The 56836-nt window shown below is 69.5% G+C and carries 56 protein-coding genes (2 of these 56 cut by a window edge); 26 read left to right on the top strand and 30 right to left on the bottom strand.

Features of this window, described 5'->3' with window-relative positions:
* Positions 1-1153, bottom strand: partial view of a fumarate hydratase gene (locus tag ACWDUM_RS01885; RefSeq protein WP_450112945.1) — the 5' portion only. The gene continues 545 nt to the left of window position 1, outside the view; the window shows 1153 of its 1698 coding nt (coding positions 1-1153); its start codon is at positions 1151-1153; its stop codon lies beyond the left edge, outside the window.
* Positions 1154-1273: 120 nt separating this feature from the next.
* Here ACWDUM_RS01885 and ACWDUM_RS01880 point away from each other — a divergent pair, with 120 nt between their 5' ends.
* Positions 1274-2005 carry a CPBP family intramembrane glutamic endopeptidase gene (locus ACWDUM_RS01880; RefSeq protein ID WP_450112946.1) on the top strand — a complete coding sequence of 244 codons (732 nt, stop codon included), beginning with the start codon at positions 1274-1276 and terminating at the stop codon, positions 2003-2005.
* A 63-nt stretch (positions 2006-2068) separates the two neighbouring features.
* On the opposite strand, the gene ACWDUM_RS01875 is transcribed toward ACWDUM_RS01880, so the two are convergent.
* Complete coding sequence (locus ACWDUM_RS01875; RefSeq protein ID WP_450112947.1) at positions 2069-2419, bottom strand: PLD nuclease N-terminal domain-containing protein; 351 nt, start codon at positions 2417-2419, stop codon at positions 2069-2071.
* A 169-nt stretch (positions 2420-2588) separates the two neighbouring features.
* Positions 2589-2810 (bottom strand): maltose regulon activator MalT, encoded by a 222-nt coding sequence (locus tag ACWDUM_RS01870; protein WP_450112948.1) that lies wholly within the window; start codon positions 2808-2810, stop codon positions 2589-2591.
* Between the two features lie 191 nt (positions 2811-3001).
* On the opposite strand from ACWDUM_RS01870, the gene ACWDUM_RS01865 reads away from it, so the two are divergent.
* Positions 3002-3727, top strand: coding sequence for a DUF1906 domain-containing protein (locus ACWDUM_RS01865; RefSeq protein WP_450132665.1), 726 nt, complete (start codon positions 3002-3004; stop codon positions 3725-3727).
* Positions 3728-3812: 85 nt separating this feature from the next.
* Here ACWDUM_RS01865 and ACWDUM_RS01860 read toward each other — a convergent pair whose 3' ends face one another.
* From ACWDUM_RS01860 to ACWDUM_RS01845, 4 genes are all read right to left on the bottom strand, one after another.
* Entirely contained in the window at positions 3813-4304 is a 492-nt protein-coding gene (locus tag ACWDUM_RS01860) for a hypothetical protein (protein WP_450112950.1), read from the bottom strand.
* A gap of 233 nt (positions 4305-4537) precedes the next feature.
* Positions 4538-5074, bottom strand: a complete 537-nt coding sequence (locus ACWDUM_RS01855; protein ID WP_450132664.1) for a nuclear transport factor 2 family protein — start codon at positions 5072-5074, stop codon at positions 4538-4540.
* Between the two features lie 40 nt (positions 5075-5114).
* The gene (locus tag ACWDUM_RS01850) at positions 5115-5453 is read right to left on the bottom strand and encodes a hypothetical protein (RefSeq protein WP_450132663.1); all 339 of its coding nucleotides are present in this window, start codon (positions 5451-5453) and stop codon (positions 5115-5117) included.
* A gap of 85 nt (positions 5454-5538) precedes the next feature.
* Entirely contained in the window at positions 5539-6315 is a 777-nt protein-coding gene (locus ACWDUM_RS01845) for an Rv1157c family protein (RefSeq protein WP_450112953.1), read from the bottom strand.
* Positions 6316-6585: 270 nt separating this feature from the next.
* On the opposite strand from ACWDUM_RS01845, the gene ACWDUM_RS01840 reads away from it, so the two are divergent.
* Positions 6586-8001 (top strand): mannosyltransferase, encoded by a 1416-nt coding sequence (locus tag ACWDUM_RS01840; RefSeq protein WP_450132662.1) that lies wholly within the window; start codon positions 6586-6588, stop codon positions 7999-8001.
* Here the strand turns inward: ACWDUM_RS01840 and ACWDUM_RS01835 are convergent.
* Positions 7940-8233 (bottom strand): 4a-hydroxytetrahydrobiopterin dehydratase, encoded by a 294-nt coding sequence (locus ACWDUM_RS01835; protein ID WP_450132661.1) that lies wholly within the window; start codon positions 8231-8233, stop codon positions 7940-7942. The two genes, ACWDUM_RS01840 and ACWDUM_RS01835, sit on opposite strands and share 62 nt — an antisense overlap.
* A 15-nt stretch (positions 8234-8248) precedes the next feature.
* Here ACWDUM_RS01835 and ACWDUM_RS01830 point away from each other — a divergent pair, with 15 nt between their 5' ends.
* A complete protein-coding gene (locus ACWDUM_RS01830) occupies positions 8249-8665 on the top strand; it encodes a (deoxy)nucleoside triphosphate pyrophosphohydrolase (protein WP_450132660.1) in 417 nt (138 codons plus the stop codon).
* A gap of 25 nt (positions 8666-8690) precedes the next feature.
* Here the strand turns inward: ACWDUM_RS01830 and ACWDUM_RS01825 are convergent, their stop codons facing one another.
* Together ACWDUM_RS01825 and ACWDUM_RS01820 are read right to left on the bottom strand one after the other, a co-directional pair.
* Positions 8691-8867: a hypothetical protein gene (locus tag ACWDUM_RS01825; RefSeq protein WP_450132659.1), complete on the bottom strand. Its 177-nt coding sequence runs from the start codon at positions 8865-8867 to the stop codon at positions 8691-8693.
* Positions 8868-9020: 153 nt separating this feature from the next.
* Positions 9021-10433, bottom strand: a complete 1413-nt coding sequence (locus ACWDUM_RS01820; RefSeq protein WP_450132658.1) for an FAD-binding oxidoreductase — start codon at positions 10431-10433, stop codon at positions 9021-9023.
* A 113-nt stretch (positions 10434-10546) separates the two neighbouring features.
* Here ACWDUM_RS01820 and ACWDUM_RS01815 point away from each other — a divergent pair, with 113 nt between their 5' ends.
* From ACWDUM_RS01815 to ACWDUM_RS01780, 8 genes are all read left to right on the top strand, one after another.
* The gene (locus ACWDUM_RS01815; RefSeq protein ID WP_450132657.1) at positions 10547-11671 is read left to right on the top strand and encodes a helix-turn-helix transcriptional regulator; all 1125 of its coding nucleotides are present in this window, start codon (positions 10547-10549) and stop codon (positions 11669-11671) included.
* A 257-nt stretch (positions 11672-11928) separates the two neighbouring features.
* Positions 11929-13824, top strand: coding sequence for a translational GTPase TypA (gene typA / locus ACWDUM_RS01810; RefSeq protein ID WP_450112960.1), 1896 nt, complete (start codon positions 11929-11931; stop codon positions 13822-13824).
* A 92-nt stretch (positions 13825-13916) separates the two neighbouring features.
* Complete coding sequence (locus tag ACWDUM_RS01805; RefSeq protein WP_450132656.1) at positions 13917-15746, top strand: ABC transporter family substrate-binding protein; 1830 nt, start codon at positions 13917-13919, stop codon at positions 15744-15746.
* A complete protein-coding gene (gene mshB / locus ACWDUM_RS01800) occupies positions 15746-16624 on the top strand; it encodes an N-acetyl-1-D-myo-inositol-2-amino-2-deoxy-alpha-D-glucopyranoside deacetylase (RefSeq protein ID WP_450132655.1) in 879 nt (292 codons plus the stop codon). Before ACWDUM_RS01805 ends, mshB begins: the two co-directional genes overlap by 1 nt.
* Before the next feature lie 75 nt (positions 16625-16699).
* Complete coding sequence (locus tag ACWDUM_RS01795; protein WP_450132654.1) at positions 16700-18076, top strand: glutamate decarboxylase; 1377 nt, start codon at positions 16700-16702, stop codon at positions 18074-18076.
* Positions 18077-18160: 84 nt separating this feature from the next.
* Positions 18161-18316 carry a hypothetical protein gene (locus tag ACWDUM_RS01790; RefSeq protein ID WP_450112964.1) on the top strand — a complete coding sequence of 52 codons (156 nt, stop codon included), beginning with the start codon at positions 18161-18163 and terminating at the stop codon, positions 18314-18316.
* A gap of 32 nt (positions 18317-18348) precedes the next feature.
* Positions 18349-18774, top strand: coding sequence for a hypothetical protein (locus tag ACWDUM_RS01785; RefSeq protein WP_450132653.1), 426 nt, complete (start codon positions 18349-18351; stop codon positions 18772-18774).
* Positions 18775-18866: 92 nt separating this feature from the next.
* Entirely contained in the window at positions 18867-20171 is a 1305-nt protein-coding gene (locus tag ACWDUM_RS01780; RefSeq protein WP_450132652.1) for a YncE family protein, read from the top strand.
* On the opposite strand, the gene ACWDUM_RS01775 is transcribed toward ACWDUM_RS01780, so the two are convergent.
* The 5 genes from ACWDUM_RS01775 to ACWDUM_RS01755 all read right to left on the bottom strand — a co-directional run bounded on the left by ACWDUM_RS01775 (position 20168) and on the right by ACWDUM_RS01755 (position 25340).
* Positions 20168-20848 (bottom strand): uracil-DNA glycosylase, encoded by a 681-nt coding sequence (locus ACWDUM_RS01775; RefSeq protein ID WP_450133312.1) that lies wholly within the window; start codon positions 20846-20848, stop codon positions 20168-20170. The two genes, ACWDUM_RS01780 and ACWDUM_RS01775, sit on opposite strands and share 4 nt — an antisense overlap.
* A 51-nt stretch (positions 20849-20899) precedes the next feature.
* On the bottom strand, positions 20900-21871 hold the full coding sequence (locus tag ACWDUM_RS01770; protein ID WP_450132651.1) for an esterase/lipase family protein: 972 nt from the start codon (positions 21869-21871) through the stop codon (positions 20900-20902).
* A gap of 253 nt (positions 21872-22124) precedes the next feature.
* On the bottom strand, positions 22125-23153 hold the full coding sequence (locus tag ACWDUM_RS01765) for an esterase/lipase family protein (RefSeq protein WP_450132650.1): 1029 nt from the start codon (positions 23151-23153) through the stop codon (positions 22125-22127).
* A gap of 115 nt (positions 23154-23268) precedes the next feature.
* The gene (locus ACWDUM_RS01760; protein WP_450133311.1) at positions 23269-24846 is read right to left on the bottom strand and encodes a PH domain-containing protein; all 1578 of its coding nucleotides are present in this window, start codon (positions 24844-24846) and stop codon (positions 23269-23271) included.
* A gap of 14 nt (positions 24847-24860) precedes the next feature.
* Positions 24861-25340, bottom strand: a complete 480-nt coding sequence (locus tag ACWDUM_RS01755; RefSeq protein WP_450133310.1) for a PH domain-containing protein — start codon at positions 25338-25340, stop codon at positions 24861-24863.
* A 147-nt stretch (positions 25341-25487) separates the two neighbouring features.
* Between ACWDUM_RS01755 and ACWDUM_RS01750 the strand changes: the two genes are divergently transcribed.
* The 8 genes from ACWDUM_RS01750 (at position 25488) to ACWDUM_RS01715 (ending at position 34973) form a co-directional block, all read left to right on the top strand.
* Complete coding sequence (locus ACWDUM_RS01750; protein ID WP_450112969.1) at positions 25488-25685, top strand: hypothetical protein; 198 nt, start codon at positions 25488-25490, stop codon at positions 25683-25685.
* 99 nt (positions 25686-25784) lie between these two features.
* A complete protein-coding gene (locus ACWDUM_RS01745) occupies positions 25785-28400 on the top strand; it encodes a bifunctional FO biosynthesis protein CofGH (protein WP_450133309.1) in 2616 nt (871 codons plus the stop codon).
* A complete protein-coding gene (locus ACWDUM_RS01740) occupies positions 28397-29179 on the top strand; it encodes a hypothetical protein (RefSeq protein ID WP_450132649.1) in 783 nt (260 codons plus the stop codon). The genes ACWDUM_RS01745 and ACWDUM_RS01740 overlap by 4 nt, the downstream gene beginning before the upstream one ends.
* Positions 29180-29280: 101 nt before the next feature.
* Positions 29281-29604 (top strand): ferredoxin, encoded by a 324-nt coding sequence (gene fdxA, locus ACWDUM_RS01735; protein ID WP_450132648.1) that lies wholly within the window; start codon positions 29281-29283, stop codon positions 29602-29604.
* Between the two features lie 11 nt (positions 29605-29615).
* Positions 29616-30713 carry a succinyldiaminopimelate transaminase gene (gene dapC, locus ACWDUM_RS01730; RefSeq protein ID WP_450132647.1) on the top strand — a complete coding sequence of 366 codons (1098 nt, stop codon included), beginning with the start codon at positions 29616-29618 and terminating at the stop codon, positions 30711-30713.
* A gap of 136 nt (positions 30714-30849) precedes the next feature.
* A complete protein-coding gene (gene pruA, locus ACWDUM_RS01725) occupies positions 30850-32493 on the top strand; it encodes an L-glutamate gamma-semialdehyde dehydrogenase (RefSeq protein ID WP_450132646.1) in 1644 nt (547 codons plus the stop codon).
* Between the two features lie 53 nt (positions 32494-32546).
* Positions 32547-33449, top strand: coding sequence for a proline dehydrogenase family protein (locus ACWDUM_RS01720; protein WP_450133308.1), 903 nt, complete (start codon positions 32547-32549; stop codon positions 33447-33449).
* A 99-nt stretch (positions 33450-33548) separates the two neighbouring features.
* Positions 33549-34973: an acyl-CoA synthetase gene (locus ACWDUM_RS01715; RefSeq protein ID WP_450132645.1), complete on the top strand. Its 1425-nt coding sequence runs from the start codon at positions 33549-33551 to the stop codon at positions 34971-34973.
* 11 nt (positions 34974-34984) lie between these two features.
* On the opposite strand, the gene ACWDUM_RS01710 is transcribed toward ACWDUM_RS01715, so the two are convergent.
* A complete protein-coding gene (locus tag ACWDUM_RS01710) occupies positions 34985-35422 on the bottom strand; it encodes a carboxymuconolactone decarboxylase family protein (protein WP_450132644.1) in 438 nt (145 codons plus the stop codon).
* 140 nt (positions 35423-35562) lie between these two features.
* Here ACWDUM_RS01710 and ACWDUM_RS01705 point away from each other — a divergent pair, with 140 nt between their 5' ends.
* Positions 35563-36588: an NADP-dependent oxidoreductase gene (locus ACWDUM_RS01705; RefSeq protein ID WP_450132643.1), complete on the top strand. Its 1026-nt coding sequence runs from the start codon at positions 35563-35565 to the stop codon at positions 36586-36588.
* Positions 36585-36995 carry a YrdB family protein gene (locus tag ACWDUM_RS01700; protein WP_450132642.1) on the top strand — a complete coding sequence of 137 codons (411 nt, stop codon included), beginning with the start codon at positions 36585-36587 and terminating at the stop codon, positions 36993-36995. The genes ACWDUM_RS01705 and ACWDUM_RS01700 overlap by 4 nt, the downstream gene beginning before the upstream one ends.
* Here ACWDUM_RS01700 and kynU read toward each other — a convergent pair.
* The 7 genes from kynU to ACWDUM_RS01665 form a co-directional block, all read right to left on the bottom strand.
* Positions 36949-38172 carry a kynureninase gene (gene kynU / locus ACWDUM_RS01695; RefSeq protein WP_450132641.1) on the bottom strand — a complete coding sequence of 408 codons (1224 nt, stop codon included), beginning with the start codon at positions 38170-38172 and terminating at the stop codon, positions 36949-36951. The genes ACWDUM_RS01700 and kynU overlap by 47 nt on opposite strands.
* Positions 38169-39203 (bottom strand): amidohydrolase family protein, encoded by a 1035-nt coding sequence (locus tag ACWDUM_RS01690; protein WP_450132640.1) that lies wholly within the window; start codon positions 39201-39203, stop codon positions 38169-38171. Before ACWDUM_RS01690 ends, kynU begins: the two co-directional genes overlap by 4 nt.
* Before the next feature lies 1 nt (position 39204).
* Positions 39205-40077, bottom strand: coding sequence for a tryptophan 2,3-dioxygenase (locus ACWDUM_RS01685; protein WP_450132639.1), 873 nt, complete (start codon positions 40075-40077; stop codon positions 39205-39207).
* 54 nt (positions 40078-40131) lie between these two features.
* Positions 40132-40941, bottom strand: coding sequence for an enoyl-CoA hydratase (locus ACWDUM_RS01680; protein WP_450132638.1), 810 nt, complete (start codon positions 40939-40941; stop codon positions 40132-40134).
* 135 nt (positions 40942-41076) lie between these two features.
* A complete protein-coding gene (locus tag ACWDUM_RS01675) occupies positions 41077-42564 on the bottom strand; it encodes a DUF222 domain-containing protein (protein ID WP_450132637.1) in 1488 nt (495 codons plus the stop codon).
* A gap of 438 nt (positions 42565-43002) precedes the next feature.
* The gene (locus ACWDUM_RS01670; RefSeq protein ID WP_450132636.1) at positions 43003-43512 is read right to left on the bottom strand and encodes a hypothetical protein; all 510 of its coding nucleotides are present in this window, start codon (positions 43510-43512) and stop codon (positions 43003-43005) included.
* Between the two features lie 237 nt (positions 43513-43749).
* Positions 43750-44634, bottom strand: a complete 885-nt coding sequence (locus ACWDUM_RS01665; protein ID WP_450132635.1) for a LysR family transcriptional regulator — start codon at positions 44632-44634, stop codon at positions 43750-43752.
* A 96-nt stretch (positions 44635-44730) separates the two neighbouring features.
* On the opposite strand from ACWDUM_RS01665, the gene mqo reads away from it, so the two are divergent.
* Positions 44731-46236 (top strand): malate dehydrogenase (quinone), encoded by a 1506-nt coding sequence (mqo, locus tag ACWDUM_RS01660; protein WP_450132634.1) that lies wholly within the window; start codon positions 44731-44733, stop codon positions 46234-46236.
* Positions 46237-46277: 41 nt separating this feature from the next.
* Here the strand turns inward: mqo and mhpA are convergent, their stop codons facing one another.
* From mhpA to ACWDUM_RS01635, 5 genes are read right to left on the bottom strand one after another with little or no spacing between them, the layout of a single operon-like run.
* Positions 46278-47843: a bifunctional 3-(3-hydroxy-phenyl)propionate/3-hydroxycinnamic acid hydroxylase MhpA gene (gene mhpA / locus ACWDUM_RS01655; protein ID WP_450132633.1), complete on the bottom strand. Its 1566-nt coding sequence runs from the start codon at positions 47841-47843 to the stop codon at positions 46278-46280.
* Positions 47840-48199 (bottom strand): DoxX family protein, encoded by a 360-nt coding sequence (locus ACWDUM_RS01650; RefSeq protein ID WP_450132632.1) that lies wholly within the window; start codon positions 48197-48199, stop codon positions 47840-47842. Before ACWDUM_RS01650 ends, mhpA begins: the two co-directional genes overlap by 4 nt.
* Positions 48200-48204: 5 nt before the next feature.
* A complete protein-coding gene (locus ACWDUM_RS01645; protein WP_450132631.1) occupies positions 48205-50091 on the bottom strand; it encodes an acyl-CoA synthetase in 1887 nt (628 codons plus the stop codon).
* Positions 50088-51029 (bottom strand): fumarylacetoacetate hydrolase family protein, encoded by a 942-nt coding sequence (locus ACWDUM_RS01640; RefSeq protein ID WP_450132630.1) that lies wholly within the window; start codon positions 51027-51029, stop codon positions 50088-50090. The genes ACWDUM_RS01645 and ACWDUM_RS01640 overlap by 4 nt, the downstream gene beginning before the upstream one ends.
* Positions 51026-52159, bottom strand: a complete 1134-nt coding sequence (locus ACWDUM_RS01635) for a VOC family protein (protein ID WP_450132629.1) — start codon at positions 52157-52159, stop codon at positions 51026-51028. The genes ACWDUM_RS01640 and ACWDUM_RS01635 overlap by 4 nt, the downstream gene beginning before the upstream one ends.
* Before the next feature lie 136 nt (positions 52160-52295).
* Between ACWDUM_RS01635 and ACWDUM_RS01630 the strand changes: the two genes are divergently transcribed.
* Positions 52296-52952: a TetR/AcrR family transcriptional regulator gene (locus ACWDUM_RS01630; RefSeq protein ID WP_450112988.1), complete on the top strand. Its 657-nt coding sequence runs from the start codon at positions 52296-52298 to the stop codon at positions 52950-52952.
* A 21-nt stretch (positions 52953-52973) separates the two neighbouring features.
* On the opposite strand, the gene ACWDUM_RS01625 is transcribed toward ACWDUM_RS01630, so the two are convergent.
* Both ACWDUM_RS01625 and dapD read right to left on the bottom strand, forming a co-directional pair.
* On the bottom strand, positions 52974-54383 hold the full coding sequence (locus ACWDUM_RS01625) for an amino acid permease (protein WP_450132628.1): 1410 nt from the start codon (positions 54381-54383) through the stop codon (positions 52974-52976).
* Positions 54384-54447: 64 nt separating this feature from the next.
* On the bottom strand, positions 54448-55401 hold the full coding sequence (gene dapD, locus ACWDUM_RS01620; protein ID WP_450132627.1) for a 2,3,4,5-tetrahydropyridine-2,6-dicarboxylate N-succinyltransferase: 954 nt from the start codon (positions 55399-55401) through the stop codon (positions 54448-54450).
* 92 nt (positions 55402-55493) lie between these two features.
* Between dapD and ACWDUM_RS01615 the strand changes: the two genes are divergently transcribed.
* Positions 55494-56402 (top strand): SMP-30/gluconolactonase/LRE family protein, encoded by a 909-nt coding sequence (locus tag ACWDUM_RS01615; protein WP_450132626.1) that lies wholly within the window; start codon positions 55494-55496, stop codon positions 56400-56402.
* An 89-nt stretch (positions 56403-56491) separates the two neighbouring features.
* A protein-coding gene (gene dapE, locus ACWDUM_RS01610; RefSeq protein WP_450113043.1) for a succinyl-diaminopimelate desuccinylase crosses the window boundary here: on the top strand, positions 56492-56836 show its 5' end (the start). It continues 741 nt past the right edge of the window; 345 of the gene's 1086 nt are visible here — the first part of the coding sequence; it begins with the start codon at positions 56492-56494; the stop codon falls past the right edge of the window.

Raw genomic sequence — 56836 nt, 5'->3', positions numbered from 1 at the left:
GGATCTCCGGCATCGGCTTGGTCAGGTCGATCTTGACCGCGGCGCCCTTGCCGGTGCCCGAGACACCGGAGGTCTCGGCGTCGAGCTCGGTGTCGGTGACCTCCGGCAGGAACCGGCCCGGGTTGAACTCGAGCTGCTCGAGGAACACGCCCTCCGGCGTGATCTTCGCCTTCGCCTGCCGGTCCGCCGAGCAGGAGACCGCGATCGCGACGGGCAGCGAGGCGCCGTGCCGGGGGAGACGGATGACCCGGACGTCGTGGCAGAAGTACTTGCCGCCGAACTGGGCGCCGATGCCGATCTTCTGGGTCAGCTCGAAGACCTGCTTCTCGAGCTCGTGGTCGCGGAAGCCACGACCGGTCATCGCGCCCTCGGTGGGCAGCTCGTCCAGGTAGTGCGCCGAGGCGTACTTCGCGGTCTTGAGCGCGAACTCCGCGGACGTGCCGCCGACGACGATCGCCAGGTGGTACGGCGGGCAGGCCGCGGTGCCGAGCGAGCGGATCTTGGCCTCGAGGAACTGCATCATCGAGTCCGGGTTCAGGATGGCCTTCGTCTCCTGGTACAGGTACGACTTGTTCGCCGACCCGCCACCCTTGGCCATGAACAGGAACTTGTAGGCGTTCTCGTGGCCCTTGTGGGTGTCCGCGTACAGCTCGATCTGTGCGGGCAGGTTGTTGCCGGTGTTCTTCTCGTCCCACATGGTGATCGGGGCGTTCTGCGAGTACCGCAGGTTCAGCTTCGTGTACGCGTCGTACACGCCGCGGGCGATCGCCTCGTCGTCGTCGCCGGGGGTCAGCACGTGCTGGCCGCGCTTGCCCATCACGATCGCGGTACCGGTGTCCTGGCACATCGGCAGCACGCCCGCGGCGGAGATGTTCGCGTTCTTGAGCAGGTCGAGTGCGACGAACTTGTCGTTGTTCGACGCCTCGGGGTCGTCGAGGATGCTCGCGACCTGCTTGAGGTGATCCGTCCGCAGGTAGTGCGAGATGTCGTGCAGCGCGGTCTCCGTCAGGAGCCGCAGCGCCTCGGGTTCGACCTGCAGGAAGGTACGCCCGTCCGGGCCCTCGACAGTGGACACCCCTTCGGTGGTCAGCAGCCGGTACTCGGTGGGATCTTCCCCGATCGGCAGCAGGTCCTCGTAGAGGAAGTCGGCCATCATCTCTCCTGGGAATCGGCGTGTGAAGTCGGGAACCAGGCTAAACCTGCAGTCCGAGCGCGCTGGAGGCGGGGATGATACGGCCGATTCCACACCCGTGGGGTCCGTACACTCGACGGGGTGCCTCACACGCTCGCCGTCCACCGCCCGCGCTTCCACGCGTACCTCGATGTCGCGGTCGTCGTCGCCGTACTCGTCGGTACGAATCTGATCGCCCACTTCACCACCGTGTGGGCCTCGGTCGCGGCGGTGCCCATCTCGGCCGCGGTGCTGCTCGGTCTCGGGCGCGGACGGGGCCTCGGCTGGGCCGAACTGGGGTTGTCCCCGCGGCACTGGCGTAAGGGTGCGCTCTACGCGCTGGGTGCGGTCGCTCTCGTTCTGGTGGTGGTGGCCGTCGCCATCGCGCTGCCGTTGACCAGGCAGTTCTTCCTGAGCAACCGGTACGCGACCGTGTCCGGCGCGTTGATCGCGTCGATGATCATCATCCCGCTGCAGACGGTCATCCCCGAGGAGCTGGCGTTCCGCGGGGTGCTGCACGGAACTCTGGACCGGGTGTGGGGTGCCCGCGGCGTGTTCGCGGCAGGCTCACTGCTGTTCGGGCTCTGGCACATCGCGTCCTCGCTCGGCCTGACCAGCGGCAACCAGGGCCTGACCGGGATCCTGGGCGGCGGGGTGCTCGGTCAGGTCGTCGGCATCGCCGGCGCCGTCGCCGCCACCGCGGTCGCCGGTGTGGTGTTCACCTGGCTGCGTCGCCGCAGCGGCAGCCTGCTCGCGCCGATCGCCCTGCACTGGTCGCTCAACGGGGTCGGGGCCCTCGCCGCCGCGCTGGTCTGGCACGTGACCACTTCCTGACGGCTACGAGACCGGCCTGACGGCCACGAGACCGGCCTGACGGCTACGAGAACGGCCTGACGGCTAGGGCTCGCGAGCATCCTGGTGTGCGGCCTCCCGCTGTTCGGTCGCCCGCTCGACGCACCGCCGGCGGAACTCCTCCTCCTCGTCGACGATCGCCTGTGCCGCCGCCCGCTCGCGTTCGCGCGCGAAGTACACCGCCGGATGCATCCGCTGATCGGGGAGGGGGACCGGCCCGCGGGGGCGCCCCAGCAACAGCCACAGCGCCGGTCCGAACACGGGTAGCAGCGTCACCAGCAGGAGCCAGGCGGTGCGCGGCAGTGCCCGGACCTGCCACGGTGCGTGGGTGACGACATCCACGATCGGGTGGATCCAGACCAACGCGGCGATCAGCACCGACGCGGCGAACAGCATGGCGAACCTTCTTCCCCAGTACGTGCGGCGCACAGTCGGCGCCTGTCGACACGGGCCGGCACCGACAAGGCCGGGAACCCGTGTGACCCCCGCTGGGGAGGTTACGTGGAGAGTGCCGCCGTGAGACGGACTTCGTGAGGGGAACTTAGGAATTGCTCAGAATTGAGCGTCACTCCTCCAGTCGGACCCACCGTCCGAACGGTGGCGGACCCTCGCCGTGCACCTTGATCCGATGCCGAGGGTCGTCCGGTGCGATGTGCATCCACTCGTAGCCGTGGAGCACGTGTTCCTCGGTGGTGTCGCGCTTCGCGACGACGAGATCACCGTTGGGACGCTGCTCGAAGGTGAACGGGCTCTCGGGTGCGATGACCCACCATGCCTCTTTTGCCATGACGCCTCGCCGTCCTCGGGAGGTTGTGCGGCCGATCTGCCGCCGTCCGGATACGACTCGAGCCTACCGCCGATGGCGGCCGCGAGGCCTGCCCACCGTGGTTCCGGTGGGGCAGGAGAGCACGGGTGCGACTGGCAGGCACCACTGTGGTGTGGTGCAATTCACGAAACCGCTCTACGAATCGAGGCGCCGTGCAGGTATCCCGTCGCGAACTGTTCAGATACGCGGCCGTGGGGTCGGCGGTGCTCGGCGCCGCGGCGCTCGGTGCACCCGGCGTCGTCGCGGCCGCGTCCCCGGCGCGCGGCACCCTCGTCGACTACTCCGGCGGCGTCCCCGACGCCGCCGCGATTCGGGCGGCCGGTCACACCGGTGCCATCCGCTACGTCTCCGACCGCAGGCCCGAGGCGCAGTGGATGCTCGGCAAGCCGATGCGCGCCGACGAGGCGTCGGCGCTCGCCGCAGCCGGCCTCGAGGTGGTGTCCTGCTATCAGTTCGGCAAGGGCCCGACCGCGGACTGGCGCGGTGGCTTCGACGCCGGAGTCGAGCACGCCACCCGGGGCCTCGAACTCCACCGGGCCGCCGGGGGTCCCGAGGGACGCCCGATCTACGCCTCCATCGACGACAAGCCGAGCTCCGCCGACATCACGGCGATGATCGTGCCCTACATCCGCGGCTGGGAGTCGATCGTCGGGGCCGAGAACACCGGTGTCTACGCGAACTCCGGCACCATCGACCGGCTGCTCGACGCGGGCGCTGGGGCCTACTTCTGGCAGCACGACTGGGGGACCCCCGAGGGCTACGTGCACCCCGAGGCGCACCTGCACCAGTTCGAGATCGACGAACGCGCCGTCGACGGTGTGGGCATCGACCTCAACGCCATCCTCAAGCCCGACTACGGGCAGTGGTCGCTGGCCTGACAACCGGTTCGGGTCGGCGCACCGGCGGGCCGGTTCGTGAGCCCGCCGGCGAGCCGGTCCGTCAGTCCGCCTGCGGGCCGGCCGGTCAGCAGAGTGGCTTGGCGATGTCGTAGATCCGTTGGGCCTGCTCGGGTGTGGCCTTGGTGCCGTTGTTTCCCGCTCGGACCTCGAGTTCCGACACCACGGTCGCCTCGTCGACACCGGCGTCGATGGCGGCGCAGGTCTGGGCGTAGATGTCCTCGATCGCCGAGTCGTCACGGCCCTCGGCCAGGCTCGGGTACGCGGCCTTGAAGGCGGTCGTGAACGTGCCTGCCTTGACGGTGTCGACCGCACCCTGTGCGCGGGTGACGAGGCTGCCTGCGGCGGACTGGGCGGACGAGATGGCGCCCTGGGCGGCGCTCTGCGCCGAGGTGATGGCACCCTGCGCGGCGCTCGCCGCGGACTCGACCGCGGACGAGGCGCGGTCCAGGGCTCCGGTGGGCGTCGTGGTCGTGGACTCGTTGTCGTTGTTCGACGTGCACCCCACCAGGGCAAGTGAAATGGCAGAGGCGGTCAGAACTGCAGCTGCGATTTTCATGGGTCGAGCGTAGACCCCGAAGTAACGGGAAGCGCGGAGGTTTACGACGTACAGAACAGACGCGTCGTCACCGACGACCAGATCATGGAGGTCAGCCGATGGAACTCATCATCAATCTTCTGTATGCCGTTGCAGCCAATATCTACGACGGTGTCTCCGCCGGATCGAGCAGCAGTGGCGGGGAGACCCCGAACCCCTGAGTCGGGGTCGTCCCGGCCTGCTTCCGGTCGTCGTCAGCCGCCGATCTTCGCCAGCCACTGCCGGGCCTCGTCCGGCAGTGCGTCGGCGGATTCGGCGGCGCGGCACCACTTCTTGGCCATCTTCAGGAACTTCATCGGGTTGTAGACGTCCTCCTCGCACGACCAGAGTCCGTCCCCGGCGTAGTGCAGGATCGTCAGGTTCGACGCCCCGTGCGTGGACCCGTCGCCGGGGTCGCACATCGGGTTGTCGATCTCGCAGATCACCCACCCGCGCTGCTCGTCGATCGTGTACCAGAGTGCTGGGAAAGCGGTCATGTGGTTGCCGGGGAAGCTGTTCATCGTCCGGATGATCCAGGGGCGGATCTCCTCGCGGCCGGTGAAGTTGCCGTAGGCGTGCTCGATGTACGTCGCGTCCTCGGTGAACATGTCGGCGAACAGGTTCCAGTCGCCGGTCCGCTTCGCCTGCTCGACCGTGCGCTGGTAATCGGCGAACGCCTGCTCCAGTTCGTCGCGTGTCCAGCGGCCGCTCGCGGTCGGGGTGGTGGCGGTGTCGTTGCCCGACAGGGTCACATGTCCTCCGTGGTCTTCTGCCGAAACCGCTTGCTGCGGATCAGGTTTGGGTGTGCGCCAGCGGTGAGCGCGCGAGTTCGGGCTCCTCGGCCAGTACGTGCAGAGGCCGCTCGCCGGGCTCGCCGCCGTCGGCCCGCCAGGACAGAACCGACCAACGTGACAATCCGGACAGAGCCGAGCCGAGGCTGGCGAACGAACCGGAGGACAGTGTGGAACCGGCGGACCCGATGGAGCCTATCGACAGGATCGAGCCGACGCTGCCGATCGAGAGAATCGAATACGCGGACCCGATGGACAGGATCGATCCCTCCGAGCGGATGGACAGGATCGAGCGCCGGGACCGGACGGATTTGATGGAATTCCGACTGGGGGAGGCCATTCCCCGGTTTACCACGGTGGCAGTGAATACAGAAGGACCCCTCGCCGGGCGAGGGGTCCTTCCGAGGATTTCGGGCTGTCGGACGTCAGGGGACGTAGACCGTGCCGACCGTCGGCAGGAAGCTGCAGGTGGCCGGTGCGGCGCCCTCGACCTCTGTGGTGAGGCCGCCGGAGACCACGGCGAGCACGCGGCCCTGGCCGGTCTGGGCGATCGCCGAGAGGGTCGCCGGGCCGTCCGGGTTGATCTGGGACGCGGTCGTCAGTGTGGCGCGACCGGTCTTCGGGTGGTCGATGTTGACCCAGTCGACGACCAGCGGGTTCGGCTGCTCCGCGGTGGCCTTGCTGGTGCCGAGCGCGGTGAACACGAATCCGGCCTCGCCGGCCTTCGGTCCCGGCGGGGGCAGGTGCGCGGGGCCGGGGACGGCCAGGGCCGCGCCGACCGAGTCGGACTTGCCGCCGATGCAGCCCTTGCCGATGGTGGGGTAGAGGAACTGGGAGATGACCGGGCCGCTCTCCGGGGGGAGCTCCGGTCCTCCGCCGCCGCTGCCGTCCAGGAACGTGATGACGCGCTGCAGGGTGGACTTGGTCTCCGGGGGCAGGTTCGACGCCTCGAGCAGGGCCTTCGCCTGGGCGAGGAGATCGGCCTGCGGGTTCGCGACATCGGTCACACCGAGCTCGATCGGGCCTGCGGCCGCACCGACGATGGCCGGGGCGAGCGAGGCGAGGGCCTCGATGTCCAGGCCTGCGGGGATCTGGGGAACCGCGGGAGCGGGCTCGGCGGAGGCAGTCGCCGGTAGCGCGACCGCGGCAGCGGTAATCGCCAGCGCGATGATCGATATGCGCGTTCCTCGCGTACGAAGCACGGTGTCCCCATCCTTGTTGTCAAGCGTCGGCGCCGGAGCAGCCGACTGGCCCGGCAGGCCCCTCGGTGTCAAAGGGTCACTCTATGCAGGGCATCTGGCGTTGTACAGCGTTTCGTAGGACCGTCCCGTCGGTTGGCGATGGGGCGGTACTCCCGCGGCAGTGTAATCACTCCGCGGTGTGGCGATCCCGACATTGTGGTGTGGCGATGCTGACAGCCCGAACTCTAACGTGTGACTCAAGTGAACAGTGGGGTTGTTGATGCAACTGTTATGCGCGCTGATCGCCCGTCCGAGGTGCGTCCGGCGGCTGCCGTAGGCTCGCCGACGACCATGCGGGATTCGGCCCGCAGGCCCGCGATCAGCAGGCACACGAACTTCCAGGAGAATTCCAGCACCGTGTCCGAGACGACCCCCGCGCCCGCGGTCCGCACCCCCCGCACGGGACCCCGGGTCGAGCGGGTGCTGCGCGCGGCGCCACTGCTCCTTCTCGTCTCTGTCCTGGTTCGGATGGCGTGGGCCTTCCTGACCCCGAACGGGATGAACCTGGTCGACCTGCGGGTGTACGTCGACGGGTCGGCGGCACTGCTGCGCGGGGACCTGTACGACTTCACCTACTCGGAGCTGACCCCCGACTTCCCGCTGCCGTTCACCTACCCGCCCTTCGCTGCGATCGTCTTCTTCCCGCTGCACTATCTGCCGTTCGTGGTGGTCGGTGTGCTGTGGCAGCTCGCGACGATCGGTGCGCTGTACCTGCTGATCCGGATGAGTCTCGAGCTGCTGCTCGGCGCCTCGACGTCCTGGACGCGGGGGCTCGACCGGCGCTGGACGTCGATCGCTCTCCTGTGGACCGCGGCCGGGATCTGGACCGAACCGGTGCGCACCACCCTCGACTACGGCCAGGTCAACGTGTTCCTCGCACTCGGGGCGATGGTGGCGGTGCGCTCGACCCGCTGGTGGCTGGCCGGTGGCCTGGTCGGCTTCATCGCCGGGATCAAGCTGACGCCGGCGGTCACGGGCGTGTACTTCGTGCTGCGCCGGCGGTGGAAGGCCGCGGTGTTCTCCGCCGTCGCGTTCGCAGGAACGGTCGGCCTCAGCTACCTCCTGGTCGGGGCCGAGGCGCGCACGTACTTCGAGCACCTGCTCGGTGACGCCTCGCGGATCGGTCCCGTCGGTTCGGTCTGGAACCAGTCGCTGCGCGGCGCGTTGAGTCGCGTCGCCGGACACGACGTCGGCAACGGGTGGGTGTGGCTGGCCGCGATGGCGGTCGCGGCGCTGCTCGCGTGGTTCGCCTGGCGCTCCCTCGGGCGCGACGACCTGCTCGGCACGCTGGTGATCGTCCAGCTGTTCGGGCTGCTGCTCTCGCCGATCTCGTGGTCGCACCACTGGGTGTGGCTGATTCCGATGCTGATCTGGTTGGTGCACGGGCCGGTGGCGGATCTGCTGGGATCGAAGATCCTCGCCGGATTCTGGCTGGTCTCCACTCTCGTCGGAGTCCCGTGGGTACTGAGCTTCTTCCAGGACTCGATCTGGCTGATCTCGCGGCCGGGGCTGCTGGCGTGGCTCGGTGCGGTGGACGTCGTCGGGACGTTCGCCTTCTACCTGTGGGTGACCTACGCCGGTCGGCTCAGCCGCCGGTCGGAGCCAGCCGATCGATCTCGCGGGCCAGCGCCACGTCCAACTCCGTGATTCCGCCCTTGAAGTGCGTGGAGCAGCTGAAGGTGACCTTGCGCCAGCGGATGTCCATGTCGGGGTGGTGATCGCGCGCCTCGGCGGCTTCGGCGACCCGGTCGACGAGGGAGATCGCGTCGGGGAAGGTGGGCAGTTCGACGGTCCGGACGATCGCCGCGCCCTCGCGCCGCCACTGCGGCAGGTCGGCGAGGGCGGCGGTGACCTCGGCGTCGGTGAGCAACTCGGCCATGGTCATGATGGTCCCATGCACACGGGCCTCGGGGACAGGGATCGGCGGCGCGAGGTGGCCGCGGCCGCGCTGGTCGACGCGGGCCGGCTGCTGCTCGCGCAGCGGGTCGCCCCACCGGAACTGGCGGGCAGGTGGGAACTGCCGGGCGGCAAGATCGAGCCTGGGGAGACGCCCGCGGAGGGGCTGCGAAGGGAACTGCGTGAGGAACTCGGCGTCGAGACCGCCGTCGGCGCGCGGATCGGAGTCGATGTGCCACTGCCGAACGGGATGGTGCTGCGGGCCTACGTGGTGGAACTGAAGTCGGGTGTGCCTGAGGCACTCGAACACGCCGCGGTGCGCTGGGTCGACGCCGGCGGCCTGGCCGCCGCCGACCTCGTGCCCAACGATCGCGCGTGGCTGCCGGAGCTGCTCGCCCTGCTCGATCCGCGGTAGTCCGCCCGCGGGTGTGGGATGGGGCTCAGGCGGCGCGGGCCTTCTTGAGCCCCTTCTTGAGTTCCTTGCCGGTGGCGCCCTGGTTCTCGAGCTTTTTCATCCGCATGATCACGACCGGGCACTTGACGCACCGCGTCTTGCTGCGACAGCACTTCTTCTTCGGCTTCAGGCTCGAGACGTTCTTCGGCTTGACCTTGCCCATCTGCGACCGGGCCCTTCCGTTTCGACAACCGGGGAGACACTCTCCCGATGGAGGTTAGCGTAACCTCAGTTGCCGCGGCCCGTGGGTGGCCGACCCCCGACGGGTTCCCGGCCACCCACGGGGGTGGGGCACCACCGCGGACGATGTGACCGCTCAGCGGCCGTGGACCGGGTGGTTGCCGCGGATCACGTACGACGGATCGACGGCGGCCTTCAGTCGGCGCAGCGAGTCCATCGTGGACGAGTCGAACGCGCGCTCCAACGACTCGTCCGGTCCGAGCAGCGTCGGGACGGTCGGACCCGCGGACCAGGGAGCGAGCTCGTCGAACAGACTCGCCATCGCCTGCGCCGCGGCGGCGAGCAGTTCGGGCACGGGTGCGAGGGTCAGCGTCATCACCGCGAACTCGGCACGGTCTCGCCGCAGGTCGACCGCGCCGGCACGGCCCGACCGCGCCGCGCCACCCAGATGACGGAACTGGATCTGGGTGAGCGGGAGCGACCCGGCCGTGCCGGCCCGTTCGACCACGAGATCGATGACGCCCTCGTCGAGCGCGGTGAGCAGCATCGACGAGTGCACGCCCGGGGACGGGTCGGTCGGCTCCTCGCAGATCGCGCCGACGTCACCGGGTTGCAGCGGCCGGGTCGTGTCGCGCAGGACGGTGCCCGCGGCGCGGACCGGTGCCAGGTGGGCCGCCAGCGCGCCATCCGAACCCAGCAGCACCGTGTCGACGAAGCAGAAGGACTTCCCGCGGATCTCGTCGGGCAACTCCGGGATCGGCGGGAAGTGCATGATCGAGGCCCACACGGACAGTTCGTCGGGAGCGCTCACGGTGAGGGCGGACACGGCGCGCAGCACCGATGCGGCGTCGGTGGCGGGGAACGCCAGTCGCCCACCGGTGATCTCGGGCGCCGGGAACAGGTCGATCTCGACGGCGGTCACGATGCCGAACTCGCCGCCCCCGCCGCGCAGCGCCCACATCAGCTCGGGGGATTTGTCGTCGCTGATCCAGCGGTGCACGCCGTGCGCGTCGACCAGTTCCACCGCCGACAGCGACCCCGAGCCCGGTCCGAACGGACGGGTGAACCACGACAGGCCGCCGCCGAGGCAGAAACCGACAACGGAGACATCGGGATTCGAGCCGACCAGTCCGGTCAGGCCGGTGCCGTCGAGCGCGGACTGCAGGGCACCCCACTTCACGCCCGCGCCGACGCGGGCGGTCCGTGCGGTGGTGTCGATCCAGATGTCGTCGAGGGCCGAGGTCCGGATCAGCAGCGTGTCGTCGAGGGCCCGGTTCGCGCCGTGGCCGCCGGGCTGCGCGGTCACCCGCACGTGGTTGGCGGCGGCGAAGCGGACGGCCTCGACGACGTCGGCGGTGGTCGCGGCGGTCACGACCGCGGCGGGTCGTTGGGTGATGCTCACGTTCCACGCCTGCGCCACCGTCGCCCAGTCGGGGCTGTCCGGCAGGTCCAGCCGGCCGTCGAGGTCGGCGGCGAGCCGGTCCCACGGGACGGAAGCCAGGCGGGCCCGGGAGCGGTGGGTGTCGAGGTCGATCGGTGTTGATGTCATGGCCGAAAGCGTCGGTCGCCGGGCCCGTCCGGAACATCCCCCGGGGCGGGGCTCCTGTCACCCCAGACATCTGGGGTGTCGAAAACGAGCGGCCCGCGCGACAATTCGACCCCATGGCGACCATGCGCGCGGAAACGGTCCGCACCCGGCTCGACGCTCTCTCGCGGGCCGGTCAGAACTGGCAGGATTTCGGTCACGCTGCGATGGAGCTTCTCACCAAGGCCGTGCCGTTCGACGCGGCGTGCTTCGGCACGATCGACCCGGCGACCTCGATGGTGACCGGGTCGGTCAAGGCGGGTCTCGACAACCCGTGCGAGGTCGAGTTCGCGTACCACGAGTACGTCGAGGACGACGTGAGTCTGTTCAGTGACCTGGCCCGCAGCAACGTCGGCGTCAGCATCCTGCACGAGGTGACCGGCGGCGATCCGCGGCGCAGTTCCCGTTTCCGAGAGCTGTTCGAGCCGATGTTCGACCTCGGGCACGAGATGCGGGTGATGATGCGGACCGGCGGCGACGTCTGGGGCGGGCTGGCGATCTACCGAAGGGCCGGGGGCAGCGGGTTCAGCCCGGCCGAGGCCGACTTCATCGACGGGCTGACAGGGATGCTCGCAGTCGGGGTGCGTGCCGGGCTGATCGCCGACGCCGCGCCGGGCACCGATGTCGTCGGGCCCGAGAACGGGCCCGCGGTGCTCACGTTCGATCACGAGAACAACCTGTGCCAGGCCACGCTCGCCGCGCAGGTACGGGTGGAGGAACTGGGAGGGGATCTCTGGACGGACCTCCCGCAACCGGTGGTGGCGACGCTGGCGGGGGCTCGGGCGCTCGCGACCGGCCGGAGCTCCGCGGTGCCGCGCGTGCGCGTCCGCTCACGGACGGGGCAGTGGCTGGCCGTGCACGCCGCCCCGCTCGCCGGGCGCGCGGGTCACCCGATGCAGGTCGTGGTCACGATCGAACCGGCCGGCGCGCCCGAGGTGGTCCCGCTGGTCGTGGCGGCGTTCGGGCTCACGCCTCGGGAACGGGACGTCGTGGACGGGGTGCTGCGCGGGGCGAGCACCGGCGAGATCGCCAAGGCGCTGCACCTGTCGCCGTACACGGTGCAGGACCACCTCAAGGTCATCTTCGACAAGGCCGGCGTCTCGAACCGCAAGGAACTCACCGCACGGGTGTTCTTCGACCACTACGCATCGCGTAAGAATTCCCGCCTGGGGCCGTCCGGATGGTTCGTGTCGGAACCCTGACGGTGACCGTGTCGCAGATCACTATCCCCAGGTCAGCGGTGGTTGCGGCGGGCCGCGATGTGGGGGATCGGGGCGCGAGCGGGTAGGGTGTTCGCTGGCCGCAGTCCCTGCACCGGCGCGGATGTCGTGATCGTTTCGCACGACGTTCGTTGTGCCCGGGGGTCGCGAATGGGAATCACGCATGCGCGTAGCGGCAGCCAGAAGCCGTACGACGCCAAATTCGTGTGGCCCCGTCAGCAGCCAGGAGAACGCCCCGCGTGAGCACCACCAATTTCCGTAACGTCGCCATCGTCGCGCACGTCGACCATGGCAAGACCACCCTCGTCGACGCCATGCTGCGCCAGTCCGGCGCCTTCGCCGAGCGCGCCGAGCTGGTCGACCGCGTCATGGACTCCGGTGACCTCGAACGCGAGAAGGGCATCACCATCCTCGCGAAGAACACCGCTGTTCATCGCCACAACCAGGACGGCACCGTCACCGTCATCAACGTCATCGACACCCCCGGCCACGCCGACTTCGGCGGCGAGGTCGAGCGCGGCCTGTCCATGGTCGACGGCGTCGTCCTGCTCGTCGACGCGTCCGAGGGCCCGCTGCCGCAGACCCGCTTCGTTCTCCGCAAGGCGCTGTCCGCGTCGCTGCCGGTCATCATCGTCGTGAACAAGACGGACCGCCCGGACGCCCGCATCGAAGAGGTCGTCACCGAGGCGCAGGACCTGCTCCTCGACCTGGCATCCGACCTCGACGACGAGGCCGCCGCGGCCGCCGAGGCGCTGCTGGACCTGCCGGTCCTGTACGCGTCGGGCCGCGAGGGCAAGGCGTCGATGAACCAGCCGGAGAACGGTCAGGCCCCCGACACCGAGAACCTGGACGTGCTGTTCGACGTGCTGATGGAGCACGTGCCTGCACCCAAGGGCGACGCGTCCGCACCGCTGCAGGCGCACGTCACCAACCTCGACGCCTCCGACTTCCTGGGCCGCCTCGCGCTGGTCCGCATCCACAACGGTGAACTCCGCAAGGGCCAGCAGGTCGCGTGGATGCATGCCGACGGAGTCAAGAACGTCAAGATCACCGAGCTGCTCAAGACGGTCGGCGTGAGCCGCGAGCCCGGTGAGGTCGCGGTCGCAGGCGACATCGTCGCGGTCGCCGGCATCCCGGAGATCATGATCGGCGACACCCTCGCCGACACCGAGAACCCGGTCGCGCTGCCGACCATCACCGTCGACGAGCCCGCCATCTCCGTGGTCATCGGCACCAACACCTCTCCGCTCGTCGGCCGGGTGAAGGGCCACAAGCTGACCGCGCGCATGGTCAAGAGCCGCCTGGACTCCGAGCTGATCGGCAACGTGTCGCTGCGCGTCCTCGACATCGGCCGCCCGGACGCCTGGGAGGTGCAGGGCCGCGGCGAGCTGGCGCTGGCCATCCTCGTCGAGCAGATGCGCCGTGAGGGCTTCGAGCTGACCGTGGGCAAGCCGCAGGTGGTCACCCGTCAGGTCGACGGCAAGCTGCACGAGCCGTTCGAGGAGCTGACGATCGACACCCCCGAGGAGCACCTCGGCGCGATCACCCAGCTGCTCGCGAACCGCAAGGGCAAGATGGTCCAGATGACCAACCACGGCACCGGCTGGGTCCGCATGGAGTTCATCGTCCCGTCGCGTGGCCTGATCGGGTTCCGCACCGACTTCCTCACCGAGACCCGCGGCACCGGCATCGCCAACGCCGTCTCGCACGGCTACGCCCCGTGGGCGGGCGAGATCCGCGCCCGCCACACCGGCTCGCTGGTCTCCGACCGGAGCGGCACGGTGACGCCGTTCGCGATGATTCAGCTGTCGGACCGCGGCACGTTCTTCGTCGACCCGGGCGCCGACACGTACGAGGGCATGGTCGTGGGCATCAACCCGCGTGCCGAGGACCTCGACATCAACGTCACCAAGGAGAAGAAGCTCACCAACATGCGCTCGGCGACCGCCGACGTCACGGAGACCCTCGCGAAGCCGATCGAGCTGACGCTCGAGTCCGCGATGGAGTTCTGCGCCGGCGACGAGTGCGTCGAGGTCACCCCGGAGGCGATCCGCGTCCGCAAGGTGCACCTCAACGCGACCGAGCGCGCCCGCGAGCGTTCGCGCGCGAAGTCCCGCGACAAGGCCGCGCTGTAGAGTTGCGCTTCGCGTCTGTGAGTGATCTGCACCCTCATCGGGGTGGAGATCACTCACGGGCGGCGCAACCGCACACACGAAGGGACGGGTGAGTGCGAGGGATTCTGTCGATCGCGACCGCACTGGTCGCCGGTCTCGCTCTCGCGGGCTGCACGGCGAATCCGCCGCCTCCGGTGGAGAGCACCGACAGCCCGAAACCCACCACAACGGTCACGACGAAGAACACCGTCGTGGTCTCGATCGACGAGATCGGGCAGGGTTTCAACCCGCACCTGCTCTCCGACCAGTCGCCGGTGGGCGCGGCGGTGACGTCGATGGTGCTGCCGAGCCCGTTCCGGCCGGTCCCGAGCCCGACGGTGCCGGGCGGTACGGACTGGGTGCCGGACGAGTCGCTGCTGGTGTCCGCGGACGTGACGTCGCAGGACCCGTTCACGATCACCTACCAGCTCCGCAACGAGGCGCAGTGGTCGGACAGCGCGCCGATCGCCGCGGAGGACTTCCGGTACCTGTGGCAGCAGATGGTCAGCCAGCCCGGCGTGGTCGATCCCGCCGGATACGCGCTGATCGACGACATCGCGTCGTCGGCGGGAGGCAAGACCGTCACCGTCACGATGCGGGCCCCGTACCCGGCGTGGCGGGAACTGTTCACCGACCTGCTGCCGTCGCATCTGGTGAAGGACACCCCGGGCGGGTTCGCGCGCGGCCTGTCCGAGAACATCCCGGTTTCCGGTGCGCAGTTCCACATCAAGAGCGTCGACCGGGGACGCGACGAGATCCTGCTCGAACGCAACGACCGGTTCTGGGGCCGGCCCGCCACCCCCGATCAGATCCTGATGCGGCGCGGCGGCTCGAACGCGCAGCTCACCGACTCGATCCGGGCCGGTGACGCGCAGGTGGTGCAGGTGCGTGGCGCGGGCTCCCTGCAGTGGCAGCTCGCGGCGGTTCCGGGCGTGCGGTCCGGGACCACTTTCCAGCCGCGGGTGCTGGACCTGACATTCAACGGCCGCACCCCGGCCGTCGCGGACCAGCGGGTGCGCCGGGGCCTGCTCGGCCTCCTGAACACCGACCTGCTCGCGTCCGTCGGAACCCCGTCGGGTGCGAATGCGACGGTCGCCCGGGCGCAGGTGCTGGCACCGTCGGCGCCCGGCTACGTGCCGACCGCGCCCCCCGCCCCCACCCGTGAGCAGGCTCTGGGCCTGCTCGCCGAGGCGGGATGGGTACTGGCACCGGCCGATCCGGAGGCGCCGGCACGGCTGGTCCGCGACGGCGTCCCGCTGACGCTGACGATCGGCGCGACCCAGGGAGACGACACCGCGATCGCGGTCGCGAACACCGCGGCCGACCAGCTACGTGGTGCGGGGGCGCAGGTCACCGTCACGACGATGCGGGCCGAGGAACTGTACGGTCGCGCGCTGGTCGACGAGCGGGTGGACGCGGTGGTCGGCTGGGCGCGCGCGGGCGCGGACCCGGCGACGGCGCTGGCGTCCCGATACGGTTGCCCGCCGCCGGCGGCGCCGGAAGCGGTCGAGGAATCCGACGAGGCGAGTGGTGCGGAGCCCGGGGTGACGGCCTCGGAGACTCCGGACACGTCGGTCGCCGAGGCGCCCGCTCCGACCACTGGGGAGGAGGCCGGCGACACCACCGAAGTGGTGCCGAATCCGGCTGCGCCGAGCAATGTTTCGGGATTGTGCGACCCGGGCCTGCAGCAGGGGATCGACGACGCGCTGCGTGGCGTCGGCGACGTCGGGCAGCTGATCGCCCACGCCGAGCCCCGGCTGTGGGAGCTGGCCGCGGTGCTGCCGGTGCTGCAGGACACGACGGTGGTTGCCGCCGGGCCCGACGTGGAAGGGGTCTCGCTCACCGGGGCGATCGAGGTCGGCATCTTCAGCGATGCCGCGGACTGGTCGAGGAAGCAGAACTGATGACGGACGAACGGCCGCGACTGCTGCTGGTGCACGCCCACCCCGACGACGAGACCCTCACGACCGGCGGCACGATCGCCCGGTACGCCGCCGAGGGTGCCGAGGTGACCGTGGTGACGTGCACGCTGGGCGAGGAGGGCGAGGTGATCGGCGACGCCTGGGCGGAGCTGGTCGCCGACCGCGCCGACCAGCTCGGCGGGTTCCGGATCCTCGAGCTGACGACCGCGCTCGGCCGGCTCGGGGTGGCGCAGCCCCGGTTCCTCGGCGGCGCGGGACGCTGGCGGGACTCCGGCATGGCCGGTACCCCGGCGGCGGCGAATCCGCGGGCCTTCGTGAACGCGGACCGTGCCGAGGTGGTCGACGCACTCGTCGCGGTGATCCGCGAGCGGCGTCCGCAGGTCGTGATCTGCTACGACCCGCGGGGTGGCTACGGGCACCCGGACCACATCCGGGTGCACGAGGTGGTCACCGCCGCCGTCGAGGCCGCCGCGTCGCCGGAGGGCACCGCGGCCGGTGAACCGTGGAACGTGGCCAAGCTGTACTGGACTGTCACCGAGGCGACCTCGCTGACCGAGGGGCTCGAGTGCATCACCGAGATCCCGGAGTCCTGGCGGCTCCCGGAGCCGGGTGAGCTGCCCTGCGTGCCGGACGAGCAGGTGACGACCGTCGTCGACGTCCGCGCCCAGCTGGCGGCGAAGGTGGCTGCCTTCGAGGCGCACGCCACGCAGGTGACGGTGTCGCCGACGGGTACCGAGTTCGCGCTGTCGAACAACATCGTGCAGCCGATTCCGGTGGACGAGCACTACGTGCTGGCGCGCGGCGTGCTCGGCGAGGTCGGTGCCGACGGTCGCGAGCACGACCTGTTCTCCGGCGTGTGATCGTCCGGTTCGCGGGTTAGGCTGAGGTCGGTTTTCCGCAGTGTGTGAGCTTCACCCACGAAGGGACACGAACCGATGGCGCTGCACCGGGTCGGCGATCGCGCCGATATCGTAAACGACATCTACTCGACGCCACTCAGTGAGGCAGTTCTCCCGAAATATCAAATGCCGCAAGGATCCTCGGATCCCCGGATCGCCTATGCGCTGATTCACGGCGAACTGGCTCTCGACGGCAACTCCTCGCAGAATCTCGCGACGTTCTGCTCGACGTGGTCCGAGGACGAGGTGCACCGGCTGATGAACGAGTGCCTCGACAAGAACATGATCGACAAGGACGAGTACCCGCAGACCGCGGAGATCGAGTCCCGGTGCGTGCACATGCTCGCCGACCTGTGGAACTCGCCGGACGGGCGCACAACCGTCGGATGCTCGACGACGGGCTCCAGCGAGGCCGCGATGCTCGGTGGTCTGGCGCTCAAGTGGCGGTGGCGGGAGCGGCGCCGAGCCGAGGGCAGGGCGACCGACCGGCCGAACCTGGTGTGTGGTCCGGTGCAGGTGTGCTGGGAGAAGTTTGCCCGCTACTTCGACGTCGAACTGCGGCAGGTGCCTCTGGAGGAGGGCGCCACCGGGATGCGTCCGAATCAGCTGCGGGACTACGTGGACGAGAACACGATCGGCGTCGTCGCGATCCTCGGTGTCACCTACACCTGCGACTACGAGCCGGTCGCGGAGATAGCCGCCGCGCTCGACGCGATCGAGGCCGAGCACGGCTGGGACATCCCGGTGCACGTCGATGCCGCGAGTGGCGGCTTCATCGCGCCGTTCGTTCAGCCGGAACTGGTGTGGGACTTCAGGATCGATCGGGTGGCGTCGATCAATTCGTCCGGCCACAAGTACGGTCTGGCACCGCTCGGCGTCGGGTGGGCCGTGTGGCGCAGCGCCGAACTGCTGCCGGAGGACCTGGTGTTCCGGGTCAGCTACCTCGGCGGCGACATGCCGACGTTCGCGCTGAACTTCTCCCGTCCGGGCGGTGAGATCGTCGCGCAGTACTACCTGATGTTGCGGCTCGGCAGGGAGGGCTATCGCCGGATCCAGCAGGCATGCTCGGACACCGCCCAATACCTCGCCGGCCGGATCCGGGGGATGGGGCCGTTCACCATCCTCTACGACGGCACGGGTGGCCTGCCCGCGGTCTCGTACACGCTCACCGATCCGGCGACCGCCGGGTTCTCGCTCTACGACCTGAGTGACGCGTTGCGGCTGCGGGGGTGGCAGGTGCCGTCCTACCCACTGCCGCCGCACCGGGAGGAAACCGTGATCCAGCGTGTGCTGGTGCGGCACGGCGTCTCTCGTGACGAGATCGCGTTGCTCGCCGGCGACATCGAGGCGGCGATCGCGCGGCTGCGTGACGGCACCCCGGACGACAGCGAGCGGACCGGCTTCCATCACTGACCGCGAACGCGTGACCCGCGGCGCCCGCCGCGCCTAGGCTGTGATCCACGTCATGGTTTCCGGGGTGGGGCTGGAGGTACGGGTGTGAACTGGAGCGTGCAGAACCAGATCGTCGCGTTCGTCGACTCGTTGCGGCCGAACTCGCAGATGCACCACGAGATGTACATGAACGCGCTCTACGGGTTCGTGGACATGCAATCGCACCTGCTGACAATGCTCGGGTACCCGCCGGTGCCCTGACGCCGGGTGCCCGGCGCCTACGATCTTCAGTCATGACCGTCGGCCCCGTCTCCGCCTCGCCCGTCGCCGGACGCGGCATCCTCGACCGCTTCATTCTCGTGCTGCTGGTCTTCGACGGGTTCCTGACCGCGATCCTGGCGGTGCTGTTCCTGCCCGCTCGGCTGGGCTCGGCGCCGTTCCCGGTGAGCGTGCTGGCGGCGGCGGTGGTGAACGTACTGCTGGTTCTCGGCGCTCGGACGGTGACCGACCGGCCCGGCCGGTACGCGCTTCCGCTCGCGGGGTGGTTCGTGGGGTTCCTGGTGTGCATGGTCGGCGGACCCGGTGGCGACTCGCTGCTGATCGCCGACTGGCGATCGCTGTTGCTGCTCGTCGGCGGTCTGGTTCCGCCGATGGTGCTGCTGTTCAAGTGGGGCGCCGACGCGGCGGTCGCGCGCGGGCAGGCGGCCCGCGCCCGCTGACCCACGGTCGCCCGACCGGATTCGCGATTGTTCCTCCGCACCTCGGGGGTGCCTGCTAGCGTGCCGCCGACATCGGGACGAGGAGGGCACACGTGGGGACAAGGTGGTTGGCCGGTCGCGGGATCACACGGGCGGCGACGATCGCCGTGTGCGCGCTCGGCGCGATGGCGGGTACGGCGCAGGCGGCCCCCGTGCCCGCCGGACTGACGGAGGTGCTCTTCGTCGGCAACAACTGGGAGGGCACCGCGGATGTCGTCCAGTCGACCGGCGCCTACTCGAAACTCGGTCGCGTCAACATGATCCCGGACAAGCAGGAGCGCCTGAACGAGATCTACGCCAACCCGATCAAGCTGGGGTACTTCCTCGGAATCCGGGAACTCGTCGGCGAGGGACACGACCAGTACGTCGACGACATGTACACCACCCCGGACGGAACCGCGGTCGTCGCGTCCCGCCCCAGTTTCGCCGACGTCGTCTCGATCGATCTCACGACCGGGAAGATCAACTGGCGTTTTCCGGTGTCCGGCTACCGAGCCGATCACATGGCGGTGTCCCCGGACGGCACCCAGGTGGCGGTGTCGGCGTCGACGAGCAATACCGTCCACGTGCTCGACATCCGCACCGGGCAGCAGATCGGATCGTTCCGGACCGGTGACAAGCCGCACGAGAACGTCTACACCGATGGCGGACGGTACCTGTGGAACATGGCGATCGGAGACGTCAACACCGCAACCGACGCGCCGGAGCAGGACGACACCAAGGGTGACCGCAAGATCACCGTTGTCGACACCGCGACCTGGCAGGTCGTGAAGGTGATCGACATGCGCGACCGGCTCGACGCGTTCGGCCGCGACGACCTCTCCGACTCGGTGCGCCCGGTGGCGTTCAGCCCCGACGAGGGCACCCTGTACTTCCAGGTGTCGTTCTTCAACGGTTTCGTCGAGTACGACGTCGCCTCCGACAAGATCACCCGGATCAAGGAACTACCCAAGAACCCGGCCACCAACCCCGACCGCACCACCTGGGTGAACGACTCCCGCCACCACGGCATGTCGATCAATCCCGACGGCAGCAGGCTGTGCATCGCCGGGACGATGGACGACTACGTGACGACCGTCGACACCGCGACACTGCAGGAGTCCCCGACGGTCCCGGCAGGCAAGCCGTACTGGGCGACGGTGAACGGCGACGGCACGCACTGCGTCATCTCCGAGAGCGCGAACGACACGATCAGTGCGATCGACTTCGCGACCGGGCAGAAGGTGGCGACGGTGGAGGTCGGGGACCATCCGCAGCGGGTGCGCCTCGGGCATGTCCCGGCAGGCTGGACGGGTACTCCCGGACCGGACCCCGAGGGCGGCGGCTCCCTGGACGGGCTGGGCAGCAGCGGCTCCTAGGGGAGCAGTCCGGCCGCGCGCCCGGCGTCGCGCAGGACCTCCTCGAGCATCGCCGGGGTCAGCCGGCCGGTGAAGGTGTTCTGCTGGCTGACGTGATAGCAGCCGAACAGGTGCAGGGGGCGTTCCCCGGCGAGCTCGACGTGCGCGCCGTGCCCGAACTTCGGGCGCGGTCGTGGCACCGTCCACCCGCCCGCGGTGAGGGCGGGAAGTAGTGCCTGCCAGCCGAATCCGCCGAGTACGACCACTGACCGCACCGTTGGGGTCAGGAGTCGTAGTTCCTCGTCGAGCCACCGGCGGCAGGTGTCGCGTTCGGCGGGGGTCGGCTTGTTGTCCGGTGGAGCGCAGTGCACCGGGGCGGTGATCCTGGTGCCGCGCAACACGAGTCCGTCGTCTCGCCGAACGGCGGTCGGCTGGTTCGCCAGTCCGACGGCGTGCAGCGCCGCATACAGCACGTCCCCGCTGCGGTCGCCGGTGAACATCCGCCCGGTGCGGTTCGCGCCGTGCGCGGCCGGGGCCAGTCCGACGATCAGCAGTGCGGCGTCCGCCGGGCCGAATCCGGGAACGGGTCGCCCCCAGTATGTTTCGTCGCGGAACGCGGCACGCTTCTCGGCGGCGGCTTTCTCCCGCCAGGCGACCAGTCGCGGACAGCGTCTGCAGTCGACGAGTTCGGCGTCCATCGCGGCGAGGGGCCCCTGGGCTTCCACGGGTCCGACGCTACCCGGGGGTGCTCAGCAGGGGGGAGTGCCGGGCAGTGTCGGGTCGAGTGCCCTGCGGACGAGGAAGAGCGCCGCCCCGTCGTCGAGGAGGCCGGTGGACGAAGGTACGCCGGGGAGGACCCTGGAGTGTGAGATCGCGAGGTTCGGGTTGCCGCAGGCGTCCTGAACCGTCGTCTGTTGGACGGACCTTTCGGTCCCGGGAGCCGGATTCAGGAACGAGCTCTCGAACGGCAGGATGCGATCGTCTTTCGTCGATGCGATGACGGTGTACTCGATCCCCGGGAGCGTCTCCGGTCCGGCATTGAGTTCGGCCAGGAATCGTGACCCCGGAGTCTGCTCCTGGATGGCGATCGCGTGGCCCAGGAGCGTGCCTGCGGCCGGAATGTTCCCCCAGGAAGTGGTTCCGTGGTTGCTGGGTCCGAGCGTGACCAGCGTGTGCACCACGTTGTTCGCGGGGTTCGCCGGGTCGGCTCCGCCCTCGGCGAGGAGGTAGCGTCGGGCCATCGTGCCGCCCTGGGAATGCCCGACCACATCGACCTGCGCGGAGCCGGTCTCCTCCCGCACTGCGTCGATGAACCGGGCGAGCTCCTTGGCCGACTCCACCATCGAGCCGAAACCCCACCCGCTCGGTCCCGGGATGCCGGCGATCCACATCGACGGTGCGTATCCGTAGTTCAACGCGAAGACGCAGTAGCCGTCGGCTCGGAGCGACTGGACGAGCGGTCCGGGCAGGTTCGGATTCTCCAGGTTGCCCCAGGTCTCCTGCATCGGTACACCGGTGCCGTGCACGAGCACGACCGGCCGGGGATGTCGCGGCGACGGCGTGCAGTCCTCGTTCGCGCCCGGCAGGTTTCCCTGCGCTTGCTTCGGCCCGAGGGCGCGGCCCGGGGCCGCGGCGGTCGCCGAGGGGACGATCGTGGTACCGACGACGAACGTTGCGATGGCCGCGACGGTCGTCGCGGCCACGCGGAGTCGGTATGTCACGCGAGTGCTCCTGAGAAGTGATCGTGAAACGGTGCCGCCGTCATCTTTAGCAGTCCTAATGACTAGGTGCCAGAGGGAGCGGTGTTTCGTCGATCACTCTTCATCGCCCGCGGTCGCGGCTCAGCCGGCGAGGTGGGCGTGGACTCGGGAGGTGGGCGTGGACTTGCGCCTTACGGTCCCAGCCGTCGCCCGCGCCGGGGCGACCGCCAGGATGCCGCTACCTTCGATGAGTCCGACGCCACCCGGGCGGCGCTCAGCAGGGGGGAGTGCCGGGCAGTGTCGGGTCGAGCGCCTGGCGGACGAGGAATTGGGGGACCGAATGGTCGAGCAGTCCGACCGAGTTGCCCAGACCGGGAGGGAAGTACCTGGCGTGTGAGACCGCCAGGTCGGGGTCGCCGCACACCTCCTGAACCGTCATCTGGTGGACGGATTGTTCGGTGCCCGGAGCGGGAATGAGAAACGAACTCTCGTAAGGGAAGACTCGGTCGTCCTTCGTCGTCGCGATGACGGTGTACTCGATCCCGGGGAGTGTCTCCGGCGCGGCATTGAGCTCGGTGAGGAATTCCGAGCCCGGCGTCTGCTGCTGACCGGCGATCGAGGCACCCGCACGCTTGGCGTCGGCCGGATTGTCGGCCCAGAAGGTCGTGCCGTGGTTGCTCGGCCCGAGCATGACCAAGGTGTGCACCTTGTTGTTCGCGGGATTCGCCGGGTCGGCCCCGCCCTCGGCGAGCAGGTACCGGCGGGTCAGGGGCCCGGCCTGGGAGTGCCCGACGACATCGACCTGTGTGGAGCCGGTCCGCTCGCGCACCCTGTCGATGAAGTCGGCCAGGTCCTTCGCCGACTCGGTGATCGAGCCGTGCCCCCACCCGCTGGGTCCGGGGATGCCGGCGACCCACGTCGAAGTGGCGTAGCCGTAGTTCAACGCGTAGAGGCAGTACCCGTCCGCGCGAAGCGCTTCGACCAGCGGTCCAGGCAGGCTCGGATCGTGCACGTTGCCCCAGGTCTTCTGCATCCTCAGCGCGGTGCCGTGGACGAGAACGACCGGGCGCGGATGCTCCGGAGACGGCGTGCAGTCCTCGTTCACTCCCGGCAGTACGCCCTGTTCGTGGGGTTGGCTCATCACGGACCCCGTGACGTTCTTGAACGACTCGACGAACTCCGTTGTGGATGACCCCGTCGAGGACTGGGCGGAGACCGTCGCCGTGGGGACGATGGCGATACCGAGGGCGACGACCGCGACAGCCGCGATGCCAGTTGTGGTGGACCGTAGCCGGTTGGTCACGCGAATACTCCTGAGAACGATCGAGGATGGCGGAATGGTGCAGGGGCCATCTCTATCAGCCTCTGGCAGTTCCGCGCGGCAGAATCCGGCGAACCGGTCGCTCGCGGTCTCGGTGTCACCGTTCGCGGCGCGGAACTCCGGTGCTGTTGGTCCAGATGTCTCCTGCCCCCGGCGTCACCGTCTCGATCAGTGTCCACGCCCGCTCGGCGGACATGTCCAGGACGTCGTAGTGCCCGGCGCCTGCCGGGGTCGCCGCGACCACGGTGGCCACGCCTGCACGTCGCTGGAAGAACGTCTGCCGCACCGTCCACCCCACGATCCCGTTCGCCTCCAAGGCGTGCCTGCTCCGGTCGAGCGATCCGTGACGGGTGACGAGCCACCCCGGCGGCGTGGCGTGGCCGAGTCCTCGGTACCGGTCGTGGGCGAGTCCGGCCGCGGCGACTGCGAGCACCGCGAGCACCGTCCACACCGGCCATCCGATCGGGGCGCCGGCCGCGGCCGCCACCCCGGCCACGGCGGCGAGCGCGGCCACCGGGACCAGCGCCCGGGTGTGGCGGCGGCGGCGGGCGGCCGCACCGTGCCGAGTCAACGGGACCGTCGCCGTCGCCGGTCCCGTGCCGCGCAGCACGAGGGCCTCCATCCGCTCGGCCTCACCGCGCGGGGCCTGCGGCAGCAGCATCGAGGAGTGCTGTTGCCCGGCGGAAATGCCGGTCATCACCGCGTCGAGGCGGGCTGCGCCGGCCAGGCGCAGCAGGAGGGGCTCGCGGAGGCTGGTACCGCGCAGGCGCGCGCGATCGAGGGTGGTCTGCCGGGTGCGGAGCAGTCCGTGGCTGACGTGCAGCACGTGCCCGTCGTCGGTCACCCGCAGGTCACCGAATGCCAGCAGATAGCGGACGCAGGCGAGCGCACTGGCCACCGCGAGCAGCGCGACGAGTCCGATCGTCACCACGGTGACGACACCGAATCCGCGCAGCCAGTTCAAGCCGTTCTCGACCGTGTCGGAGGTGGTGAGGCGCTCACTGAAGCCGTACTGGAACACGACGCCCGCGGCGGCACCGACGGTGAGCACGCCGGTGGTCGACAGTGGTGCGTAGCGCACCCACGACGGCGACCAGTGCGCGATCTCGACCGTCGGGGCGGGCGCCGCGGTCGCCTCGTCCTGGGCGGCGGCGGCCGCCGGGTCCGGGTGCCGGGCGAGCAGCAGTGCCTCACGCAGCGCCGGAACCAGCCGGGCGTCGAGGGCGTTGAGTTCGAACCGGGTCGAATCGCCTGCCCGCTCGGCTCGTTGCCCGGTGCCGATCCGGACCACGGACAGGCCCAGGATCCGGTGCAGCAGACCGGCTTCCACGTCCACCGAGCGGATCCGGTTGCGCGGGACGGAGAGCAGCTTCTTCTGGAACACCCCGGTCCGTAGCTGCACGTGCACCGGGCCGATCCGGTAGCTGGTGGTCAGCCAGCGTGCGATCGCGTACGCCACCAGCACCGTCAGGGCGATCAGCCCCCACGCATGGTTTCCGCTCTGACTGCCGACGACCACCGAGGCCAGCAGTACAGGAAGGAGCTTGACCGCCTCGTTGACGGGATGCACCAGCAGCATCCGCTTGTCCAACCGCAGCCAGGGCTGATCCTGCTCGGCGGCCAGCGCCTCGGGACCCGAGTCCTCCGGCGGCGCGGTGCCAGGGGCAGGAGGCATCGGGAGTGCGCCGGTCACGTCGCGTCTCCCGCGTTGCGGCCCGCGATCTCGGTGAGCCGGGTGACGGTCGCGTCGGCGACGGGAGAGTCGAGCGCAGTGATCGTCACCGCACCCGCCGACGACGCCGTGGTCACCGTCACCGTCGCCAGTCCCAGCATGCGGTCGATCGGCCCGCGCTCGGTGTCGACGGTCTGGATCCGTGAGATCGGCGCGATGCGGCGTTCCTGGGTGAACCAGCCGGTCCGTGTGTACACGGCGGTGTCGCTGATCTCCCAGCGGTGCACCCGGTAACGCCATCCGGGGACGATCGTCACGTGCACCAGCGCGGCGGCCGCCGTCACCAGGAACACGACGATGTGCGGCCATGTCGTCCACTCCCGGGCCACGAATCCCCACACCACCTGCGCCACGAAGACCGGAATCCAGATCAGGACCGCATTGACCGCCCACAGCAGCGGCGCCCGTCGCGACGGCCGCCACTGCGGGTCGGACATGGTGACGAGGGAGGTCGGGGGAGTGCTCACCCCTTCACCCTGCCCCACCGGGCGGCGCGGCGCGGCGCCCGGCCGGGCGTGTCCGCCGAACCCGTGCACGGGGTGGGAAGTGGCCTAGCCTGGAATCAGCGGCGGAAGGAGCGTGGCGTGGAACGAACCGAGAACCCCATGTTCGACGGCGAGATGACGGACGCGGACCGTGCTGGTCAGGCGGACCCCGTCCTGCCGGAGGACGAACGCGAGCACTCGCCGGACCTCGAGACCGTCGGCACCAAGGAGGTCAACGTGGCCGACGCGGTCGAGCAGGCGCGCGACGTACCCGACGACGAGGAGTACCCCCGCTAGCGGACAACCTGCTGTGGCGCATGTCTCCGGAGATGGCGCATGATCGACGGCGTGACTGTTGACGACCACGCCTCTCCCACGATGTTGCCTGCCCCGACCATGCCGGCCTCGATCCCGCCGGCGTCGCGGGAATTGCCGGCACCGCCGGCGTCGCGGGAATTGCCGGCACCGCCGGCGTCGCGGGAATTGCCGGCACCGCCGGCGTCGGCGATGCGGCGCGCGCTCCGTCGGGCCCGGGACGGCGCAACCCTCAACGTCGACGAGGCGACCGTCCTGCTGCACGCGCGTGGTGCCGATCTCGAGGACCTGTGCACCTCGGCGGCCCGGGTCCGTGACGCCGGACTCGAGGCGGCGGGCAGGCCGAAGACGGTCAGCTACTCGCGCAAGGTGTTCATCCCGCTGACGAGGCTGTGCCGCGACAAGTGCCACTACTGCACCTTCGTCACCGTGCCCGGCAAGCTGCGGGCCGAGGGACACGGGATGTACCTGGATCCGGACGAGGTGCTCGACATCGCCCGCCGCGGCGCCGAACTCGGCTGCAAGGAGGCGCTGTTCACCCTCGGTGACCGGCCCGAGGAGCGGTGGCCGGAAGCGCGGGAGTGGCTCGAGTCCCGCGGCTACGACTCCACGCTCGACTACGTCCGGGCGATGTCGATCCGGGTGCTCGAGGAGACCGGCCTGCTGCCGCACCTGAACCCGGGCGTGATGAGCTGGGAGGAACTCTCGAGGCTCAAGCCCGTCGCGCCGTCGATGGGGATGATGCTCGAGACGACGTCGACCCGGCTGTTCACCGAGAAGGGGCAGTGCCACCACGGCAGCCCCGACAAGGATCCGGCGGTGCGGTTGCGGACCCTGACGGACGCGGGCCGGCTGTCGGTGCCGTTCACCACCGGTCTGCTCGTCGGGATCGGCGAGACGATGACCGAGCGGGCCGAGACGATCATGGCGATCCGCAAGTCGCACAAGGCGTTCGGTCACGTCCAAGAGGTGATCGTGCAGAACTTCCTGGCCAAGGACGACACCGCGATGCGGGACACGCCCGATGCCGGGATCGAGGAGTTCCGAGCCGCGATCGCGGTTTCCCGTCTGGTGCTCGGCCCGGCGATGCGGATCCAGTCGCCGCCGAACCTGGTCTCCGGTGACGAGTGCCTGGCGCTGATCGCGTCCGGTGTCGACGACTGGGGCGGTGTCTCACCCCTGACCCCGGACCACGTCAACCCGGAACGGCCGTGGCCGAACCTCGACACGCTCGCCGCGATCACCGCGGAGGCCGGATACACGCTCGTCGAACGAACCGCCGCGCAGCCGCAGTACGTCCTCGCCGGGTCCCCGTGGATCGACCCGCGAATCGCCGGGCACGTGCAGGCGCTCGCCGACCCCGACACCGGCATGGCCCGCGCGGACGCGATCCCGACCGGCCTGCCGTGGCAGGAGCCGGACGAGATGTGGGAGTCGAGCGGCCGGATCGACCTGAACACCGGGATCGACACCGACGGCCGCAACACCGAGACCCGCAGCGACCTGGGCAGCGCGTTCGGAGACTGGGAGACCGTCCGTGAGCAGGTGCTCTCGCTCAGCGCGCCGCAGAAGGTGGACTCGGACGTGCTGACGGCCCTGCGCAACGCCGAACACGACCCGGCGGGCTGCTCCGACGACGACTACCGCGCGTTGGCGACCGCCGACGGCGCCGGGCTCGAGGCGCTGGTCGCACTCGCCGACAACCTGCGCCGCGACACCGTGGGCGACGACGTCACCTACGTGGTGAACCGGAACATCAACTTCACCAACATCTGCTACACCGGCTGCCGGTTCTGCGCGTTCGCGCAGCGCAAGGGCGACGCGGACGCGTTCACGCTGTCGGCGAAGGAGGTCGCGGACCGGGCGTGGGAGGCGCATGTCGCCGGCGCCACCGAGGTGTGCATGCAGGGCGGCATCGACCCGGAACTGCCGGTCACCGGATACGCCGACCTGGTGCGCGCGGTCAAGGCGCGGGTGCCGTCGATGCACGTGCACGCGTTCAGCCCGATGGAGATCGTCAACGGCGCCTCCCGCGGCGGGCAGTCGGTGCGGGACTGGCTGACCGAACTGCGTGCCGCCGGCCTGGACACCATCCCCGGCACCGCCGCCGAGATCCTCGACGACGAGGTGCGCTGGGTGCTGACCAAGGGCAAGCTCCCGACGAGCACGTGGATCGACGTGGTCACCACCGCCCACGAGGTGGGCCTGCGGTCCAGTTCGACGATGATGTACGGGCACGTCGACCAGCCGCACCACTGGGTCGGGCACCTGAACGTGCTCCGCGGAATCCAGGACCGCACCGGAGGATTCACCGAGTTCGTGCTGCTGCCGTTCGTGCACCAGTCGTCCCCGCTGTACCTGGCCGGGGCGTCCCGGCCGGGACCGACGATGCGCGACAACCGTGCCGCGCACGCCCTCGCCCGGGTGATGCTGCACGGCCGCATCCCCAACATCCAGACCAGCTGGGTCAAGCTGGGCATCGAGGGCACCCAGGCGATGCTGCAGGGCGGCGCCAACGATCTCGGCGGCACCCTGATGGAGGAGACGATCTCCCGGATGGCCGGCTCGCAGCACGGCTCGGAGAAGACCGTCGCCGAGCTGCGGGCGATCGCCGAGGGCATCGGCCGGCCGGCCCGGGAGCGTACGACCGGATACGCGGCGACAACCGGTGACGGGGTGAGGGCGGTGGTGTCATGAGCGAGAGCGATCCGATCGGGGATGCCCGCGTCGTCGCAGTGCTGGACCGGGCGGCGTGGGGTGTGAACCCGGTGCTGGATCTGGCGTCGGCGGACCCGTTCGGGATCAAGGCCCGTACTTTCGTCCCGCCCGCTCCGGGCGGCGGACCCGTCGACCGCGTGCTCGACGGGGTGGCCTGGCTGCTCGACTTCGCGGAGGTGCCCGGAACCGCGTCGTGGGAACGCGCCGGTGACGAACGGCGGGCCCGGTGGTGGCTGACCCGGCTCGGGCTCCTCAACACCGTCGTCGTGGCGTTTCCCGGTGTGCTCGGCCCGGTCGCCAAGAAGCTGCCTCTGCAGGACCTGCTCGGCTTCGCGAATCAGACGCTGGTGCTGATCGCGGTGGCCCGGGAGCTCGGCGTCACCGACCGGACGGCGCAGGTGGATCTGCTGGCCTCGGTGCTCTGCAACCGGGAGATCGACGCCAGGACCCTGCTGTCGCGGGAGGAGCAGGACCGGCCCGAGGAGTCCCGGGGCTGGCGACCCCTCGCGGCGCTGGGTGGCATGTGGTCGACCGCGCGGGTGCTGCGGGCGATCCCCGACGAACTGCACAAGCGTCCGCAGCCGTCGCGGCCGTGGCGCGCCCTCGGGAACCTGCCCCTCGTCGGTGCGCTCGCGGACTACCTGGGCGAGCGTGGCGCCCTGTTCGACGCCGCGGTCCAGGGCAAACGGTGGGTCGACGGGCACACCGTGCGAACCGCGGTCGCGGGTAGCGGAGCACGGGGAACGACCACCGTCTGAGGGCACCCTAAGCCGGTGCTCGTCTCCGGCAGGGGTGATACTGGTAACCCTGGTGCGCGACGTGCGCCCGGTAAGAGGTCCGTGTCAGAAAGGCAGCGGCAGTGCCCTACATGATTGCAGAACCGTGCGTGGATGTGCTCGACAAGGCGTGCATCGAAGAGTGCCCCGTCGACTGTATTTACGAGGGTGGCCGCATGCTCTACATCCACCCCGACGAGTGCGTGGACTGCGGCGCCTGTGAGCCGGTCTGCCCGGTCGAGGCGATCTTCTACGAGGACGATGTCCCGGACCAGTGGAACGGCTACGTCTCCGCGAACGTCGACTTCTTCGTCGAACTCGGTTCGCCCGGCGGTGCCGCCAAGCTCGGCAAGGTCGACTACGACCCGCCGTTCATCAAGGCGCTGCCGCCCATGGGCGAGCACTGAGGTCTTCGAACGTGCCACGTAACGCCGTCTCGCGCGGTCTGCCCGACTTTCCGTGGGATTCACTCGCCGACGCGAAGGCGAAGGCGCAGTCCCATCCGGACGGGATCGTCAACCTGTCCGTCGGCACTCCGGTCGACCCGGTCGCACCTCTGATCCGGGACGCGCTGGCGTCGGTGTCCGAGGTTCCCGGGTATCCGACCACGTGGGGCGAGCCGTCGTTGCGTGAGGCCGCGGTCGCGGCCCTGGCGCGGCGCTACGGCGTCACGGGCATCGACCCGGCGGCGGTGCTGCCCGCGATCGGCACCAAGGAGATGATCGCCTGGATGCCGACCCTCCTCGGGCTCGGTCAGGGCGATCTTGTGGTGATTCCCGAGGTCGCGTACCCGACGTACGAGGTGGGTGCGCTGCTCGCCGGCTGTCGGGTGCTGCGCGCGGACGGACTGACGCGGCTCGGGCCGGAGAAGCCCGAGTTGATCTTCATCAACTCCCCGTCGAATCCGACGGGCAAGGTGCTCGGCATCGACCACCTGCGCAAGGTCGTCGAGTTCGCCCGCAACCGCGACGCGATCGTCGTGTCCGACGAGTGCTACCTCGGGCTGACGTGGGAGGCCGAGGCGTACTCGGTGCTCGACCCGCGGGTCTGCGACGGCGACCACACCAACCTGCTGGCCGTGCACTCGCTGTCGAAGACGTCGAACCTTGCCAGCTACCGGGCCGGGTTCGTCACCGGCGATCCGGCGCTGGTCGCGGAACTGCTCGAGGTTCGCAAGCACTCCGGCATGATCATGCCGCTGCCGGTGCAGGCCGCGATGACCGCCGCGCTGAAGGACGACGCACACGAGAACGAGCAGCGCGAGCGGTACCGTCGGCGCCGCGAGATCCTGCTGGGCGCCGTCCGCGGCGCCGGATTCACCGTCGACAACTCCGAGGCCGGCCTGTACCTGTGGCTGACCCGCGAGGAGGCGTGCCGCGACACCGTCGACTGGTTCGCCGAGCGCGGCATCCTGGTCGCCCCCGGCGACTTCTACGGTCCCGGCAGCCGCCGCCACGTGCGGATGGCACTGACCGAGACCGACGAGCGCATCGCCGCCGCCGCCTCACGCTTGTAGCAGCTTCGCCGCTCGTGCGCGGTGTGCGAATCCTCGGACTCGCCCACCGCGCACGAGAGCGGCGGGCGCCTTACGCTGGATCTCAAGTTCCTCGGCGACCGGGGTGCCCGGTCGCCACTTCGGGGCAGGAGGCAGCATGGACGCCGTCACCGGGGTTCCCTCGCCGGTCAACGAACCGGTCCACTCGTACGCTCCCGGTAGCCGCGAACGCACGATCCTCGTTTCCGAACTCGCCGAGCTGGCCGGGGCCCCCGTGGACCTGCCGCACGTGATCGGCGGGGTGCACCGGATGGGTCGCGGAGAGCGGATCGACGTGGTGCAGCCGCACCGCCGGTCCGCGGTGCTCGGGACGCTCACCGATGCCACCCACGAGGACGCCGACGCCGCCGTGACCGCCGCGGTCGCCGCGGCCCCGGGCTGGCGGGCGCTGCCGTTCGACGAGCGGGCCGCGGTGCTGCTGCGGGCGGCGGACCTGCTGTCCGGGCCGTGGCGGGAAACCCTCGCTGCCGCAACGATGCTCGGGCAGTCGAAATCTGTGCAGCAGGCCGAGATCGACGCGCCGTGCGAGCTCGTCGACTTCTGGCGGTTCAACGTGCACTTCGCGCGGCAGATCCTCGCGGAGCAGCCGATCTCGGGCCCCGGGGTGTGGAACCGGATGGAGTACCGGCCGCTCGAGGGCTTCGTGTACGCGATCACGCCGTTCAACTTCACCGCGATCGCCGGGAACCTGCCGACCGCGCCGGCGCTGATGGGCAACACGGTGGTGTGGAAGCCGTCGCCCACCCAGACGCTCTCCGCCTACTGGACGATGAAACTGCTCGAGGAGGCCGGGCTCCCACCGGGCGTGATCAACCTGGTCACGGGGACCGGCCCGGCGGTCTCGGACGTCGTACTCGGAGATCCGCGGCTGGCGGGGATCCACTTCACCGGCTCGACTCGCACCTTCCAGCACCTGTGGCGGGAGGTCGGCGCGAACATCTCCCGCTACCGCGGCTATCCGCGGCTGGTCGGGGAGACCGGTGGCAAGGACTTCGTCGTGGCGCACTCGTCCGCGAACCCGGACGTGCTGCGCACGGCCCTGATCCGCGGCGCGTTCGAGTACCAGGGGCAGAAGTGCTCGGCCGCCTCCCGCGCCTACGTGCCCCGCTCGGTGTGGGACGAGATGGGCGAGGACTTCCTCGCCGAGGCCGACGAACTCTCCTACGGCGATGTCACGGACCTGTCGAATTTCGGTGGCGCACTGATCGATCGGGCCGCCTACGAGAAGAGCGTCGCCGCGATCGAACGCGCCCGTGGTGCCGCGGGCGTCAAGGTCGCCGTCGGTGGCACCTGCGACGACGCCGTCGGCTGGTTCGTCCGGCCGACCGTGCTGCTCGCCGACGACCCGGGTGACGAGGCGTTCGCCACCGAGTACTTCGGCCCGATCCTGTCCGTGCACGTCTACGACGACGCTGCCCCGGAGGCGTTCGAGGACCTGCTCTCGGTGGTGGACCGGACCGCACCGTACGCGCTGACTGGGTCGGTCATCGCGGACGACCGGGCCGCCGTCGAGAAGGCTTCGGCGGCACTGCGGTTCACCGCGGGAAACTTCTACGTCAACGACAAGCCGACCGGGGCTGTGGTGGGGCAGCAGCCGTTCGGCGGGGCGCGGGCATCGGGCACCAACGACAAGGCGGGGTCCCCGCTGAACCTGCTGCGGTGGACGTCGGCGCGCACGCTCAAGGAGACGTTCGTACCGCCGACCGATCACCGCTACCCGCACATGGGGCCGGAGACGTGACCGTGGTCAATCCGCTACGGCCCGCGATCCTGGCCGCGGCACGCTCGCCCCGGATGAAGGCGGCCATCACCCACGCTCCCGGCACCCGGTCGCTGGTCACCCGGTTCGTCGCCGGGGAGTCGAGGTCCGACGCCCTCGCCGTCACCCGTGAGCTGCTTGCGTCGGGTCGGTCGGTCAGTGTGGACCACCTCGGCGAGGACACCACCGACCTCGGGCAGGCCCGGGCCGTCGTCGCCGAGTACCGGGCGCTGCTGCGCGAACTCGGCGACCTGCCGCAGGCGGGCGACGCGGAACCACGCCGGCTGGAGGTGTCGGTCAAACTGTCCGCGCTCGGTCAGGCCCTGCCGTCCGGCGGAGAGCAGGTTGCCCTCGACCACGCCCGCGAACTGTGCGAGGCCGCGAAGGCGGCCGGGGTGTGGATGGGCGTCGACGCCGAGGACCACACCACCACCGACTCGACGCTGGCGATCGTCACCGCCCTCCGCGCCGACTTCCCGTGGCTCGGGGCGGTGCTCCAGGCCTACCTGCGGCGCACCGAGCGCGACTGCCGCGACCTCGCCGGGCCGGGGTCGCGAATCCGGTTGTGCAAGGGCGCATATCGCGAACCTGCTTCAGTGGCCTTCCAGAGCGCCGCAGAGGTCGACGCGTCGTACCGGCGATGCCTGACCGTCCTGATGGACGGCCAGGGCTACCCGATGGTCGCCTCCCACGACCCGGCGATGATCGAGGCAGCGGGGGAGGAGGCGCGTCGCGTCGGACGACGGGCCGACGAGTTCGAACACCAGATGCTGTACGGCATCCGGGACGTCGAGCAGCAGCGGCTCGCCGACGCCGGGGCACGGGTGCGGGTGTACGTCCCGTACGGCGGACAGTGGTACGGCTACTTCATGCGCCGCCTCGCCGAACGTCCCGCGAACCTGACGTTCTTCATGCGTCAGCTGGTGAGCCGGGACTGACGGGCATGTGAGACGCGCCCGCCGGCGGGCATGTGAGACGCGCCCGCGGGCGGGCATGTGAGACGCGCCCGCGGGCGGGCATGTGAGACGCTGGCGGGCGTGCTGCTGCGTTCGCTGAACCCCCTCGCCGTCGCCCAGGGCGACGATGTGCCCGACGCCGTGCGGATCGACGGTCACACCCTCTCTCGTAGCGACATCGTCGGCGGGGCAGGCGCGCTGGCCCGCCGGATCGCCGGTGCGAGGCGGGTCGCGGTGCTGGCCGAGCCGACCGCGTCGACGGTCGTCGCGATCGTGGCCTGCCTGTTCGCCGGCGTCACCGTCGTGCCCGTGCCCCCGGATTCCGGCCCGGCCGAGCTCGAGCACATCCTGACCGACTCGGGCGCGCAGGCATGGCTCGGCAAGGCACCGGAGGGCGGTGACATTGCGCCGAGTTCCCGAGCAGGCTCGCTTCCGGTGATTCCGGTGCGGCTGCACGCCCGCGACTGGCACGGCCACCCGGAGCCCGATCCCGCGTCGATCGCGTTCGTGCTCTACACCTCCGGCACCACCGGCGCCCCGAAGGGGGTGCTGCTGTCCCGCAGGGCCATTGCCGCGGGCCTCGACGCGCTCGCGCAGGCCTGGCAGTGGACCGAGAAGGACACCCTCGTCCACGGACTGCCGCTGTTCCACGTGCACGGACTGATCCTCGGTGTGCTCGGACCGCTGCGTGTCGGTAGCCGCCTGGTGCACACCGGCAAGCCGACGCCCGCCGCATACGCGGAGGCGCGCGGCAGCCTGTACTTCGGAGTGCCGACCGTGTGGTCCCGGATCGCACTGGACGAGGAGTCGGCGCGGGCGCTGTCCGGGGCGCGGCTGCTGGTCTCGGGAAGTGCACCCCTGCCGGTGCCGGTGTTCGAGAAGCTGTCCGCGCTGACCGGCCTCACCCCCATCGAGCGGTACGGGATGAGCGAAACGATGATCACCCTGAGCACCCGCGCCGACGGCGAACGCCGCCCCGGGTGGGTCGGCCTGCCCGTCGAGGGCGTGCAGACCCGCATCGTCGGAGAGGACGGCGAGCCGGTCCCGCACGACGGCGAGTCGATCGGGGGACTGCAGGTGCGCGGTCCGATGCTGTTCGACGGCTACCTGAACCGGCCCGATGCCACCGCCGAATCCTGGACCGAGGACGGCTGGTTCGTCACCGGAGACGTCGCTGCGATCGACGCAGGCGGATTCCACCGGATCGTCGGCCGGGCGTCGACGGACCTGATCAAGTCCGGGGGCTACCGGATCGGTGCCGGTGAGGTGGAGACCAGCCTGCTCGGGCACCCGAGCGTCGAGGAGGTCGCGGTGGTCGGTCTGCCCGACGACGACCTCGGGCAGCGGATCGTCGCCTTCGTCGTCGGCGAGGACGTCGACCCGGACGCGCTGATCACGCATGTCGCCACGGAGCTGTCGGTGCACAAGCGGCCACGGGAGATCCGCGTGGTCGACACGCTGCCCCGCAACGCCATGGGCAAGGTGCAGAAGAAGCTGCTGAGCTGACTCGGGCCCGATCAGGGCGCGACGGGATAGTGGCTGGTGATCGCGACCCGGTTCCACGCGTTCATCACGACAGCGAGCCAGCTCACCGCCGAGGCCTGCGCGTCGGTCAGGGACCCGTCCTCCCAGGCACGATCCTCCGGCACCGTCAGGCGCGTGACCTGCTCGGCCAGGGTCAGGGCGGCCCGCTCCTGTTCGGTGAAGTACTGCGACTCCCACCACGCCGCGAGCACCGCCAGACGGTCGGCCGTTTCCCCCTTGGCCACGGCGTCACGGGTGTGCATGCGCAGGCAGAACGCGCAGCCGTTGATCTGCGCGACCCGGATCTTGACCAGTTCGGCCAGGAGCGGATCCAGCCCGGCCTCCAGCGCCGCGGCATCGGCCTGCTCGCTGAGGGCGGTCAGCTGCTTGTATGCGGCCGGATGCTGCTTGCTCAGGTTCACGGAACTCATCGTCTTCCTTTCCTGAAGGATCGGCGACCGGGGCGATCGGCGACCGGGCGATCGGCGAGCGTGGGAGCGGCGAGTTCGAATCGCGATTGACCAGCGAGTCTCGTATGTCTCCCGGTGGCGGCGGACTAGCCTCGACAGACATGAGCCTGCCTGCAGAGAACACTCGCATTGTGCTCGCCTCCCGTCCCGTCGGCGAGCCCAAGTCGTCCGATTTCCGGGTCGAGTCGGTGCCGTTGCCCGCACCGGCCGACGGTCAGCTGCTGCTCGAAACCCTCTATCTGTCGCTGGACCCGTATATGCGTGGCCGGATGAGCGAGGCGGAGTCGTACGCCGACCCGGTCGCCGTCGACTCTGTCATGGTGGGAGGCACCGTGTGCCGGGTGCTCGCCTCCAATGCCCCCGGCTTCGCTGTCGGCGACGTGGTGTTGTCGTTCTCCGGATGGCAGACCCATTCCGTCGAGGACGCCTCCCACGTCCGCAAGCTGGACCCCGCCGCGGCGCCGGTCCGGACCGCGCTCGGCGTGCTCGGCATGCCCGGGTTCACCGCATACGCGGGTCTGCTGCAGATCGGCAAGCCCAAGGCCGGCGAGACCGTCGTCGTCGCGGCGGCCACCGGCCCGGTCGGGTCCGCGGTCGGGCAGATCGCGAAGATCAAGGGCGCCCGCGCGGTGGGGATCGCCGGCGGCCCCACCAAGGTCGCGCACCTGCGGGAGCTGGGCTTCGACGCGGCGATCGACCACCGCGCACCCGATTTCGTGGATCAGCTCGCTGCGGCCTGCCCCGACGGCATCGACGTCTACTTCGAGAACGTCGGCGGCGCCGTGTGGGACGCGGTGCTGCCGCTGCTCAACACCTACGCGCGGGTTCCGGTGTGCGGCTTGGTTGCCCAGTACAACGCCACCTCCGCGCCCGCCGGTCCGGACCGCGCCCCGGCCCTGATGGGCCGCATCCTCACCAAGAGCCTGACCCTGCGGGGCTTCATCCAGTCCGAGTTCGTCAAGGACCACTACCGGCACTTCCTCGCCGAGATGTCGGAGTGGGTGCGCGACGGACTCGTGAAGTACCGGGAGGACGTCGTCGACGGGCTCGAGAACGCTCCCGACGCGTTCATCGGGATGCTCGGCGGGAAGAACTTCGGGAAGCTGCTGATCAAGGTGGCGGAATGACGCACACCGCGGGCGAACACCCGCACCCGACCATCGGCCCCCTCGACGCCGCAGCGTTCCTTCTGGAACTGGCGATGCTGACGATCCTCGCGCTCGCCGGCGCGGCCGTCAGCGAAGCCACGCCCGCCCGGATGGCGGCCGCCGTCGCGCTGCCGGTGATCGCCGCCGGCATCTGGGCGGTGTGGATGGCGCCGACCGCCACCCGCCGGCTCTCGAACCCGCGCCGCCTGGCGGTGCAGGTACTGCTGTTCGCGGTGACCGGGGTACTCGCGTCGGCGTTCCTCTCGCCGTGGGTGGGGGGAGTGTTCTTCGTGGCCGCGACCGCCGTGTTCGGAACGCTCGCCCGGCGGGAGTCCCACGTCAGCCGAGCCGGCGCAGTTCGTCGGCGATCGCCCGCACCCCGGTGAGCACCTCGAGGTAGGAGGTACTCAGCGGGCTCGGGCCCAGCCGCAACCCCTCGGGCGCACGGAAGTCGGGGATCACGCCGCGATCCCACAGCCGCGGCAGCATTTCCCGGAACCGGGGATGGTCGATGGTGACGTGGCCGCCGCGCCGGGAGGCGTCGAGAGGGGAGGCGATCCGCACCTCGGGGAGCATGGTGCGGGCCAGCTTGAGGGTGTACTCGGTCAGACGAACGGATTTTGCGCGCACGGCGGTGATGCCCACCCGGTCGATCAGGTCGATCGTCGACTGCATGGCGATCATCCCGAGTATCGCGGGGGTTCCGCTGATCACCTGTCGAATCCCATCGGCGGGAAGGTATCCCGCCGCCATTTCGAACGGGTCCCGGCGCCCCATCCAGCCCCAGATCGGTTGCCGGAAGTCGCGCTGGTGTTCGGTACGGACATAGGCGAACGCCGGTGATCCCGGCCCGCCGTTCAGATACTTGTAGGTGCAGCCGACCGCGAAATCGGCCCCCCAGCGGTCCAGTTCGACGGGAACGCTGCCCACCGAGTGGCACAGGTCCCACAGGATCAGCGCACCGGCGTCGTGCGCCGCCCGCGTGATCGCCTCGGCGTCGGCGAGGAATCCCGACCGGTACGCGACGTGACTGAGCACCACCAGCGCGGTGTTCTCCGTGATGGCCTCGCGGGCGGTGCCGGGCTCGACCCCGGCAGCGGGATCGACGGTGATCCAACGCAATTCGAGTCCGAGCTCGGCCGCGATGCCTTCGAGGACGTAGCGGTCGGTGGGGAAGTTGTCGGTGTCGAGGACGATCTCCGTGCGTCCCGGCCGCATCGCCAGCGCGCCGCGCGCGAGCTTGTACAGCAGCACCGTCGTCGAGTCGCCGACCGTCGTCTGCCCCGGCGCCGCACCGAGCGTCACCCGCCCGAGACGATCGCCGATGGTGATCGGCAGGTCGAACCACTGCTCGTCCCAGCCGCGGATCAGCCGGCCGGACCACTGCGCGACCGCCTCCGCGATCGCCTCGGTGGCCGCGATCGTCGGCCGGCCCAGCGAGTTGCCGTCCAGGTAGGACACCACGTCGGAATCGTCGACGCCATGGAAGCGGGCGCGGAAGTCCCGAAGTGGGTCGGCGGCGTCGAGTGCTCGCGCGGTGTCCGTGAGATCGTCGGTGCTCAACGCAGGTCCTCCTCGAGGTCGGCGGCGGTGGCGACGCGGGCGCCGGTCAGCCAGTGCGCGAATTCGGTGTCGTCGGGCGGAGGGATGCCCGGAACCCGGCACACGCGCTGCGGTCCCGCGGCGAACCGCGACGCGGCGTCCCCGTCGATCAACGCGGTCAGCACGCCGGACCGGTCCAGTCCGGCCGACTGCAGGGCCAGCACCTCGGATGCGTTGACCCCGAGCGGAAGATTCCCGTTGCCGAGGTCGGTGCCGTAGCGGACGCGCCCTCCCGCGGCGTGGAAGCGGCGCAGATTGTCGACGGCGACCTCGAGGTCGCGGCCGTGGTGGATGTCGAGTGTGCTGGTCCAACGCTGCGACCGGGCCGCGGCGCGCACCACGTCGTCGTCGAGGCGTTCGGTCCACGGGGTGTGGGCCAGCACGTCGACGCCGGCCGCGAGCGCACGTCCCGCCTGCCCGGCTCCCTCCGCGTGCACGACGACGTCGCGGCTGAGCCGATGCGCCGCCGTCACGACCGCTGCGAGGGTGTCGTCGTCGAGTACCGGTCCGGCCGCCGAGTTCAGCGTGACCTTGACGAAATCGGCTCCGGCGCAGACCTGTTCGTTCACCGCCCTCGCGGCGTCATCGGGTCCGGACACCTCGCGCACCGATCCCTCCGGTGCCCACGGCCGGTCGCTCGGATAGCCGCCGGGCGCAGTCAGGAACTGCCCGGCGAACCGGATACGCGGCAGTCCCGCGGGCGGGTCGCCTGCGGTCCGGCGCCACGCGGCCGCAGCGTCGAGCCGTGCTCCGAGGTCGTACACCTCCTCGAGCCCGCCCGCGAACAGGGCCGCCGCATCGACGAGTTCGAGGTGGACGTGGGCGTCCCGGAACCCGGGGAACACGGTGCCGTCGAAGGTCAGGTCCGCGGCCGGGTCGGCGGGGTGATCCGGTGCGGCGGGCAGCATGCGGCCGCCGCGCAGGGTGAACCGGGTGGGCCCCATCCACTGTCCGAGCCACGCCTCCCGCACCGCGACCGTCGGGGTGCCCATCTCACCGCCCGACCTCGGTGCGGACCGCGAACAGTTCGGGGAAGAACGTCAGGTCGAGGGCGCGCTGGAGGAATTCGACACCGCTGGATCCGCCGGTGCCGGGCTTGGTGCCGATGATGCGCAACACCGTCCGCAGGTGCCGGAACCGCCACAGCTGGAAGTTCTCCTCCAGATCGACCAGTTCCTCGAACGACTCGTAGGCGGCCCAGTGGTCGTGCGGGTGCTCGTAGACGTCCCGGATGAGCGGCAGCAGGTTCGGGTCGAGGGTGTACGGGGAGCGCACGTCCCGCCCCAGCGTGGACTGCGGGACGGGGAGGCCGGTGCGGTGCAGGTACCGCCAGAACTCGTCGTACAGGCTCGGTTCCGCGAGCAACCGGGACAGCAGTGCGTGTGCGGCCGGGTCGGACTCGAACACCGCCAGCATGCCGGGGTTCTTGTTCCCCAGGACGAATTCGACGGCGCGGTACTGGAACGACTGGAATCCCGAAGCGTTGCCGAGGAACCCGCGAAATTCCGAGTACTCGGTCGGGGTGAGTGTCGCGAGCACCGACCACTGCTCGGTCAGCGACTTCTGAATGTGCTTGACGCGGGCGATGCACTTCAGCGCGACCGCGATGTCGTCCTGTGCCAGAGCTGCTTTCGCCGCGTCGAGTTCGTGCAACGTGAGCTTGAGCCACAGTTCACTGGTCTGGTGGGCGATGATGAACAGCAGTTCGTCGTGGTGCGCGGGGACGCTGACCGGGTGCTGTGCGCTCAGCAGCGTACCCAGGTCGAGGTACGAGCCGTAGCTCATCCGGTCCGTGAAGTCCGTGACGATCCCCGGCTCGATGGGTCGCATGTTCTCCCCGTCTGCGTTCACACCTCGGTCGCCCATGCTCCGACACTGCCGTACCCGGTGCGCCGCGTCCAGACCAGACGAGGTTGCGTCCTACTTCGTGTCGCGGAACACCGGCTCGCGCTTCTCCCGACGGGCCAGCGTCGCCTCCTCGAAGTTGTCGGTCATCAACCGGATCATCAGCTGGCCGAGGCCCTCCTGGTTCATGTGCTGCGCCAGCGACGACGCGTCCAGACTCGACCACAGCGTCCGTTTGGTCAGCTCGACACCCGGCCGTGAGAACCCGGCGATGCGTTCGGCGAGGGTGAAGGACTCGTCCAGCAGGTCCTCCGGCGCGGTCAGCCTGGAGACGAGGCCGATGCGGTCCGCCTCGGCGGCGTCGACGTCGCGGCCGGACAGCATGATCTCGAATGCCCGGGACGAGCCGATCGCGCGCGGCAGGAGATAGCTCAGGCCCAGCTCGCTGGCCGTCAGGCCGTTGTTGATGCCGGCGGCGCGGAAATAGGCCTCGGTGGACGCGATGCGGATGTCCGCGGCCAGCGACAGGCAGAAACCGCCACCGATTGCGGCACCGTTCACCGCGGCGATCATCGGCTGATGCATGCGGCGGATCGCGAGCACCACGTCGTCGAGGATCTCCATCGCCCGCAACGCGACCGACGGCCGCGTGAGGCCGTCGATGTGTGGGGGAGAGCCCGCCGACGCCTGGTCCGCGCCGGAACAGAAGCCCCGCCCGGCACCGGTGAGCACGACCGCGCGCACCGAGTTGTCGTTGCTGATCGCCTCCAGGGATTCCTTGAGTGGAACCATCACGTCGAACGCCATCGCGTTCATTCGCTCCGGACGGTTCAGCGTGACCAGCGCGACCTGCTCGCGTGGCCGCTCGACGAGGACGAAGCTCACCTGGCACTCCTGCTGGGTACGGGGCAATCGGTTCGCCGACCCTACGTCGAACAGTCCTCGCCAATGGTGCGGTTGCCGGAAACTCGCAGTTCCGCATGTCGCTGGTCCGTCCGGTGGTGGTCAGATCTGCTGATGTCACGGTGCGTCGCCGTCGCCCGTCTCGTTTGTCCCCTGTGCCCAGCGCCGCCGATGCTCGCGCAGTTCTGCGTCGCGGCGGGCGCGGTGGTGCGCCAGCGCGGCGGCGAGGATGTCGTCGAGGTGGTGCCGCTGATTCACCCGGGGTGTGCGGGTGGGGTCGATGTGCGGTGGTGGGATCCACTCGGCGCGGCCGGCGTGCTCGGCGCGGGCGGTTGATCTGGCGGTGGTGCGGGTCTGCCAGCCGCCGGGGCCGTCATGCACGAGGGCGTGGCAGTGATCGCACGCGAGATCCAACGCGTCGATGTCGGTGCGGCCGCCCTTGTTCCATTCGGTCAGGTGATGCACGGCGGTCATCGACGCCGGTGCATCGCAGCCCGGCCTCGTGCAGCCACGCGATGCGGCGATCAACGCCAACCGCTGCTCAGCCGATGCCAAACGCCGCGACCGACCCAGATGCAACGGCCTGCCGTTGTGATCGAAGAGGGCGAGCACGGGGTGCGCGTGTTCGGCCATTCGCAGCGCATCGCGGATCGGGACGAGGCCACCACTCGCGGTGGTGACGACCCCGGATGCTTCCTCGACCTGCCGCACGGTCATCGTCAGAATCGCTGTGACGGGCAGTCCGCGGTGACTGCCCAGTACCCCGGACGAGAGCAGGTGCCGTAGGGCGACTTTCAGTGCGTCGTGGTTGCGTTGCACGGCGGTGCGGGTGTCGCGGGCGGCGGCGTTCGCGAGCGCGGTTCGGTCGAGGGTGTCGGATTCGATGTCGCCGCAGGGTGATTCGGGGTCGTCGGGGTTGTTCATGCCGGGGCGGGCGAGTTTCGCGAGGACCGGATCCAACAACGCCTTCGTTTCCGGGTCGAGCAGCCCCGAGATCGGTGTCATCAAGTCAGTTCCCTGCTTGCCGATCCGCAGGCCCCGACGGCGCTTACGGTCCTTCTCGTCGGGACCGTCACCATCTGGGTTCAGGTGCGCCAGCAGATGCACGCCGACCTTCGTCACGTCTTCGGGTGGCATGGTTCGGGCGGCGTCGGCCAGGATCTTCTCCGCCACGGCGATCTCGTCGGCTCCGGTGCCGTGTGGGATCTTGCGCATGGTTTTCGCGATCGCCGCGACGTGATCGGGCCCCACGTCGCCGTCATGAACAGCGCGGGCGGTCACCGGCAGGACCGGATCCTGATCGTCGCCGCCCAGGGTGTGCCAAGTCCCAACTTTGTTCGCGCCCTTGACCCGTCGGGCGGCGTCCGCGCCGGAGATCCGCAGGGTCTGGGTGAGGAATTCGTTCACCGATCGGCAGTGCAGATTCCCGGGAATGGACCGCTCCACCGCTTCGACGATCAGCCGGTGCCCGACTGCGGACGCCTTCCGTAGCGATACTTCCATCCGCTGCAACGCGTCGATGACCTCACTGTCGGTGAGCACGGTCAGCGGGTCGGTGAGCAGGTCGTCGACGGCGGCGGCGAGCGCCGTCAGGTGTTCGTCCATCTGCTCGTCACCCCCCGTGATTCGAACTGATGTTCTAACAATAGTGGATGGCGACATCGTTTGCCAGAACCTTTATTCAGGTCAGTGACGCGGCTGTGGCAACGCTGTGGGCCGACCGCAGCCACGCCCTGTCGTCCCGCCGTTGCGGGTCAGGTCGTGGTGGGGGCACCGAACCACCGGCCTTCCTCCTGTCCGTGTGCCGCGAGGTAGGTCGTGACGTCAGTTGTCGAAGGATGTCGAGACTTGGCGCGTGAGCGCAGTCGCTTCTGGCTCTGTGGCTCAGGTCTACGTCAACGCGGCGTGAGCGAGCGATCGGCGTGTGGCGCGCTGTGAACGTGTCCGTGGCTTGCGGGCGGTGCTGCTTGACGCCGGAGCGACTTGGGTCGCGGTGGCGTCCCGGCGGATCTCGGCCTCGAACAGATCCGGATGAGCTGTGGGTCAGAGACGGGCAGGTCTCAGCGGCTCGATGACCTGGGCTTCGGAGCGCTCGCGCAGCTTGAGAATCGCCTCGTCAAGGCTCGAGCCGAGCAGGCGGAGGGTGTTCATGCCGCGCGATTCCCACACCGGAAACTCCTCGTCGGCATTGCGGCTGGCGACGTCCCAGAGGAGAAGGTCGCCGTTCTCGCTCCAGCCGAAGACTTCGAGTCGTTCGGCGAGGTCCCAGCTACCGTCGGGCTCGATCATCCAGTCGAATTCCTCTCCTTCGCCGTCGCGGAAGGCCGTGTGGAAGTGCTCGGTGAGGTTCGCTGCACGGGCCCGCCCATCTGCGAAACCGGGTTGCACGGGCGGGTAGATGAGCCACAGGCCGAACGTGCGGGCCCAGCCGCAGGAGCGAACAAACTCGCGGTAGCTCTGGGGGTACCCGCCGCCGTCCGGGAAACGGAATGAATCGAGTGCCTCGAAGTCGACGTGCTCGAACGAGGGGGATTCAGGTGCGGGGACACTCATGACTCGATTATGGGTTGCCGGAGTCACGCCCCTGGAGCCGGATGGAGTGAAGGCGGCGACCGTCGGTCCCACACGACGAACACGACGCGTTCGTGTCCGGACACTGCAGAGATCCGGCGGTACTCCTCGCCCGACATCGGACGCCAGTTGACCGTAGGCGTCGCAGGTAGAGTTCAGGATCGCCTCGAACCGCGCTGGTTGAACCAGTGTTTCGCTGATCTTCGCTGCAAGTCGAGATCAGGCGAAGTGGCGGAGAAGGAAGCTGCTGAGGCGTTGGGTGGGGGGTGCTTCGGTTGTGGCACCCCAGGCGAGGGTGACGTCTCTGCGATATCGGGAGCCGGTCAGTGGCAGCTCGGTCAGTCCCTGAGGTATTCGCTCGTCGTGTGGGAGTAGTGCGATTCCGAGGCCGCGGTTGATCAGTTCTCGTATGGTGGCGAACTCGGTGACTTCGAATGCGATGTCCGGTACGAATCCTTGTTCGTGGCACCAGCTCTCGGTGAGCTGCCGGAGGTTGTAACTTGGCGGGTTGGCAATGAAGGTCTCGTTCTTCAGATCCGAGAGTTGAACGTGTCGCGCCGTCGCGAGCCGATGATTGTCGGGCACCACCACCTGGATCTGCTGGGTGCCGATGCGAACGTGGTTGAGTCGCTCGGGTGCGGGGATGACGATCGCCAGATCGAGTTCGCCCGCGAGGAGATCCGCGCTGAGTGCTGAGCCGTGTGCTTGTTTGAGAAGCACTCTGATGCCGGGGTGGTGATGGCGGAACGCGGCAAGGAGGTCGGGAATGCGGCCGGATCCCATCGTCAGGGGAAACCCGAACCGGACGGTCCCGTGGTCGGGGTCGGCTTGTCCGGTCACCTCGTCGATCGCCAGATCCAGTTGGCGTAGCGGCTCGCGTACCTGCCGTGCCAGGCGTTCGGCTGAGTCGGTGAGGCGGACGATCCGGCCGTCGTGGATGAGCAGGGGTACCCGCAGCTCCTCTTCCAGGGCGTGGATCCGCCGACTCATCGATGACTGAGGCACATCGAGGGCTGCTGCGGCCTGGGTCATGTGACCGTCGTGCGCGGCCAGTTCGACGAGTGCCCGCAGCTGTGGAGCCAGCCGAATTGTCCACTGATCCATATTCGGATTGTAATACCGCATTCATTCATTGGACGGAACGACCTCGTCGGGCGAATCCTGAGAGCACTGATCCTCTACCTCGGGAGCGTGCGTCAGATGGGCAAATCGTCGAACACCGTGCCGGGCTCGTGCGACGAGCTCGATGCCGATGTCATCCTGATCGGCGGCGGAATCATGTCCGCGACGCTGGGATCGATGCTCGCGATTCTCGAGCCCGGATGGCGGATCGTATTGCTGGACAGGGCGGCCGGGTTGGCCACCGAGAGCAGTGGTCCGTGGAACAACGCCGGCACCGGGCACGCCGGGTTCTGCGAACTGAACTACATGCCCGACCCGGCAGATGGACGCAAGGCATCGACGATCGCGGAGCAGTTTCACCTCAGTCGCCGATGGTGGGCCCACCTCGCGACCAAGGGACTATTGGTCCCGGACACCTTCATCCACACCACGCCGCACATGGATGTCGTCTTCGGGCGACATGACATCGACTACCTTCGGCGACGGTTCGAGACGTTGACGAGCGATCCGCTGTTCGACGGGCTGGAGTACAGCGAAGACCCCGCCAGCATCAGCGAGTGGGCGCCTCTGATGGCAGAAGGGCGGACTCGTGACGAGCCGATGGCAGCCACCCGTCATCCCGGCGGTACCGATGTCGACTTCGGCGCTCTGACAGAGGGATTGATCCGTATCGTCACCGACGCCGGTGGTCAGGTACTGCTCGGGCACGAGGTGCGCGCGCTGCGCCGGTCACCGGACGGGTCATGGGTTGTCGGTGGGAACGCAAGTAGTGGCAGGTTCGAGCTGCGTGGGCGACGGGTGTTCGTGGGAGCAGGCGGAATGGCGCTGCGTCTGCTGCAGCGCGCTCGCCTTCCCGAAGTACGCGGGTACGCAGTGTTACCCGTCGGGGCCGCCTTCTTCCGCTGCTCGGAACCGGACGTCGTCGCCCGCCATGAGGCGAAGGTGTACGGCCAGGCGGCGATCGGAGCGCCGCCGATGTCCGTGCCTCACCTCGACAGGCGGTTCATCGAGGGAACCGAGCACTTGATGTTCGGCCCCTACGCGACCTTCAGCACCAAGCTGCTCAAGGCCGGCCGACCGACCGACTTCTTCGCCACGCTGCGATGGCACAACCTCCACGTCATCGCGGCAGCGCTCATCCAGAACCTGTCGCTGGTGCGCTACCTGATCGGCGAACTCGCTGCGAGACCTCGAAGGAAGTTCGCCAAGCTGCAGCGCTTCTACCCGAAAGCGGACATCCGCCAGTGGGACCTGGTTCCCGCCGGGCAGCGCGCGCAACTGGTCACGCCGGACCGTCGCCGCATCGGCGTGATTCAACAGGGAACCGAACTCGTTGTGGGAGGCGCCGGGACCGTCGCGGGCCTTCTCGGCGCCTCACCCGGGGCGTCGACGGCGGTGCCGATCATGCTCGAACTGCTCCAGCGGTGCTTCCCGGACCGGTGGCAAACCTCCTGGAGCGGCCTCATGGATGAGGCGATACCCGGGCACTCCGCAACCACGATCCGGGATACCACCACCTGGAAGGATTCGGTCGATTCAACCTCTCTCGCAGTTGATCTCGAGACGAGGAACGGCGACCGATGAGGAATGTCGCTGAGCTACCGCGTCAACGATCCGGATGTGCATTAGCGGTCCGGGCGCCCGCCCACTTCGACCGAGAAACCGTCTCGACCCGCCTGCGCGGTGAACGTCGGCAGCGTCGTGTACAGGCTCGACAGCGACCGCCCGGCGCGCATGACGGTCCGGTCGGGTCGGACGACGGCGGCGGTCGCGTGGCCCCGTGACAGCCAGTGGGCGAGGTCCGATCCGGCCGGTGCCCGCAACACAACCGCTCCGCGACGCTCGATCTCGTAACGCTGGCCGTCGGTGGGCTCGATCGACGTCACCACCACGAACCGATCGGGTGCGGCGTCGTCGAGGCGCCGACCGTCGGCTCCGAGAACCGGGTTCGGACAGAGGGTTCCGGCCAGTCCGCGACGGAGTCCGCCCCGATGGACGAGGGCAGATGGCCGCAGTGCCGGGGTGACACCGTCGGTGATCTTCGCGCCCACGGTCGGGATCCTCGCGGTCAGAGGGGCAAGGCGGCGACGCACGGCGTCGCCGAACTCGCCGCCTTCGGTCATCGCCCATCCCATGGCCACGGCGAGTCGAATCATGGAGGTCGCGTGAGGTTTTCGCTCCTGCTGGTAGGTGCCGAGGCAGGTGGGGGACAGGGTGTCGGCGAGGACGCCGGCGAGCTTCCAGGTGAGGTTCGCGGCATCGCGCAGTCCGGCGCCCATCCCTTGGCCGATGAACGGCGGAGTCAGGTGGGCCGCGTCACCGAGCAGGAACACCCGCCGGTCGCGCCACCTGTCGGCGACCTGGGCGCGGAAGGTGTAGTCGGCGACGCGAATCAGTTCCAAGTCGGTCGTGTCGACGTGTTCGGTCCACGGTGCGATGAGTGGTTGCAGGCCGGCGAGGCTCGCGTAACGCTCCGGGTTCTCATCGGGACGCAACCGGAATTCCCACCGATGACGCGTGTCGCCGATCCTCATGTAGGTCGCCGCTCGTGCCGGATCGCACACCTGGTGCACCCCCTCCCAGTGCCCGAGCTCCGCGTCGGTGGCGATGTCGACGACGAGCCAACGCTGCTCGAATCCCAGTTCCTCCATCCGGGAACCGACGGACGACCGCACGATGCTGTTCGCGCCGTCGCACCCGAGAACGTAGTCGGCGTGGACGAATTCGCGCACACCGCCGGCACGATCGGTGAACTCGACGCGGACACCGCGGCGAGTGTGCACGACGTCGGCGACCTCGACATTGCCACGGAGCGTGATGTTCTCGTGGCGGTCGAGTCCCGAGCGCAGCAGCCGCTCGAACTCCGGTTGGTCGAACATATTGGCCTGCGGAAAGCCATGTGCACCGGTGGCAGCGCTGCGCCGGAACTCCGCCAACACGGCCCGGTCCCGATCGACCAGACGCAGACCCAGCCCGGGACGGGATATGCGGGCGAACTCCTCGGCGAGGCCGAGGCGGGCGACGATCCGGTACACCTCGTCGTCGAGGTGCACCGCGCGCGGCTGCGGATAGACGTCTTCCCAGCGGTCGAGCACCAGGCACTCGACTCCGTGCCGGGCCAACAGCGTCGCCGCCGTCAGCCCGGCCGGGCCGGCACCGACGATGACCACGGGATACGTCGAGGCTGTCACGACGCCACCACGGACACGAGAGCGACCACGCAGGTCAGGGCCGCGGCACCCACGACGATCGCGGGAGCCATCTCCTTTGCGCCGTCGCCGGCGCGGGCGTGGGCGATCAGCGCGCCCGCGAGCAGCAGTACGAATCCCGCTGACGCGGCCAGACCCAGCGCAGGCACGGCCAAGCCGACGAGAAGCCCTACCGCACCGGTCAATTCGACGACACCGAGCCTGCGATAGGAGTCGACACCGAAGCCGACGTGGGCAGCACGTTCACGCATCGGTGGGACGGCGGCGACCTTCGCGGACCCGAGTACCGCGAACACCACGGCGATCAGGACGGACAGGACCGTCGCGAGAAGTGTCATGCCGTTCACGGTCGTTCCTCGATTCGCCAGGAGACCGGGTACCCGTCGAGTACCGCCTTCACCGCGGCCGGATCCGTGTCGGGTGCCACGGTGACGGCGACGACGACCGCACCGTCCTCGATGACGCTCTGCACGTCCTCGACACCGGCAATGTCCCGGAGGGCGAGTGCGGCGACGCGGCGCGCGGCATCGGCACGCAGGGCCGGCTTGTACGGTTTGCCCACGTCGGTCACGGGGAGGGCATCCGTCACGGTCACCGACTTCGGGGCGGCAGCCGCTTCGGTGACCCGCTCGGCGGCCCAGGTGAGCAGTTCCCTCTCGCTCACGTCGCCGCCGGGCACCAGGGTGACGTAGGCGACCGGGATCTCGCCGGAGTGTGGGTCCGGAGACGCCACCGCGGCCGCGCCCGTGACGGCCGGATGGTCCAGGAGTGCGTCCTCGATCACCGCCGGGTCGATGTTGTGGCCGCCGCGAATGATCAGGTCCTTCGCCCGGCCGGTCAGGTGCACGAAACCGTCGGCGTCGATGCGTCCGAGGTCGCCGGTGTCGAGCCACCCGTCGACGAGGGCGCCCAACCCGTCCAGCACGAACCCGGAGGTGTCCAGGTCGACGACGTAGCCGGCGAAGACGGTGGGACCGCTGATGGCGATGGTGCCGGCCTCGCCGGACGGAAGGTCGGTCCAGCGGCCGCGGTCGTCGATCCGGACCGCCTTGAACTTCTGGTACGGCATCCGCTGTCCGACCGACCCGTGCCGCGGTGCATCGGAGAAGCTGCGAGCGCTGGCGCACGTCGCCTCGGTGAGCCCGTAGCCCTCGAGCAGCGGGACGCCGGTGCGTGATTCGAATCCCGCCCGCACGGCGGCGGGCAGCATCGACGCCCCCACCATGCACGCGCGCAGGCTGGAGATGTCCGCGTCGACGGGGCAGTGGGAGAGCACGGCGTACACGGTCGGCACCGCGCTCATCGTGGCGATCCGATAGTGCTCGACGATCTTCCAGAAGGCGCCGTACACGGCGGGATCGCGGTAACCGGCAGGCCCGGCCCACACCACGGCCTGCCCGCGCAGCAGCGGTGCCAGGACCGTGACGACGAGGGCGTTGACGTGGAACAGCGGCAGGCCGGCGAAGATCTTCGAATCCTCGTCGAGCACCGAGTTCGCCGCAATCATCCACGCATTGGCGACCTCGTTGGCGTGGGTGTGTGCGGCCAGTTTCGGGGTGCCGGTGGTGCCCCCGGTGTGGAACAGCGCGGCCAGGTCGGCCGAGGCGGGCACGGTGCCGGCGAACCGGGTGTGGTCGAATCCCGCCGCAGCGTCCGCGAGGTGAGCGACCCGCACGCCGTCGATCGGGGGTAACTCCGCGGTCTCGGCCACGCCGGTGGGGCGAAGGACCAACAGGGTATCGACGGCGCCGGTTGCGGCAATCTCGCGTGCCGTCGCCCATGCCGTGGCGTCGAGTTCGGGGCCGGCGCAGATCAGCAGGCGCGCACCCGACCGGCGTAGCAGTTCCCGGATGTGACCGGGGGACAGGCCAGGATTGATCGGTGCTGCGATACCCGCCAGTTGGGACGCCAGCGTCGCGGTGATCAGCTCGTCGCAGTTCGGCGACAGCAGGGCGACGGCATCGCCGCGCCCAACCCCGGTGTTGTGCAGCAGATTCGCCGTCCGATGGACGTCGGCGAGCAGCTCGGCGTGCGTGCGCTCCGCGGGTTCACGCCACCGGGTCGCGTCCGGCAGGCAGATCAGGGCCGGGCGCTGCGGCCACAGCCTCGCGGCGCGAGCCAGCAGGTGGTAGGTCGATGCCGGCAGTTCGCGATCCGCGAGCGGGACCTCCTCGATGGCGGCGAGGTCGTCGGGATGCGCGTAGGTCGGCCACAGGAGTGCGTCGCTCATCGGGCGTACCTCACTCGCGTCCGCTGGGTTCCGAGGTCCAGCTTGCCGTCCTCGGTGGCGATCGCCAGCTCGAGGATGTCACCGTCCTTCAGGTACTTGGGGTTCTTCGCCTGGGTCTTGAAGAAGCTCTTCCATTTCACCGCAGGCGGCAGCAGCGAACCGATGATCTCGATGGGCTTCGGGGGTGCCGTCAGCGCGGTGCCGCCGGGTGTTCCGGTCAACACCAGGTCGCCTGCGTCGAGTCGCTGGAATCGCGTCAGCGTCTGCAGGGCCTGCACGGGGCGGTAGATCATGTCCGCGCCGACCACCATGTCCTGGCGGACCTCACCGTTCACTCGCGTCGTCAGGCGCAATTCGGTGAAGCACGCGAAGTCGCCCTCCTCCAGCAGGACCAGCACCGGCCCCGTGGGGGTGAAGGTCGGGTACGACTTGGCCTCGTAGAACTGGGTTTTCGGCAGCTGAATGTCGCGGGCGGAGATGTCGTTGGTGATCACCAGTCCGGCCACGAAGTCGGCGACGTTGGTGTCGTCGATGGTGGTGCCCACGGGAATTGGCGCACCGACTACGAGCCCGATCTCGACCTCGTAGTCGAGGAGGCGGACGTGCTCGGGTTTGACCACGTCGGCGAAGGGACCACTGATCGATCCGGACGCCTTTCGGAAGAAGGTCAGCGGAACCGTCTCGGGGTTCATCCCCGAATCCTTCACGTGGGACGCGTAGTTGGTCATCTGTGCCACCACCCGGCACGGCGCGGTGACCGGCGAGATCAGGTCCAGCGTCTCGACGGGGACGGACGTCCCGGCGGTCGCGGCGGCGTGGATCGCGGCACGGTCGCGCAGGAGTTCGGCGGTGGTGGTGGCCGCGGTGTCGATCGCGGCGGCGCCGTCGGGGGTTTGCGCCCACCAGCTGTCGGCGGTGCGGAGGACGGAAATGCTCATGTCGAGGCAACTTTCAGTAGGCCGCGGAGGCGTTGGACATCGAATTCGTTGTCCTCGCGGAGCGAGGAGACCATGGCGCGTAGTTCGCGGCGGGATTCCCGTCCGGGGGCGACGCCGAGGAAGTCCTTGGTGGCCGGCGGGCCCCACTGGGCGAGTCCCGAGGCGCTCATGGGCGCCCACCCGGGCTCGAGGGTGCTGTCGAACAGGTCGCCGTCGCTGAAGTGCTCGACCAGGAACCCGTCCGGATCGCGCCAGTAGTCGAAGATCTGGCTTCCCTGGATGTGGCGGCCGATTCCCCACGAGCGCCGGTAGCCGCGGTCGAGCAGGTACTCGCCGCCCGCGGCGACCGCGTCGAGGTCGCAGACCTGGTAGGCGGAATGCACGTAGCGGTTCGAGGGTCCGAGGGTCAGGGCAAGCGTGTGGTGGTCGGTGACGACGGTGCCGCGATCGCACCGGATGAAGCTCATGACCGGCCCGCGTTCACGCTGACCGGGGTAGTAGAGGAAGTCGCTGACGATCAGCCCGAGGTGCTGCAGGTACCAGCTCAGCGTCTCCAGGTACCGCGTGCTCTGCAGGACGACATGGCCGAGGCGCTCCACCCGCGCGGGTTCGCGTGGCGGTCGTTGGGTGCCGTTGGTGCGCAGGGCCCGATGTCCGACGTTGAGCACCTGCGGTCCTTGGCCGGGCAGTTCCTGCAGCGAGTGCATTCCCGCGACCACGCGGACCACTGTGCCGCTCGGATCGGTGAGATCGACGGCCACCCCGCCCACGCTCTCGGGTAACGGCCGGACGGTATGGCCGGTCGCCTCCGCCAGGCGCACGACGTCGGCGGCGTCGTCGGCGGCGAACGCTGCGCCCACGAAGGACGACCGAGCGCCCCTGCGAATGATCGCGCAGGGCGCCCCCGCGTCGGTGCCGCGCAGGTGCAGTTCCTCGGCGGTGCGGACGGTTGTCGCGAACCCGAAGGCGCGGGCGAAGGCCTCCGCGGCGACCAGGTCGGGCTTCTCGAATTCCAGCCAGGCCAGGTCGCGGACCTTGACGACCGGATTCGCTGCTCGACCGGGGTGTTCGCCGCGGAGGGCTCCCCGGTCGCTGTGTACGTCGGTGTGGGTGCCGGAACGGTCACTCATCTGTGCTCCTCCTCACATGATGACGATATCGTCACTTACGACTAATTCGTCAGTCAAGAGGTTCTGACGAAATCGTCAGAATTGAACGCGAATGCTAGGTTGGGCTGGGTTCCGCCACAGCAGATGGAGACGCGTCATGGCCGACGGCAGCGACGAGAAGACGAGCCGTCTCGAGCGGCGCAAGGCGCGCACCCGCGCCGCGCTGATCCGGGCCGCTCAAACCTTCATTGCCGAGGGCACGCCGAACGTCCCCGTGCTCGAGATCACCCAGGCCGCCGACGTGGGGATGGGATCGTTCTACAACCACTTCGAGAGCAAGGAACAGCTCTTCCAGGCGGCCGTCGACGACGCGTTCGAAGCGCACGGCGACCTGCTCGACCGGCTGACCGGGGACATCGAGGACCCGGCCGAGGTGTTCGCGCAGGCATTCCGGCTGACCGGGCGACTGCACCGGATCCAGCCCGAACTCTGCCGGGTCCTACTGGCCAACGGGTCGGCGCTGATCACGTCCGACCACGGTCTGGCGCCGCGCGCCCTGCGCGACATCGAGGCGGCAACCGCCGCAGGGCGTTTCACGGTCCGCGACCCGCAAGTTGCCCTCGCCCTCGCGGCGGGCGCGGCGATCGGTCTCGGGCAGCTCCTGCACGATCAGCCCGACCGCGACGACGCCGAAGCGACAGACCAGATGACCGAGGACGTCCTGTGCGCGTTCGGGCTGCCCGCGGAGGAAGCCCACCGCATCTGTCGGCGGCCGCTTCCCGACGTCGCCGCCGTCGCCGGGTCGGCCGCCTGACGCCTACGGACGGCGTTCCCGTCAGGCCGGGGTCGGCGCCTGCCCTCTGCGCCGCCGTGCGTTGAGCACCGACAGCCCGGCGATGACCAGGGTCAGGATCGCAGTGGAGATGAGCTGCTTGCGGGCGTCGGCGTCGGTGAGCATCAGCACGATCAGCCCGCCGAGGGCGGCGAGGGTGAGCCAGCTCAGGTAGGGGAAGCCCCACATCTTGACGGTCAGCCTGCCCTCGGCCTCCAGGCGGCGACGCAGCCGCAGTTGCGCGACGACGATGAAGATCCACACCACCAGCAGCGCGGAGCCGACGGCGTTGAGCAGGATCTCGAGCAGCGAGTCGGGCAGCAGCCAGTTCAGCAGAACCGACACGAACCCGAAGAACACCGACACCAGGACCGCGTTCGTCGGCACTCCGGTGGGGGACAGTTTCGACAGCGCGGCCGGGCCGTCACCGTCGCGGGAGAGGGCAAACGCCATCCGGGAGGTGCCGTAGACGTTGGCGTTGAACGCCGACAGCAGCGCCACCACGACGACGAGTTCCATGAACCCCGCGACATACGGGATGTGCGCCTGGTCGAGCACCGCCACGAACGGGCCGCTCTCCAGTTGCTCCGAGTTCCACGGCAGCACCAGCACCATGATCGCGATCGAGCCGAGGTAGAAGACGCTGATCCGCCACACCACGCTGCGCACCGCGGACGCGATGGATCGTTCCGGGTTCGTCGACTCGGCGGCGGCGATGGTGACGATCTCGATGCCGCCGAACGCGAACGCAACCACCAGCAGTCCCGCGGCGACGCCGGCGAAACCGTTCGGCATGAAGCCGCCCTCGTGGAACAGGTTCGTGGTGCCGACCGGGTCGGTGTCGGGCAGCAGCCCGAACACCAGCAGCACGCCGATCACCAGGAACGCGACGATCACGGTGACCTTCAGTGCGGCGAACCAGAACTCGAACTCGCCGAAGTTGCGGACCTTCGACAGGTTCACCACCGCGAAGAAGGTCACGAACACCAGCGCCACCACCCATTGCGGGATGCCGGGCAGCCAGCTGTTGACGATCGCGGAGGCGCCGGTGATCTCGGCGCCGAGCACCATGATCAGCATGAACCAGTACAGCCACCCGAGGGTGAAGCCGGCCCACTCGCCGATGCCGATCCGGGCGTAGTGGCTGAACGAGCCCGATGCCGGGATCGCGGCACCCATCTCGCCGAGCATCCGCATCACCGCGATGACGATGATGCCCGCGATGACGTACGAGATCAGGACCGCCGGGCCGGCCTTGGCGATGCCGACGCCGGTGCCGAGAAACAGCCCCGCTCCGATCGCGGACCCGAGGCCCATCATCGTCAGATGACGGACCTTCAGGCCGTGGCCGAGGTGGGAGGTGTCCCCCAATCCGGTTGTGGTCGGAGTGGGCTGTTCCTCGGAGTACTTCATGAATCCAGTCGTTCGGGTCTAGGTCGTACGGATGTCGGACGTACGGGTTTGAGGCCTACGGGTGTCAGTCGTTCGCGTGCAGTGCCGCGTTCAGTTCGATGCCGCTGCCCGACTTCGCGACCACCTCGACACCACCGGTGACCGAGTTGCGGCGGAACAGCAGGTTGGATCGACCGCTGAGGTCCTTGGCCTTGACGACGGTGCCGTCCGGGCCGGTGACCTTGGTACCGGCCGTGACGTAGAGGCCTGCTTCGACGACGCAGTCGTCGCCGAGCGAGATGCCCAGGCCGGAGTTCGCGCCGAGCAGGCAGCGTTTGCCGACGGAGATGACCTCCTTGCCGCCACCGGACAGGGTGCCCATGATCGAGGCGCCGCCACCGACGTCCGAGCCGTCGTCCACGACCACGCCGCCGGAGATGCGGCCCTCGACCATCGAGTTGCCGAGGGTGCCGGCGTTGAAGTTCACGAAGCCCTCGTGCATCACGGTGGTGCCGGACGCCAGGTGGGCGCCGAGGCGGACCCGGTCCGCGTCCGCGATGCGAACGCCGGACGGGACGACGTAGTCGACCATGCGCGGGAACTTGTCGACGCCGTACACGGTGACCGCGCCGCGGGCGCGCAGCTTGGCGCGGACCAGTTCGAAGCCGTCGACGGCGCACGGACCGTAGTTGGTCCACACGACGTTGGCGAGCAGGCCGAACACGCCGTCGAGGTTCAGGCCGTGCGGCTGCACGAGTCGGTGCGAAATCAGCTGCAGGCGCAGGTAGGCGTCGTGTGCGTCGACAGGGGCGGCGGACAGATCGGCGATCGAGGTGCGGACGGCGACCTGCTTGACGCCGCGATCGGCGTCCTCGCCGGTCAGCGCGGCCAGCTCGGCCGGGACGTCGGCCCCGTCGAGGACGATGGTGCCGGTCTCGGCGGCCTCGCCGAGCGCGGGCTCCGGGTACCAGGTGTCGAGGACGACCCCACCCGTGGTCACGTTTGCGATACCGACTGCGGTAGCTCCCTGAATGCTCACGGGCACCCAGGCTACCGGCCGGGCAGCTGAACCAGCACAGCCGCCTACCTCGTGTAACGCTGTAAAGGACCCGACCGAGGGAAGGCGTGGCCATGCGAGGAACCAGGATCCGACTCGTCGTCGCCGCTGCAGCGCTGGCCGCGGTCGCGGGAACCGTCTCGGCGCCGGCAGTGTCAGCCGCTCCCGCCTGCCCGGACAGCCGGTCGCCGGTGCTCGTCGGCAGTGTGCCGGGCGCGGTCCTCGAGGGGGCGGCCGTCGACGGAGCAGGTCGCCTGTACGTCACCGACCTGGTCTCGGGTCGGGTGTTCCGTCTCGACGCGCCCGGCGCCCCCGCGGTGCCGATCGCGACCGTCCCCAGCGGCGGCGCGGGGGCGCTGGCCTGGGCGCGGGACGGCTCCCTGCTCGTCGGATACGGCGCCGACGCGCGGGTGCTGACCGGGGACGCCACCCGCTCGGCGGGCATCGTGGCCGTCGACGTGAACACCGGCGCGATGCGTCCGTTCGCGTCCGGACTCAGCGCGGCGAACGGGATGGCCGTCGCCCGGGACGGGACGGTCTACGCCACCAACGACTTCGGCTCACTGGTCGGCCGAGTGCTGCCGAACGGGGTGGTGCAACCGGACTGGGCGGTGCTGCCCAGCGCCAACGGCGCCGCACTCAGCGCCGACGACCGGTACCTGTACGTGTCGCGGACCTTCAGCAATCCGGGGGTGAGCCGGATCCCGACCGCGAACCCCGCCGCCCCGGAGTCGGTGGTCACGTTCACGGGCGGGGACGCCTTCGCCGCACCGGACGGACTGGTGCTCGACCCGCAGGGCCGCCCGGTCGTCCCGACCGACGTCTCCGGTCAGATCCTGCGCGTCGACGGCCCCGACCGGTTCTGCGTCCTCGCCTCCGGGCTGCCGCTGTCCAGCGTAGTGACCTACGGCAACGGCGACACCGGCTTCTCGGCCGGGCGGCTGTTCCGCGCAGGCTTCGACGGCGCGATCTATGCGGTGTAGGCGCTTCGCGTCGTGAGTCCTTTTGGTCCACCGGCGGGCCGAAAGGACTCACGGGCGGCGCGGCCGCCTAGGCTGGGCGGGTGACTGCGCTGCCGTATCTGGACCTGCACGCCGACCCGATCGATCTGACCGCCGCGCTCGTGGACATTCCGAGCGTGTCGAAGGACGAGGCGCTGATCGCGGACGCCGTCGAGTTGGCGCTGCGGGAGCAGACCATCGGCTTCGAGGTGACACGCAGCGGCAATGCGGTCCTGGCCCGCACCAACCTCGGGTTGCCGAGCCGGGTGATGCTCGCCGGGCATCTCGACACCGTCCCGATCGCCGACAACGTGCCGAGCCGTCGGGAGCGGGACTCCGCGGAGGGCGACGTGCTGCACGGGTGCGGCACCGTCGACATGAAGTCGGGGGACGCGGTCTTCCTGCACCTGGCCGCG

Source organism: Rhodococcus sp. NPDC003322, from assembly GCF_053589555.1.
This window is presented reverse-complemented; position numbering and strand designations above follow the sequence as displayed.

Coding starts and splice junctions, on each gene's coding strand:
- ACWDUM_RS01685 (WP_450132639.1), bottom strand. CDS start 40,077: ATGGGCGACCGAGGTGTGAACGCAGACGGGGAGAACATGCGACCCATC.
- ACWDUM_RS01840 (WP_450132662.1), top strand. CDS start 6,586: ATGCGCGCTGATCGCCCGTCCGAGGTGCGTCCGGCGGCTGCCGTAGGC.
- ACWDUM_RS01745 (WP_450133309.1), top strand. CDS start 25,785: ATGCCGGCCTCGATCCCGCCGGCGTCGCGGGAATTGCCGGCACCGCCG.
- ACWDUM_RS01635 (WP_450132629.1), bottom strand. CDS start 52,159: ATGAGTGACCGTTCCGGCACCCACACCGACGTACACAGCGACCGGGGA.
- ACWDUM_RS01775 (WP_450133312.1), bottom strand. CDS start 20,848: ATGGACGCCGAACTCGTCGACTGCAGACGCTGTCCGCGACTGGTCGCC.
- ACWDUM_RS01650 (WP_450132632.1), bottom strand. CDS start 48,199: ATGACACTTCTCGCGACGGTCCTGTCCGTCCTGATCGCCGTGGTGTTC.
- ACWDUM_RS01795 (WP_450132654.1), top strand. CDS start 16,700: ATGGCGCTGCACCGGGTCGGCGATCGCGCCGATATCGTAAACGACATC.
- ACWDUM_RS01825 (WP_450132659.1), bottom strand. CDS start 8,867: ATGGGCAAGGTCAAGCCGAAGAACGTCTCGAGCCTGAAGCCGAAGAAG.
- ACWDUM_RS01740 (WP_450132649.1), top strand. CDS start 28,397: ATGAGCGAGAGCGATCCGATCGGGGATGCCCGCGTCGTCGCAGTGCTG.
- ACWDUM_RS01830 (WP_450132660.1), top strand. CDS start 8,249: ATGCACACGGGCCTCGGGGACAGGGATCGGCGGCGCGAGGTGGCCGCG.
- ACWDUM_RS01630 (WP_450112988.1), top strand. CDS start 52,296: ATGGCCGACGGCAGCGACGAGAAGACGAGCCGTCTCGAGCGGCGCAAG.
- ACWDUM_RS01710 (WP_450132644.1), bottom strand. CDS start 35,422: ATGAGTTCCGTGAACCTGAGCAAGCAGCATCCGGCCGCATACAAGCAG.
- ACWDUM_RS01870 (WP_450112948.1), bottom strand. CDS start 2,810: ATGGCAAAAGAGGCATGGTGGGTCATCGCACCCGAGAGCCCGTTCACC.
- ACWDUM_RS01615 (WP_450132626.1), top strand. CDS start 55,494: ATGCGAGGAACCAGGATCCGACTCGTCGTCGCCGCTGCAGCGCTGGCC.
- ACWDUM_RS01690 (WP_450132640.1), bottom strand. CDS start 39,203: ATGGGCACCCCGACGGTCGCGGTGCGGGAGGCGTGGCTCGGACAGTGG.
- ACWDUM_RS01670 (WP_450132636.1), bottom strand. CDS start 43,512: ATGAGTGTCCCCGCACCTGAATCCCCCTCGTTCGAGCACGTCGACTTC.
- ACWDUM_RS01665 (WP_450132635.1), bottom strand. CDS start 44,634: ATGGATCAGTGGACAATTCGGCTGGCTCCACAGCTGCGGGCACTCGTC.
- ACWDUM_RS01785 (WP_450132653.1), top strand. CDS start 18,349: ATGACCGTCGGCCCCGTCTCCGCCTCGCCCGTCGCCGGACGCGGCATC.
- ACWDUM_RS01640 (WP_450132630.1), bottom strand. CDS start 51,029: ATGAGCATTTCCGTCCTCCGCACCGCCGACAGCTGGTGGGCGCAAACC.
- ACWDUM_RS01720 (WP_450133308.1), top strand. CDS start 32,547: ATGAAGGCGGCCATCACCCACGCTCCCGGCACCCGGTCGCTGGTCACC.
- ACWDUM_RS01645 (WP_450132631.1), bottom strand. CDS start 50,091: ATGAGCGACGCACTCCTGTGGCCGACCTACGCGCATCCCGACGACCTC.
- ACWDUM_RS01850 (WP_450132663.1), bottom strand. CDS start 5,453: ATGGCCTCCCCCAGTCGGAATTCCATCAAATCCGTCCGGTCCCGGCGC.
- ACWDUM_RS01700 (WP_450132642.1), top strand. CDS start 36,585: ATGACGCACACCGCGGGCGAACACCCGCACCCGACCATCGGCCCCCTC.
- ACWDUM_RS01835 (WP_450132661.1), bottom strand. CDS start 8,233: ATGGCCGAGTTGCTCACCGACGCCGAGGTCACCGCCGCCCTCGCCGAC.
- ACWDUM_RS01675 (WP_450132637.1), bottom strand. CDS start 42,564: ATGGACGAACACCTGACGGCGCTCGCCGCCGCCGTCGACGACCTGCTC.
- ACWDUM_RS01760 (WP_450133311.1), bottom strand. CDS start 24,846: ATGCCTCCTGCCCCTGGCACCGCGCCGCCGGAGGACTCGGGTCCCGAG.
- ACWDUM_RS01820 (WP_450132658.1), bottom strand. CDS start 10,433: ATGACATCAACACCGATCGACCTCGACACCCACCGCTCCCGGGCCCGC.
- ACWDUM_RS01875 (WP_450112947.1), bottom strand. CDS start 2,419: ATGCTGTTCGCCGCGTCGGTGCTGATCGCCGCGTTGGTCTGGATCCAC.
- ACWDUM_RS01705 (WP_450132643.1), top strand. CDS start 35,563: ATGAGCCTGCCTGCAGAGAACACTCGCATTGTGCTCGCCTCCCGTCCC.
- ACWDUM_RS01755 (WP_450133310.1), bottom strand. CDS start 25,340: ATGTCCGACCCGCAGTGGCGGCCGTCGCGACGGGCGCCGCTGCTGTGG.
- ACWDUM_RS01860 (WP_450112950.1), bottom strand. CDS start 4,304: ATGAAAATCGCAGCTGCAGTTCTGACCGCCTCTGCCATTTCACTTGCC.
- ACWDUM_RS01625 (WP_450132628.1), bottom strand. CDS start 54,383: ATGAAGTACTCCGAGGAACAGCCCACTCCGACCACAACCGGATTGGGG.
- mqo (WP_450132634.1), top strand. CDS start 44,731: ATGGGCAAATCGTCGAACACCGTGCCGGGCTCGTGCGACGAGCTCGAT.
- pruA (WP_450132646.1), top strand. CDS start 30,850: ATGGACGCCGTCACCGGGGTTCCCTCGCCGGTCAACGAACCGGTCCAC.
- ACWDUM_RS01815 (WP_450132657.1), top strand. CDS start 10,547: ATGGCGACCATGCGCGCGGAAACGGTCCGCACCCGGCTCGACGCTCTC.
- mshB (WP_450132655.1), top strand. CDS start 15,746: ATGACGGACGAACGGCCGCGACTGCTGCTGGTGCACGCCCACCCCGAC.